General features: G+C 70.7%; 43 protein-coding genes, 1 pseudogene and 1 riboswitch. Of the genes and pseudogenes, 25 read left to right on the plus strand and 19 right to left on the minus strand.

Features of this window, described 5'->3' with window-relative positions; all coding sequences use genetic code 11:
- Together ACGFI8_RS44050 and ACGFI8_RS44055 are read left to right on the plus strand one after the other, a co-directional pair.
- The coding region (locus ACGFI8_RS44050) for a substrate-binding domain-containing protein (RefSeq protein WP_392814071.1) at positions 1–243 on the plus strand (243 nt) is incomplete at its 5' end.
- An 83-nt stretch (positions 244–326) separates the two neighbouring features.
- On the plus strand, positions 327–1,382 hold the full coding sequence (locus ACGFI8_RS44055; RefSeq protein WP_392814073.1) for a methyltransferase: 1,056 nt from the start codon (positions 327–329) through the stop codon (positions 1,380–1,382).
- Positions 1,383–1,404: 22 nt separating this feature from the next.
- Here ACGFI8_RS44055 and ACGFI8_RS44060 read toward each other — a convergent pair whose 3' ends face one another.
- Positions 1,405–2,625 carry a ricin-type beta-trefoil lectin domain protein gene (locus tag ACGFI8_RS44060; RefSeq protein WP_392814076.1) on the minus strand — a complete coding sequence of 407 codons (1,221 nt, stop codon included), beginning with the start codon at positions 2,623–2,625 and terminating at the stop codon, positions 1,405–1,407.
- Positions 2,626–2,945: 320 nt separating this feature from the next.
- Between ACGFI8_RS44060 and ACGFI8_RS44065 the strand changes: the two genes are divergently transcribed.
- Entirely contained in the window at positions 2,946–4,376 is a 1,431-nt protein-coding gene (locus tag ACGFI8_RS44065; protein WP_392814078.1) for a glycosyl hydrolase family 18 protein, read from the plus strand.
- 161 nt (positions 4,377–4,537) lie between these two features.
- The gene (locus ACGFI8_RS44070; RefSeq protein WP_392814081.1) at positions 4,538–5,287 is read left to right on the plus strand and encodes a magnesium transporter MgtE N-terminal domain-containing protein; all 750 of its coding nucleotides are present in this window, start codon (positions 4,538–4,540) and stop codon (positions 5,285–5,287) included.
- A gap of 52 nt (positions 5,288–5,339) precedes the next feature.
- Here ACGFI8_RS44070 and ACGFI8_RS44075 read toward each other — a convergent pair whose 3' ends face one another.
- Positions 5,340–6,566, minus strand: coding sequence for a PucR family transcriptional regulator (locus tag ACGFI8_RS44075; protein ID WP_392814083.1), 1,227 nt, complete (start codon positions 6,564–6,566; stop codon positions 5,340–5,342).
- 372 nt (positions 6,567–6,938) lie between these two features.
- On the opposite strand from ACGFI8_RS44075, the gene ACGFI8_RS44080 reads away from it, so the two are divergent.
- Positions 6,939–7,745: a rod shape-determining protein gene (locus ACGFI8_RS44080; protein WP_392814084.1), complete on the plus strand. Its 807-nt coding sequence runs from the start codon at positions 6,939–6,941 to the stop codon at positions 7,743–7,745.
- A 43-nt stretch (positions 7,746–7,788) separates the two neighbouring features.
- A complete protein-coding gene (locus ACGFI8_RS44085) occupies positions 7,789–8,103 on the plus strand; it encodes a TraR/DksA family transcriptional regulator (protein WP_392814086.1) in 315 nt (104 codons plus the stop codon).
- 24 nt (positions 8,104–8,127) lie between these two features.
- Here the strand turns inward: ACGFI8_RS44085 and proS are convergent, their stop codons facing one another.
- Both proS and ACGFI8_RS44095 read right to left on the minus strand, forming a co-directional pair.
- Positions 8,128–9,537 carry a proline--tRNA ligase gene (gene proS / locus ACGFI8_RS44090; protein ID WP_392814088.1) on the minus strand — a complete coding sequence of 470 codons (1,410 nt, stop codon included), beginning with the start codon at positions 9,535–9,537 and terminating at the stop codon, positions 8,128–8,130.
- Between the two features lie 41 nt (positions 9,538–9,578).
- Positions 9,579–10,031 (minus strand): Lrp/AsnC family transcriptional regulator, encoded by a 453-nt coding sequence (locus ACGFI8_RS44095; protein WP_392814089.1) that lies wholly within the window; start codon positions 10,029–10,031, stop codon positions 9,579–9,581.
- A 79-nt stretch (positions 10,032–10,110) separates the two neighbouring features.
- On the opposite strand from ACGFI8_RS44095, the gene ACGFI8_RS44100 reads away from it, so the two are divergent.
- Positions 10,111–11,571: a pyridoxal phosphate-dependent decarboxylase family protein gene (locus ACGFI8_RS44100; protein ID WP_392814091.1), complete on the plus strand. Its 1,461-nt coding sequence runs from the start codon at positions 10,111–10,113 to the stop codon at positions 11,569–11,571.
- 234 nt (positions 11,572–11,805) lie between these two features.
- Here the strand turns inward: ACGFI8_RS44100 and ACGFI8_RS44105 are convergent, their stop codons facing one another.
- Positions 11,806–13,116: a nitrate/sulfonate/bicarbonate ABC transporter ATP-binding protein gene (locus ACGFI8_RS44105; RefSeq protein ID WP_392814093.1), complete on the minus strand. Its 1,311-nt coding sequence runs from the start codon at positions 13,114–13,116 to the stop codon at positions 11,806–11,808.
- A 65-nt stretch (positions 13,117–13,181) separates the two neighbouring features.
- Complete coding sequence (locus tag ACGFI8_RS44110) at positions 13,182–14,915, minus strand: ABC transporter permease (protein ID WP_392814095.1); 1,734 nt, start codon at positions 14,913–14,915, stop codon at positions 13,182–13,184.
- A gap of 358 nt (positions 14,916–15,273) precedes the next feature.
- Here ACGFI8_RS44110 and ACGFI8_RS44115 point away from each other — a divergent pair, with 358 nt between their 5' ends.
- The gene (locus tag ACGFI8_RS44115) at positions 15,274–15,684 is read left to right on the plus strand and encodes an ArsR/SmtB family transcription factor (protein ID WP_392814097.1); all 411 of its coding nucleotides are present in this window, start codon (positions 15,274–15,276) and stop codon (positions 15,682–15,684) included.
- Between the two features lie 41 nt (positions 15,685–15,725).
- On the opposite strand, the gene ACGFI8_RS44120 is transcribed toward ACGFI8_RS44115, so the two are convergent.
- Positions 15,726–17,132 (minus strand): short-chain fatty acyl-CoA regulator family protein, encoded by a 1,407-nt coding sequence (locus ACGFI8_RS44120; RefSeq protein WP_392814099.1) that lies wholly within the window; start codon positions 17,130–17,132, stop codon positions 15,726–15,728.
- Between the two features lie 176 nt (positions 17,133–17,308).
- Here ACGFI8_RS44120 and aceA point away from each other — a divergent pair, with 176 nt between their 5' ends.
- Positions 17,309–18,577, plus strand: coding sequence for an isocitrate lyase (aceA, locus tag ACGFI8_RS44125; RefSeq protein WP_392814102.1), 1,269 nt, complete (start codon positions 17,309–17,311; stop codon positions 18,575–18,577).
- On the opposite strand, the gene ACGFI8_RS44130 is transcribed toward aceA, so the two are convergent.
- On the minus strand, positions 18,490–19,800 hold the full coding sequence (locus tag ACGFI8_RS44130; protein ID WP_392814106.1) for an RNA-guided endonuclease InsQ/TnpB family protein: 1,311 nt from the start codon (positions 19,798–19,800) through the stop codon (positions 18,490–18,492). The two genes, aceA and ACGFI8_RS44130, sit on opposite strands and share 88 nt — an antisense overlap.
- Positions 19,801–19,954: 154 nt before the next feature.
- On the opposite strand from ACGFI8_RS44130, the gene aceB reads away from it, so the two are divergent.
- From aceB to ACGFI8_RS44155, 5 genes and pseudogenes are all read left to right on the plus strand, one after another.
- A complete protein-coding gene (gene aceB, locus ACGFI8_RS44135) occupies positions 19,955–21,562 on the plus strand; it encodes a malate synthase A (RefSeq protein WP_392814108.1) in 1,608 nt (535 codons plus the stop codon).
- A gap of 163 nt (positions 21,563–21,725) precedes the next feature.
- Positions 21,726–21,931, plus strand: a riboswitch (cobalamin riboswitch).
- Positions 21,932–22,070: 139 nt separating this feature from the next.
- Positions 22,071–24,395 (plus strand): annotated as a pseudogene (locus tag ACGFI8_RS44140) (ribonucleoside-diphosphate reductase subunit alpha); the annotation flags it as partial.
- 17 nt (positions 24,396–24,412) lie between these two features.
- Positions 24,413–25,390: a ribonucleotide-diphosphate reductase subunit beta gene (locus ACGFI8_RS44145; protein ID WP_392814163.1), complete on the plus strand. Its 978-nt coding sequence runs from the start codon at positions 24,413–24,415 to the stop codon at positions 25,388–25,390.
- 120 nt (positions 25,391–25,510) lie between these two features.
- Positions 25,511–26,302 (plus strand): serine/threonine-protein kinase, encoded by a 792-nt coding sequence (locus ACGFI8_RS44150; protein ID WP_392814111.1) that lies wholly within the window; start codon positions 25,511–25,513, stop codon positions 26,300–26,302.
- A complete protein-coding gene (locus tag ACGFI8_RS44155) occupies positions 26,302–26,613 on the plus strand; it encodes an AAA family ATPase (protein ID WP_392814114.1) in 312 nt (103 codons plus the stop codon). The genes ACGFI8_RS44150 and ACGFI8_RS44155 overlap by 1 nt, the downstream gene beginning before the upstream one ends.
- Here the strand turns inward: ACGFI8_RS44155 and ACGFI8_RS44160 are convergent.
- Positions 26,557–27,501 carry a LysR family transcriptional regulator gene (locus ACGFI8_RS44160; protein ID WP_392814117.1) on the minus strand — a complete coding sequence of 315 codons (945 nt, stop codon included), beginning with the start codon at positions 27,499–27,501 and terminating at the stop codon, positions 26,557–26,559. The two genes, ACGFI8_RS44155 and ACGFI8_RS44160, sit on opposite strands and share 57 nt — an antisense overlap.
- A 128-nt stretch (positions 27,502–27,629) precedes the next feature.
- Here ACGFI8_RS44160 and ACGFI8_RS44165 point away from each other — a divergent pair, with 128 nt between their 5' ends.
- The 3 genes from ACGFI8_RS44165 (at position 27,630) to ACGFI8_RS44175 (ending at position 29,560) form a co-directional block, all read left to right on the plus strand.
- A complete protein-coding gene (locus ACGFI8_RS44165) occupies positions 27,630–28,646 on the plus strand; it encodes a YeiH family protein (RefSeq protein ID WP_392814119.1) in 1,017 nt (338 codons plus the stop codon).
- Positions 28,647–28,869: 223 nt separating this feature from the next.
- Positions 28,870–29,238 (plus strand): molybdopterin-binding protein, encoded by a 369-nt coding sequence (locus tag ACGFI8_RS44170; protein ID WP_392814120.1) that lies wholly within the window; start codon positions 28,870–28,872, stop codon positions 29,236–29,238.
- Positions 29,239–29,302: 64 nt separating this feature from the next.
- Positions 29,303–29,560 (plus strand): hypothetical protein, encoded by a 258-nt coding sequence (locus tag ACGFI8_RS44175; RefSeq protein ID WP_392814123.1) that lies wholly within the window; start codon positions 29,303–29,305, stop codon positions 29,558–29,560.
- 121 nt (positions 29,561–29,681) lie between these two features.
- Here ACGFI8_RS44175 and ACGFI8_RS44180 read toward each other — a convergent pair whose 3' ends face one another.
- From ACGFI8_RS44180 to ACGFI8_RS44190, 3 genes are all read right to left on the minus strand, one after another.
- Positions 29,682–30,491, minus strand: coding sequence for a hypothetical protein (locus tag ACGFI8_RS44180; RefSeq protein ID WP_392814126.1), 810 nt, complete (start codon positions 30,489–30,491; stop codon positions 29,682–29,684).
- A 134-nt stretch (positions 30,492–30,625) separates the two neighbouring features.
- Positions 30,626–32,437: a DUF4118 domain-containing protein gene (locus ACGFI8_RS44185; protein WP_392814128.1), complete on the minus strand. Its 1,812-nt coding sequence runs from the start codon at positions 32,435–32,437 to the stop codon at positions 30,626–30,628.
- A 195-nt stretch (positions 32,438–32,632) separates the two neighbouring features.
- Positions 32,633–34,084 (minus strand): FAD-binding oxidoreductase, encoded by a 1,452-nt coding sequence (locus tag ACGFI8_RS44190; protein ID WP_392814130.1) that lies wholly within the window; start codon positions 34,082–34,084, stop codon positions 32,633–32,635.
- 100 nt (positions 34,085–34,184) lie between these two features.
- Here ACGFI8_RS44190 and ACGFI8_RS44195 point away from each other — a divergent pair, with 100 nt between their 5' ends.
- Positions 34,185–37,661 carry a BTAD domain-containing putative transcriptional regulator gene (locus ACGFI8_RS44195; RefSeq protein ID WP_392814132.1) on the plus strand — a complete coding sequence of 1,159 codons (3,477 nt, stop codon included), beginning with the start codon at positions 34,185–34,187 and terminating at the stop codon, positions 37,659–37,661.
- A gap of 19 nt (positions 37,662–37,680) precedes the next feature.
- Here ACGFI8_RS44195 and ACGFI8_RS44200 read toward each other — a convergent pair whose 3' ends face one another.
- Positions 37,681–38,136 (minus strand): hypothetical protein, encoded by a 456-nt coding sequence (locus ACGFI8_RS44200; protein WP_392814135.1) that lies wholly within the window; start codon positions 38,134–38,136, stop codon positions 37,681–37,683.
- A 106-nt stretch (positions 38,137–38,242) separates the two neighbouring features.
- Between ACGFI8_RS44200 and ACGFI8_RS44205 the strand changes: the two genes are divergently transcribed.
- The 3 genes from ACGFI8_RS44205 to ACGFI8_RS44215 all read left to right on the plus strand — a co-directional run bounded on the left by ACGFI8_RS44205 (position 38,243) and on the right by ACGFI8_RS44215 (position 40,580).
- Positions 38,243–38,776: a hypothetical protein gene (locus ACGFI8_RS44205; RefSeq protein WP_392814136.1), complete on the plus strand. Its 534-nt coding sequence runs from the start codon at positions 38,243–38,245 to the stop codon at positions 38,774–38,776.
- An 82-nt stretch (positions 38,777–38,858) separates the two neighbouring features.
- Entirely contained in the window at positions 38,859–39,449 is a 591-nt protein-coding gene (locus tag ACGFI8_RS44210) for a hypothetical protein (protein WP_392814139.1), read from the plus strand.
- Positions 39,450–39,506: 57 nt separating this feature from the next.
- On the plus strand, positions 39,507–40,580 hold the full coding sequence (locus tag ACGFI8_RS44215; RefSeq protein WP_392814142.1) for a hypothetical protein: 1,074 nt from the start codon (positions 39,507–39,509) through the stop codon (positions 40,578–40,580).
- Here the strand turns inward: ACGFI8_RS44215 and ACGFI8_RS44220 are convergent.
- Both ACGFI8_RS44220 and ACGFI8_RS44225 read right to left on the minus strand, forming a co-directional pair.
- Entirely contained in the window at positions 40,550–41,353 is an 804-nt protein-coding gene (locus tag ACGFI8_RS44220; protein WP_392814143.1) for an SGNH/GDSL hydrolase family protein, read from the minus strand. The genes ACGFI8_RS44215 and ACGFI8_RS44220 overlap by 31 nt on opposite strands.
- 207 nt (positions 41,354–41,560) lie before the next feature.
- Positions 41,561–47,170, minus strand: a complete 5,610-nt coding sequence (locus tag ACGFI8_RS44225; protein WP_392814146.1) for a GH92 family glycosyl hydrolase — start codon at positions 47,168–47,170, stop codon at positions 41,561–41,563.
- A gap of 299 nt (positions 47,171–47,469) precedes the next feature.
- Between ACGFI8_RS44225 and ACGFI8_RS44230 the strand changes: the two genes are divergently transcribed.
- Positions 47,470–48,447: a LacI family DNA-binding transcriptional regulator gene (locus tag ACGFI8_RS44230; protein WP_392814165.1), complete on the plus strand. Its 978-nt coding sequence runs from the start codon at positions 47,470–47,472 to the stop codon at positions 48,445–48,447.
- An 87-nt stretch (positions 48,448–48,534) separates the two neighbouring features.
- Complete coding sequence (locus ACGFI8_RS44235; RefSeq protein WP_392814149.1) at positions 48,535–49,296, plus strand: hypothetical protein; 762 nt, start codon at positions 48,535–48,537, stop codon at positions 49,294–49,296.
- 25 nt (positions 49,297–49,321) lie between these two features.
- On the opposite strand, the gene ACGFI8_RS44240 is transcribed toward ACGFI8_RS44235, so the two are convergent.
- The 3 genes from ACGFI8_RS44240 to ACGFI8_RS44250 form a co-directional block, all read right to left on the minus strand.
- Entirely contained in the window at positions 49,322–50,398 is a 1,077-nt protein-coding gene (locus ACGFI8_RS44240; RefSeq protein ID WP_392814151.1) for an ABC transporter permease, read from the minus strand.
- Positions 50,399–50,483: 85 nt separating this feature from the next.
- Complete coding sequence (locus ACGFI8_RS44245) at positions 50,484–51,398, minus strand: ATP-binding cassette domain-containing protein (RefSeq protein WP_392814154.1); 915 nt, start codon at positions 51,396–51,398, stop codon at positions 50,484–50,486.
- Complete coding sequence (locus ACGFI8_RS44250; RefSeq protein WP_392814155.1) at positions 51,395–51,856, minus strand: GntR family transcriptional regulator; 462 nt, start codon at positions 51,854–51,856, stop codon at positions 51,395–51,397. Before ACGFI8_RS44250 ends, ACGFI8_RS44245 begins: the two co-directional genes overlap by 4 nt.
- 121 nt (positions 51,857–51,977) lie before the next feature.
- Here ACGFI8_RS44250 and ACGFI8_RS44255 point away from each other — a divergent pair, with 121 nt between their 5' ends.
- A complete protein-coding gene (locus ACGFI8_RS44255; RefSeq protein ID WP_392814157.1) occupies positions 51,978–53,237 on the plus strand; it encodes a Clp protease N-terminal domain-containing protein in 1,260 nt (419 codons plus the stop codon).
- Between the two features lie 4 nt (positions 53,238–53,241).
- On the opposite strand, the gene ACGFI8_RS44260 is transcribed toward ACGFI8_RS44255, so the two are convergent.
- Positions 53,242–53,868, minus strand: coding sequence for a class I SAM-dependent methyltransferase (locus tag ACGFI8_RS44260; protein WP_392814159.1), 627 nt, complete (start codon positions 53,866–53,868; stop codon positions 53,242–53,244).
- 79 nt (positions 53,869–53,947) lie between these two features.
- Here ACGFI8_RS44260 and ACGFI8_RS44265 point away from each other — a divergent pair, with 79 nt between their 5' ends.
- A complete protein-coding gene (locus ACGFI8_RS44265) occupies positions 53,948–54,544 on the plus strand; it encodes a helix-turn-helix domain-containing protein (protein WP_392814162.1) in 597 nt (198 codons plus the stop codon).
- Positions 54,545–54,633: the final 89 nt, after the last annotated feature.

Here is a 54,633-nt window from a genome sequence, read left to right on the forward strand (position 1 = left end):
CCCGACGACGTCGCCCTCGTCGGCTACGACAACTGGGAAGTCTTCGCCACCGAATGCCGCCCACCACTCACCACCGTCGACCTCAACCTCGAACAGCTCGGCGCCACCGCCGTCCAACACCTGTTCGCGGTGCTGGACGGCGAGGACCGCTCCGGCGTCATCCGCCAGCCCGGCCGCCTGGTCGTACGCGAGTCCACCGGCGTGGCCGCGTCCCGCCGGGACAACGCCGGCGCGCTGTCATAGCCGGGAAGCGGACGGGCGATAACGTTCGGGGAGCGACATGATGCGACGGGGCCAGCCAGGCAACGGTTGAGCAAGGAGGCGCCATGGCCGAGGACGCGACCGGGTGGGGCGGGGGGCTGTGGGCGGCTGCCGACCTGGTGACCCCGATGGCCATCCGGGTGGCGGCGACGCTGCGGCTGGCCGACCACATCGCCGCCGGCACGCGGACGACCGAGGCGCTGGCCGCGGCGGTGGGCGCTGACCGGGACGCACTCGGGCGGCTGATGGGCCACCTGGTGACCGCCGGCGTGCTGTCTCGTGCGGGGACCGACGCGTACGGCCTGACGGCCCTGGGTGAGCACCTCTGCGACGATGATCCGGAAGGGGTGCGACCCTGGCTCGATCTGGAGGGTGCCGTCGGGCGCGCCGATCTGTGCTTCGTCGAGCTGTTGCACACCGTTCGCACCGGCGAGCCCGCGTTCCCGCGTCGGTTCGGCCGCTCGTTCTGGGACGACCTGTCGGCCGACGCCGGGCGGGGCGCTTCGTTCGACGCGCTGATGGGAGCCCGGCTCGTGGCGGACGCGCCCGCGGTGGCTGCCGCCTACCCCTGGGGCATCCTTGGTCACGTCGTCGACGTGGGCGGCGGCAACGCGAGCCTGTTGATCGCCATCCTTCGCGCCCATGGGGACCTGCGCGGGACGGTGGTCGACCTGGCCGGACCGGCGGCCCGCGCCGAGCAATCCATCGTCTCCGCCGGCCTGAGCGACCGGGCCGACACCCAGACCGGCAGCTTCTTCGATGCCCTTCCCGCCGGAGCGGGCGGCTACGTGCTCTCGGGCATCCTCCACGACTGGGACGACGAGGATGCCGTACGCATCCTGCAACGGTGCGCCGACGCGGCCTCGGAGACGGGACGGGTGCTCGTCGTGGACCACATCGGCGATGCGCCGAGCGGCACGTCGGACACCGAAGGGGACCTGCGCATGCTCTGCTACGTCCGCGGCCGGGAGCGCACCCTCGACCGGCTGGGCGAGCTGGCCGGGTCAGCCGGTCTGCAGGTCAGCTCGGTCACCCCGGCCGGCTCGCGCTCGATCGTCGAGCTGCGCCCCGCGGGTCTGGTTGTACCGATCATCCCCCGCCCGCATGCGGGCGGGGGATGACGGAGTCACACCCGTGACGCGATCAGACCTTGGTCCATTTCTGGTTCGCGCCGCCGCCGCAGTCCCACAGCTGTAGCTGCGACCCGTTCCCGGTGCCATGGTTGACCACGTCGACGCACTTGTTGGCGCCGGTGTTCACCAGGTCGCCGGCGCCCGAGAGGGTGAACTTCTGGGCGTTGGTCCCGTTGCACGTGTACAGCTGGATCGCCGTGCCGTTCGCGGTTCCGGCCGCGGCCACGTCCATGCACTTGCCGAGCGCGCGGACGGTGCCGTCCGACCCGAACGTCCACTGCTGCGCCCCGGTGCCGTTGCAGTCGTAGACCTGCAGCCGAACCCCGTCCGCCGGGTTGGCGCCGGGAACATCGATGCAGCGGCCGCTTTCGGTGCCGCGGATCGCGTTGGTACCGCCGGGCGGCGGGCTGGACGTCGTGCTGACGTGGACGTAGTCGACGAGCATGCGGTTGACCGACGGCGTGCTGCCGTCGGGGCTGCCGGGGAAGTTCCCGCCGACCGCGAGGTTCAGGATGATGAAGAACGGGTGGTCGTACACCCAGGGGTTGCCGCGGGTGCTGGCCGGGGTGGCGCGGAAGTATTCCGAGCCGTCGATGGTCCAGATGATGAGGTTCGGCGACCAGTCGACCGCGAAGACGTGGTAGGCGTTGCCCAGCGGCTGGCCGATGTTGCGGGTGCCGCCCACCGCGTTGCCGCCGGAGTAGCCCGGGCCGTGGATGGTGCCGTAGACGGTGTTCGCGTCGCGCCCGACGTTCTCCATGATGTCGATCTCGCCGTCGCTGGGCCAGTTGCTGCCGCCGAGCATCCAGAAGGCCGGCCAGAGGCCGTTGCCCTTGGGGACCTGGATCCTGGCCTCGATGTGGCCGTACAGCTGGGTGAACTTGCCGGCGGTCTGGATCCGGCCGGACGTCCACTGGCACGTGCCGTACCAGCAGCTGCGCCCGCCGCTCTCCCGCCGCGCCTCGATCACCAGGTGACCCTGGCCGTCTTGGTAGACGTTGCTGGTGCCGCTGTTGTAGTACTCGAGCTCCTGGTTGCCGAAGCCGCCGCCACCCGTGTCGAAGTTCCACTTCGACGTGTCGACGCCTTGTCCCGACGCGCCGTTGAAGTCCTCGTTCCACACGACCGCGGCCTGCGCGACGCCTTGTGCCGACACGACGACCGCTCCGGTCGCGAACACCGTTGCCATCAGCGCGGCGGAGGCCAACGACTTGAGTCTTCGCACCTGCATACCTCCCATGTGCGGGTCCCTTCTGGGGCGAGGCGCCTGCCCGGACCCTGGGGCGGCAGGGTCCGGGGCGCCAAGGGATCTGTGAGGTTCCTTAACAGATCCATAGGAGGCTATGCTCGACCCTGGCACGCCGTCAATACGGGACTTAAATTAAGCCAGAACCGCAGGTCCCGGCGCATTGACAACTAATAGTTAACTTTCCTATCGTCTCAGCACCTGTCATCGCACCGGCGCACAGGACGACCCCCGGACATGGCTGAGTCGACCACGGGCCCACCAACCCTGCCCGCGCGCCGGTCGACCATCCGAAGGAGCACCCAATGTCCCCCCAGTCGGAGTCCGGGCCCGCCCGTTCCGGACGTCACCGGGCGCGCCGGTCGGCCTTCACGGCCGCGGCCGTCGCGGCGGTCACTGCCGCCGCCGGCGCGGCCGTCGCCCTCGCGGTCCAGCCCGCCGCCAATGCGGCCGTGCTGCCCAACGGCTTCAAGAGCATCGGCTACATGCCGTCGTGGGCCGGCAGCGCCAACTCCATCCAGTACAGCAAGCTGACCCACATCAACTACGCGTTCATCCTGCCCAACAGCGACGGCAGCCTGCAGGGGCTGGACAACCCGTCGAAGCTGCAGTCGATCGTGTCGCAGGGCCACGCCCAGGGCGTCAAGGTGTCGATCTCGATCGGCGGCTGGAACAACGGCAACGACTCGGCGTTCGAGACCCTGGCCGGCAACGCCACCGCGCGGACGGCGTTCGTCAACAACGTCGTCAACTTCGTCAACCAGTACAGCCTCGACGGCGTCGACATCGACTGGGAGTACCCAGACCCGGGCGCCTCCGCCAACAACTACGCGGCGATGATGTCCCAGCTGAGCACCGCGATGCACAGCCGGGGCAAGCTGCTCACCGCGGCCGTGGTCTCCGAGGGCAACACCGCCAACGGCGTCCAGCCGGCCGTCTTCGGCTACGTCGACTGGCTCAACATCATGACGTACGACGGCGGCAGCCCGCACTCGAACTACGACTGGTCCGTCAACGCGGTCAACTTCTGGAAGGGCCGCGGCCTGCCGGCGAGCAAGGCCGTCATCGGCGTGCCCTTCTACTCCCGGCCCGGCTACTACACGTTCGCCGACCTGGTCGCCCGCGACCCGGCCAACGCCAACCGCGACTGCACCACGGTCAACGGCTCCAACGAGTGCTACAACGGCCTGCCGACGGTACGCCGCAAGACCCAGTGGGCCATGGCGAACGGGGGCGGCATCATGTTCTGGGAGATGTCCCAGGACGCCACCGGCGCCAACTCGCTGGTGAACGCGATCTACACCACGGCGACGGGCGGCACTCCCCCGCCGACCACGCAGCCGCCGTCCGGGCGCACGGGTCGCATCACGGGCCTGGCCGGCAAGTGCATCGACGTGGCCGCGGCGTCGACGGCGAACGGCACGGCGATCCAGCTGTACACCTGCAACGGCTCCAACGCGCAGAACTGGACGGTGGCGTCGGACGGCACGCTGCGCGCCCTGGGCAAGTGCATGGACGTCACGTCGGCCGGGACCGCGAACGGCACGAAGATCCAGCTCTGGGACTGCAACGGCACCGGCGCGCAGGTCTGGCAGTACAACAGCGGCAACAGCACGCTGGTCAACCCGGTGTCGAACAAGTGCCTGGACGTCACCGACAACAGCTCGGCCGACGGCGCACGTCTGCAGATCTGGGACTGCTTCGCCGGCGCCAACCAGCGCTGGACCCTCCCGTAACAACGTTCCCGGTGGGGTGTGATTGAGGCGGCGGCCGTCCTACCCGGACGGCCGCCGCTGAACGGCGGAGCAGGAACGCTGCCCGACGGCGGCTGGACGGCTTGCCAAGCCGAGCCGGGCGGGCCATGTGCCGCCGCCGGCGGCGGTGCTATGAACGCCTGATGTTGCCCGGTGGGATGATGCCCGTCACGCAGCTCATCGCGATGATCCGCAGCTCACCGCCCAAGTCGGCGGCCGGCCTCCTCATGGCCATGCCCGCCGAGCGGCTGCCGGTCGTCACCGCCGCGATGCGCCCCGCCGACCTGGTCCGGCTGGTCCCGGCGCTCAAGCCCGAGGCCCGCCGCGGCTTCATCCAGTCCCTCGGCCCGAAGCACCTGTTCGAGGTGATCCGCGGCATGCCGCTGGACGAGGCCGCCGTACTGCTCCCGGTGGTGCCGACCGAGCGGCTCGGCCCGGTCGTCGCCGGGCTCTCCGACGGCGCGCTCGCCGCGCTCCTCGACGGCCTGCCGCCGGACCAGCGGCAGCGAGTCGAGTCGGTCGCCGACCCGCGCCGGGAGCAGCGGGTGCTCGGCCTCGCGTACGGCGACGCGGTGGCCCGGGCGCTGGCCCGCGGCAACGTCCAGGTCGTGTGGCAGGACGACGGCCTGCTCGTGACCAAGGCCCGCTGGCGGATCGCGGTCGCCGCGCGGCACGGCGACGACGGCCGGGTGGCGGTACGCGACGCCGAGGACACCGCCTACAAGCTGCGGGCCGACGGCGCCCTCGCGGTGACCGACGTGCCCGCCACCGACGACGTCCTGCGGTACTGCAAGGAGGCCCGCGCCGACGGCCGGCCGCTCGAGACGGTGACCTGGGTCGACGACCGCCACGACGGGCACCTGATCCGGACGCTGGTCAGCCTGTTCCAGTGACCTGACCTCAGGCTGGGCTGCGGTACGCGTCCTTCAGCCGACCGGCGACCGCCTAGGTGATCGTCGGGAGCGGGTTGGCGGGCCAGTTCAGGGCCGCGGCACCGCGGACCGCGGCCTGCAGGGTGAAGCGGTGGTCCGGGTCGGCCGGGTCGTATCCGGTCAGCGTCCTGATCCGGGCCAGCCGGTAGGTGACCGTCCGTACCGATACTCGCAGCTGTTTCGCGGCCTCGGTCGCGACCTCGCCGGTGGCGAAGTACGCGCGCAGGGTGTCCAGGAGCGGCTCGGCGCCGCCGCGGGCGGCGGTCAGCGGGCCGAGCACGGCGCCGACGAGGTCGACGATGGCCGGCTGGTCGCGCAGCAACACCCGGTGGACCAACAGGTCGTGGGCGTTGACGACCGGGACATCCAGGCGCAGCCGCTTCACCATGGCCAGTGCTTCGCGGGCCTCCTCGTAGGAGCGGGCGATGCCGTAGAGGCCGGGATGGGCGCGCCCGACGGTCACCTGCCAGGGCCTGCCGTACCGTGGCCGGCTCAGTTGGGTGTGCACGAGATGTCCGAGGTCGTGGCGCGGGTCGCCGGCCGCCGGGCCGGCCGGGACGGGCTCGGCGGGGGCGATCACCACCAGCAGGCCGTCTTTCGTGGCGACCAGCACGTCGCGGTCGCCGAGCCGATCGAAGATGACCGCCTCCAGCGCGTTGATCGTCGCCTGCGTGTCGGGCAGCCGCCGGCTCGGGGCGGCGAGGGCGACCCGGTGGCCACGGGCCGGGTCGACGCCGAACGGCTCGGCCCGCTGCACCAGCGCACCGGGATCGGAGTCGCCGCGCAGCAGGTCGTCGACCAGTTCCCGGCGCAGCGCCTCCTCTCGGCGAACGAGATCCCGGCGGGCATGGGCGTAGCCTTCGGCGAGCGTGGCCACCGCCTCGTCGACGGCCTGCAGCACCGCCGCGGCGGAGGCCCGGACCACCTCGCTGTCGTCGGAGCGCACCACGGCGGGCAGGTCCTGCCACAAGCGCCGCGCCGCGGACAGGTACAGCTGCACCGCCCGGCCGGCCGAGACACCCTGCCTCGCGGCGCGACGACCCAGCTCGCCGACCGCGTCCAGGTCGGCCCGGCGAGGCCGGCGGCCGGTGACCGCCGCCTCGGCCAGCAGCTGCAGGTAGTCACCCAGCAGTTCGGCGGGCGCGCCGGCGTCACGGCCGGCGGCCTGCGCCACCGCCTGCAGCCAGCCCTCCGGGCCGACCGCCGCGGCCCGTCGGCGCCGCACCTCACCGCCCGTCACGCTGCACACCTCCAGTTGCTGACCCACCGAGCATTGCCGGTGACCGGCAACCACCATACGACCAGGTTGCCGGTCACCGCCGATGCGGACCGCCGTTCGCCGGACGACCCTGGAGATTCACCCGGCGACGAGACGTGAGAAGGCGGTGACGATGACGACTGGCACGATGCCACTGCGGCACGACACCGTCGCCAAGACGTCGCCGCCGGGTGCCGGCCCCGTGGTGCGCCGTCGGCGCAGCCGGCGGGCGTCCCGGGCATACGTGCGCTGACGCAGCCATTTCCGTCGCAGCCCCTCGGGCGATGCGCCTGGCCTGCGGCACGGCCCCTGTTCCGCCGAACACCCCGCTGTACCCAGCCGAAAGGAGACACCGTGTTCACCGACGTGATCGCCCCGGCCACAACGCCGGCCACAACGCCGAGGCCCGCCGCACACGCCGCGGTGCAGCCGACGGCGGTCGGCGTGGACATCGGCGGCGCCTACACAAGGATCTGGACCTCGGGCCGGCCCCTGATGCACGCGCGCAGCCGCGACCGTGCCGCGGGAGCCCAAGCGGCGGTACGACGCGGGCGGATCGCCGACCCGGCCGCCGCGCGGTCGATGCTGGCCGGGCTCTTCGGAGGGTACGACCGGCCGGTGCCGCCCGGCGCCACCGTGGTCGCCTGCCGCCCCGTCCACACGAACGGGAGCGACGAGCACGCCCTGCGCCAGACGCTCGCCGACGTGCTCGCCCCGGGCCGGCTGCTGTTCATCGACTCGATCCGGGCCGCCGCCATCGGTGCGGGCGCGGCGCCCGGCCCGCTGCTGGTCGTCGACCTGGGCGCCCAGGTCACCGAGGCGGCGGTGCTCGCCGGGGGCGGCGTGGTCGACGCGGCGCGGCACGAGGTGGGGCTCGACGACGTGACCGGACCGGACACCGAGGAGACGGTGGTGGCGGCGGTCGTCGACCTTCTCGGGCGGCTGCGCCGCGAGCGGCAGCACCGGCAGGCCGTCGCGGCCGCGGCACACGGCGGGTTGCTGCTCGTCGGCGGCGGCGCGAACCGGCCACGGCTGGTCGCCAGCATCGCCGCCGCCGTGGACGTGCCGGTCCGCCGGCCCGCGGCACCGCACCTGGTGGCCGTGCGAGGAGCCGGCCTCGCCGCGCTGGCCGCCTTGCGGCGTGCCGTCCTGCGCGGCTGAACGCCCGTTGTCCGCATGCTCAACCAATCCGATGGAGTACCCGATGAGCGTCAACGTCGACCCTGAAATCGATGACCTGCGGCAGCTGCTGGAGGCCCAGCTGCAGCTGCACACCGACGAACTCGCCGCCTTGACGGCCGCCGGCGCCGATCCCGCGGACGCCGGCGAGGATCCGCAGACCGTCACCGAGCGCATCTCCGCCGCCAGCCAAGCCGTCGCCGAGACCACGGCCGCGCTCGCCCGGATCGCCCAGGGCACCTACGGCCGCTGCGAGCGCTGCTCCGATGTCATCCCCGCGGCCCGGCTGGCGATCCGCCCCCGCGCCCGGCGCTGCGTTCCCTGCCAGGCGCGCACCTAGTAGTCGACGACGGGCGGGTGGCGGCTAATACGAGCGCGCCACCACCGCCACGAGGCCCGGCTCGTCCTCGGAGTCGGGGACGGTGCCGTCCGGCCGGACCAGGCAGCGAACGGTCACGCCCGCCGCGTTCGCCCTCGTCTCGCCGTCGGCGCCCATGGCGGACCAGGGCACCCGCGCCCACCCGCCCCCGTTCGCCGCGGCAATCGCGTCGGCGGTCGTCTTCACCTCGACCGTGCCGGCCTCCCGGCGGGCGAGCGCCTCGTCGTACAGCGCCCGCTGGTCCAGCGCGAGCGTCTCCACCACGGTCCCGGCGATCGCGTTGAGACCGATCGACGTCTTGCTGCCGTCGAACCGCCGCACGAGCACCGCGTTGCCCTCGGCAAGATCGCGCGGGCCGACCTCGATCCGCACCGGGAAACCCTTGAGCTCGGCGTCGACCGCCCGCCGCCCGAACGGAGTGTCCACCCGGTCGTCGAGCGCCGCCCGGACGCCCGCGGCCTTGAGCTCGTCGCGGACCCGCGCGGCCGCCTCCGGTACACCTTCGCCGGCCTTGACCACCGCGACGAGCGCCTGCGTCGCCGCGGCCCGCGGCGGAACGCGCAGGCCGGCGTCGTCGCCGTGACACATGATCAGGCCGCCGAGCATGCGTGTCGTACTGCCCCAGGAGGTGGTCCAGGCGTGCTCCTGCCCGCCGGCCGGGCCCGAGAAGACGATGTCGAAGGCCCTCGCGAAGTTCTGGCCCAGCTCGTGGCTGGTGCCCATCTGCAGCGCCTTGCCGTCGCCCATCATGCCCTCCAGCGTGTACGTGCTGGTCGCGCCGGCGAACCGCTCCCGCGCGGTCTTGCGCCCCACCACGACGGGCATGGCCAGGACGTCGCGCATGAAGTCCTCGTAGACCTCGTGCAGGATCAGGCGCGCGTAGCGGCGGGCGTCGTCCTCCGTGGCGTGGGCGGTGTGCCCCTCCTGCCACAGGAACTCGGTCGTGCGCAGCAGCAGTCGCGGCCGCAGCTCCCAGCGCACGACGTTGGCCCACTGGTTGAGCAGCAGCGGCAGGTCGCGGTAGCTGCTGATCCACTTCGCCATGTACTCGCCGATGACCGTCTCGCTGGTCGGCCGCACGACCAGGGGCTCGGGGAGTTGTTTGCCGCCGCCGTGCGTCACCACCGCGAGCTCCGGCGCGAAGCCCTCGACGTGCTGCGCCTCGCGCCGCAGATAGCTCTCGGGGATGAACAGCGGGAAGTAGGCGTTCTCCGCGCCGGCCGCCTTGATCCGGTCGTCCATCTCGGACTGCATGCGCTCCCAGATCGCATACCCTGTCGGTCGGATCACCATGGTGCCGCGCACCGGCCCGTTGTCGGCCACCTGGGCCTTGGCGAGCACGTCCTGATACCAGCGGGGAAAGTCCTCCGAACGCGGAGTGAGCACACGAGCCATGCCCGCCAAGCGTAGTAACGTTCCGTCGCCGCCGCGTGCGATTATTCGCCGAGGCCGGCGGCCTGTTTGACGACCTTCATGGTGAACTGCGAGTTGGTGCGGGCGACGCCGGGCAGATCGGTGAGCCGCTGCGCGTACAGCCGCTCATAGGCCTCGATGTCCGCGACCGCTATCCACAGCAGATAGTCGGGATGGCCAAACATCCTGCGGCACGACGTCACCTCGTCGATGCGCCGCACCTCGGCCTCGAACGCCTCGATAGTGGCCCGGTCCTGGATCGCCATCTCCACGTGCAGCAGCACCTGGAATCCGCGGCCGACGGCGGCCGGATCCACCGCCGCGTGGTAGCCGGTGATGACCCCGCCGGCCTCCAACTGCCGGACCCGGCGCAGGCACGGCGACGGCGACAGCCCCACCCGGTCGGCCAGCTCGATGTTCGTGAGCCGCCCGTCCCGCACCAGGTGCGCAAGAATTGCGCGATCCGTCTTATCCATGGCACATCATGCTAGTCGAGGGGCATTACGGCGCATTCTTTGGCATCGAATGCCCGGTCATCGTGGCTACGCTGAGCACATGCCAGCCACCGAGCAGCCAACCACCCCCACGACGCCGGCCGCGCCGCTGCTCGGCCTCGGCGACGAGGACCGTCGCACCGCGAGCCGGCTCCTCGCCGGCTTCCTCGACCGGTACGAACGGTCCGTCGCGACGGCACCGATCGTGCCGCGGGTCGACCGCGACGCGCTGTCCGAGCTGCTCACGACGCCCTTCCCGGACGAGGGCATCGGCGTCGAGGGGCTCTTCCGGGAGATCGACGAGAAGATCCTGCCCAACTCCACAACGGTCGCCCACCCGAGGTTCCTCGCGTACGTGCAGGGTCCGCCGAACGGCATCGCGCCGTACGCCGAAGCGATCGCCGCCGCCATCAACCAGAACTGCAACTTCTGGCAGCTCTCCCCCGCCGCGAGCGTCGTCGAGCGCGCCGTGGTCTCGTGGCTGGCCGGGCTCTTCGGCTACCCCGCCACCGGCGGTGGCATCCTGACCAGCGGCGGCTCGATCGCCAGCCTCAACGCCCTGACGACCGCGCTGCACGAGCGCAGGCCGGACTTCCGCGAGCGCGGGCTGCAGGCATCCGGCCCGCCGCTGGTCCTCTACACCTCCGCCGAGGCACACCGGTGCATCGACAAGGCCGCCGCCATCCTCGGCCTCGGGCTCGACAACGTCCGGCGCATCCCGACCGACGGCGAGCACCGCATGCGCACCGACGCGCTGGCCGAGGCGATCCGCGCCGACCGCGCGGCGGGCCGGGAGCCGTTCTGTGTCGTCGCCACCGCCGGCACGGTCATGTCCGGGGCCATCGACCCGATCGGCCCCGTCGCCGACCTGTGCGAGCGCGAGGGACTGTGGCTGCACGTCGACGGCGCGTACGGCGGCCTGTTCGTGCTTGCCGACCGCCGCCGCGCGGCCCTCGACGCCTGCTGGCGCGCCGACTCGATCGCGCTGGACCCGCACAAGCTGCTGTTCGCCCCGCTGGAGGCCGGCTGCCTGCTGGTGCGGGACCGCACCAGGCTCGCCCGGGCGTACGCGTTCAAGTCGGCCTACCTCACCGTCGAGGAGGACCCGCTGATGGTCGACTACATGGACTACGGCCCGCAGCTGTCGCGCGGCTTCAAGGCGCTGAAGGTGTGGAGCGCCCTGCAGGCCTTCGGCGTCGGCACGTACCGCGCCGTCGTCGACCACGTCCTGCGGCTCGCCGACCACCTCGGGCAGCGCGTCGAGGCGGACCCCAACCTCGAGCTGATGGCGCCCGTCACGCTGACCGCGGTCTGCTTCCGGATGAAGGGGGCGACCGAGGCCGAGCACACCGCCGCCCTCGCCACGCTTGCCGACGAGGGCACCGCGCTGCTCGGCCCGGCCCTGCTCGACGGCCGCCACGGGCTGCGGGCCTGCATCACGAACTACCGCACCGGGCACGCCGACATCGACCTAGTCGCCGACCGCGTCGGCGAGCTGGCGCGGCAGCTGCGACGCGGCTGAGCGGGCCGACCTCAATGCGGGTCGGCTCGCCTCTCGTGTGCGCCCCGGTAGGGCTTGTGGTGGCGTCTCTGGGCATGCCTCATGCGCTTGGCGTTCTCCCGGGCCAGGCGCGAGGCGACGAACAGTGACGCCACGACGCAAGCGAGCAAGAGCGCGGCGAGAACGAGGATGCCGGTGAGTGCCACCTCAGTCACCTCCCCGCCATTTTAACTCCCGCGCGCGGCGGAGTCCTGACTACAGGACTGGCCGCCGGGCGGGGTCGAGTTCGTATTCCTCGTCGATGGCGTTGTAGGAGTACAGCTCCGCGTAGCGGCCCCAGTCGGTGGCGACGTCGAGCTGTTGTGCGACCTGTTCGCTGGTGTAGTGGTGAGCGAGCAGGTCGCGGAAAAACCCGACCCGCAGGGTTCCGTCGTCGGTTCGTTGCAGGCTCGTGAGCATGGTGCGCACGAGGGGAATCTCGCTGGCGGTGGCGGCGAAGATCTCTTTGCTGGTCTGCACGTCGGCGCCGGCGAACTCGGTCCCGACGTCGGTGAGCGCGACGCCGTAGGCGTCGACGGTGGCGAAGCCGAGCAGGTCCAGGGCGTCGACGAGTGGGAACAGGTCGTCGACGTCCAGGCCGAGTTCGTCGGCCAGATCGGCCAGGTCGACCGGCTTGTCATGCTTGGCCAGGATCTCGGCCAGGCCGGACAGCCCGTCGACGCTGGCCGGTGGCAGGGGTGTGTTGGCGGGGGTGCGCCGCGTCGCGGGCGCGGTCGGCGTGAGCTCGCGCTCGCGTCCGGTCATGGTGGCGTAGATGGTGGAGACGAGATCGTCGAACTCCTTGCCGTCGCGGGCGCGCGGGCGGGCCAGGTCCACGCGGTATTCGGCCTTGATGACGCCGGGCCGGGAGCCGAGGACGATCACCCGGTCGGCCAGCATGACGGCCTCTTCGATGTTGTGGGTCACCACGACGACGGCCTTGGTGGGGAACTGGCCGGATGACCACAGTTCGAGCAGTTCGCCGCGCAGGTTCTCGGCGGTCAGCACGTCGAGGGCGGAGAACGGCTCGTCCATGAGCAGGACGTCCGGTTCGACGACCAGGGCCCGGGCGAAGCCGACGCGCTGGCGCATGCCGCCGGACAGTTCCTTGGGGTAGGCGGATTCGAAGCCGTCCAGGCCGATGAGGTCGATGGCCTTCAAGGCGGCCTGGGCCCGTTGGGCCTCGGGCATGCCGCGTGCCTCCAGGCCGAGTTCGACGTTCTGCTGCACGGTGAGCCAGGGCAGCAGCGCGAAGGTCTGAAACACCATGGCCGTGCCGGGGTTGGAGCCCGTCAGGATCGCGCCCTTGTAGCTGACCGTGCCCGCGCTGGGCGGAATGAGGCCGGCCAGGCAGCGCAGCAGCGTGGACTTGCCCGAGCCGGACCGGCCGAGCAGTCCCACGATCTCGCCTTCGCGGATCTGCAGATCGATGCCGGCGAGCACCGGCAGTTCCCCGTCGGCCCCGGCGTAGGACTTGGTCAGCCGGTCGGTGGCCAGCAGCACCTCGTTCGTCTTCTGCATCGTCATGTGAGTTACGTCCTTCAAGTTCTGCGGCTTCAAGTCTGGGATGGGCTGGGATGGGTCGGCGCGGTCTAGGCCATCGAGTAGCGGGCTTCGGCCAGCCGGTACAGCGGGCGCCAGAACAGCCGGTTCAGCCCGACCACGTACAGCGACATCACGGCGATGCCGGCGATGAGCTGGGGGTAGTTGCCGGCTTCGGTGGCCTTCGCGATGTAGGCGCCGAGGCCGTGCGCGGTCAGCGTGGTGCCGCCGAAGCCGACGATCTCCGCCACGATGCTGGCGTTCCAGGCACCGCCGGAAGCGGTGATGCCGCCGGTGACGTAGTACGGGAAGATCGCCGGGATGATAAACCGCCGCCACCGGTGCCAGCCGTGTACGCCCAGGTTGTCCATGGCCTCACGCAGGTCGGTGGGGATGGCCATGGCCCCCGCGATCGAGTTGAACAGGATGTACCACTGCGCACCCAGGCCCATCAGCAGGATGCCGCCGACGTCGATGGACAGGCCGGTCCGGACGAACAGCCACGTGGCGAGGGGGAACAGGAAGTTGGCCGGGAACGAGGCGAGGATCTGCACGACGGGCTGAGCGATGCGGGCCAGCCGGGGGCTCGACCCGATGCGGACGCCGATCGGCACCCAGACGACCGTGGCGACCGCCACGAGCACGATCACCCGGGCGAAGGTGAGCATGCCGAGCAGGAAGGGCTCCAGGAAGACGCCGAGTCCGGCGGTGGTGTGCAGGTAGTGCAGCAGGCTGTACAGCCCCCAGCCGATCAACGCGATCGTCGCGGCGGCGAAGCCGATGTCGCCGGCGCGGCGGCGGGTGCCGTTGACCTGCAGCGGCCGGTCGTCGGTGCCGAAGACGCGCCCGGCCCGCGCGAACCAGCCGGTGATCGTACGCCTGGCCGGGGCGAGGACCTGGGGCCAGTGCGAGCGGCGCAGGAAGTTCAGTACCAGGGAACGCTGGACCTCGGTGGCCTCGGACTGCTCCTGCTTGAACTTCTCCGCCCAGGCGGTCATCGGCCGCCAGAAGAAGAAGTTGACGCCGATCACCATGATGGCCATGGCGAGGATGGCCAGGAACACGTAGGCCAGGTTGCCCCGCACGATCGCGGCGCCCGCGTAGGCGCCCACGCCCGGCAGGGTGTACTCGGAGTTGGCCACGGTGACCGCCTCGGAGGCGACCAGGAAGAACCAGCCGCCGCCGAACGACATCATGCCGTTCCAGATCAGGCCGATGGCGCCGTTGGGGACCTCGATCTTCCAGAAGCGCATCCACCGGGTCAGGCGCAGGCTGCGCGACAGCTCGTCGAGCTCCCGCGGGAGCGTGATCAGCGAGTGGTAGAAGCTGAACGTCATGTTCCACGCCTGCGAGGTGAAGATCGCGAAGATGGAGGCGAGCTCCAGGCCGATGAACGAGTGCGGGAACAGGGCGATGAACGCGCCGATCGCGACGGTGAGGAAGGCCAGCACCGGCACCGACTGCAGAATGTCCAGCGCGGGGATGAGGATCTTCTCCAGCCGCCGGGACCGGGCCGCCGCATACGCGTAGACGAAGGTGAAGACGGTCGAGGCGCCGAGCGCGACGAACATGCGCAGCAGGCTTCGCCCGGCGTAGTACGGCAGCCGGGCCGGGTTGGTGTCGAGCGCGACGTGCTCGGGGGTGAACGACACCGTGGTGCCCTCGGCGATCCGGAACACCACGTAGAACATCACCAGCACCGCGGCGGCGACGACCCAGTCGACCCAGCCGAACTGGGTACGCAGCCACGGCTGCGTCGACGCCACGCGCGGTGAGCGCTTCATGGACAGCATGAACAGCCCCTATGGGGAGGATCCAAACACCGGGAACCGCCCGGAGGCGGCGAAATCGGGCGGCAGGGCCCGGCCAGCACGCAACGTGACGAGATGACTCTGCGACGTCGGGTGCGGTCACGTCAGGTCGAGGGCATCCCCGGCAGTGCGCCGCAGGTCAGCGGGCGCTTCGCGGCCGGGGACGACGACTGGAGGGAGGGTCACAACTACGCATGCCCCGTCACCTCCTCCAGCCGAATCCAGCAAGGGCCGTCATGGAGTGTGACACCTACTTGCGTCCATACGCAAATATGCGATGGCTGACCGGTGCGGATGACTTGCCGGCCCGACGGCGCTAAGGTTTTGTTGCGTGGTGGGGCAAGAACGGTTCGAGCCGATGATGGATGTGCTGCGGGCGCTGGCCGAGCCGACGCGGCTGCGGTTGGTGTGGGCGCTCTCCACGCGTGAGTATTCGGTGGGTGAGCTGGCCGAGTTGGTCGGCGCGAACGTGGCCGCGGTGTCACAGCACCTGGCGAGGCTGCGCGAGGCGGGCATGGTCGACTCCCGCCGTGACGGCACCCGGATCTTCTACCGCGCCGCGACGCCACACCTGGCGGACCTGCTGGACCAGCTTGTCGTGGTGGGCGGGCACGTCTCGGGCGAGCTGGACCTGCCGCGACCGGCGACCCCGGCGGCGCCCGCAGCGGTGGCGGCTGCGCGGCGGACCGCGCCGTCGCGGTCCCGGCCGGCGGGTAGCCGCCCGCGTACCGCCGAGACCTGACAGGCTCGGGTCCGCCGCCGCGGCACGGCCCGGTGGGCCCTTCAACGAGTCAGTGGGCCCTTCAACGGGTACGGGATGAACGTGCTGCGGTTCTCGTCCAGATCGAGTTGCCGGCTGATCGGTGCGGCGGCCCGCTGCGGGCAGTTGGACCGTTCGCAGGTCTTGCAGCCGGGCCCGATCGGCATGGCGGCCTCGGCGTCGTGCAGGTCCATGCCGGTCGAGTAGACGAGGCGACCGGCGTGCTTGATCTCGCAGCCGAGCGCGATCGCGTAGACCTTGCCGGGCTGGCCGTAGCCGCCGTGGTGCCGGGTGACGGTGCGGGCGATCCACAGATACCGCTGCCCGTCGGGCATCGCCGCGACCTGGGTCACCGCGCGGCCTGGGGAGCTGAACGCCTCGTACACGTTCCACAGCGGACAGGTGCCGCCGGTGCGCGAGAACGGGAAGCCGGTCGCCGACTGGCGCTTGGACATGTTGCCGGCCCGGTCGACGCGGACGAAGGAGAACGGCACGCCTCGCGCCCGCGGGCGTTGCAGCGTGCTGAGCCGGTGGCAGACCGTCTCCCAGCCCATCGCGAAGTGCTCGGTGAGCAGATCGATGTCGTACCGGCGGGTTTCCGCGGCGGTCAGGAACTGCTCGTACGGCAGGATCAGCGCGGCTGCGAAATAATTCGCAAGGCCGACCCTGGTGAGGATCTGCGTCTGCACGTCGTCGAAGTGCTCCTCCTCGACGAGCTCGTCGATCACGTCCGCATATTCCAGCAGCGCCAGCTGTGCGGCCATCCGCATCGCTTCCTGTCCGGCGCGCAGGGACGTGGACAGGTGCAGGGTCCGGCTGTGCGGCTGGTAGCGGTGCAGGTCGCCGCCAAGCGATTCGGCGTCCTCGGGCGAGACCCGCACGCCGTGCTGCTGGGCCAGCCGGTCCTCGAGTCCGGCGCGGACCTCGCCTCGGCGCAGCCGCATGCGCGCCGCGAGCGCTTCGGCCGCCTCGTCGAGGTGCGGCACGTAGTTCTGCCGCCGGTAGAAGAAATCGGTCACCTGGTCGTGCGGGCTGCGGCCGAACTGGCCACGGTCGCCGACGAGCTCGGTAAGCTGGTCGGCGACCTGGCGGTACCGGCGGTGCAGCTCGATCACCGAATCGGCGAGTTCCGGCAGCCGGGAAGCGAGCTCGGTGAGATCCGCGATGCTGCCCGCGCCGCCGAGCGCCTCCCGCAGGCCGGCGACCAGTTGCAGGGTGTCGTGGGGAGCGAAGAAGGTCGGCTCGACGCCGAAGAGCTCGGTGATACGGATGAGCACCGGGGCGGTCAGCGGCCGGATGTCATGCTCGATCTGGTTGAGATAGCTGGGCGAGATGCTCAGGTGGCGGGCGAGGTCCGTCTGGCTCAGTCCGCGCTCCTCCCGCAACCGCCGCAGCCGCGCGCCGGCGAAAATCTTGGCGATCGCTCCCACCTCCAGCAGCTACATCCCCTACGTCCAGCTATAACACCGATGTCAATCCAAGTCTTCACAAGTTAGCGATTTGGCCGCACAACTTTGCAGGACTTGGCTGTTTCCGTCCCTCGACCGGCCGATCACGCCCGTGTGACCGTGGGGGTGTAACCCATCAGCGATCGAGGGGGCACACGATGGACGCAGTGGAGCAGTTGCGGCAGGAGTGGCAAGCCGACCCGCGATGGCATGGGGTACAGCGCAGCTACGGTCCGCAGGACGTGGTGCGACTACGCGGCGCCATCCAGGAGGAGCACACCCTGGCCCGCCGCGGCGCGGAGCGGCTGTGGCAGTTGCTGCACGACGAGGACTACGTCCACGCGCTCGGCGCGCTCACCGGCAACCAGGCCGTGCAGATGGTCCGCGCCGGGCTCAAGGCCATCTACCTCTCCGGCTGGCAGGTCGCCGCGGATGCCAACCTCGCGGGCCACACCTACCCCGACCAGAGCCTGTATCCGGCCAACTCGGTGCCCGCGGTCGTCCGCCGGATCAACAACGCCCTGCTGCGCGCCGGGCAGATCAGCACGGCCGAGGGCGCCGACCCGCAGACCGACTGGCTGGCCCCGATCGTCGCGGACGCCGAGGCCGGGTTCGGTGGCGTGCTCAACGCGTATGAACTGATGACCGCGATGATCGTGGCGGGCGCGGCCGGGGTGCACTGGGAGGACCAGCTCGCCGCCGAGAAGAAGTGCGGTCACCTCGGCGGCAAGGTGCTCATCCCCACCGGGCAGCACATCCGGACCCTGCAGGCGGCCCGGCTCGCCGCCGACGTCGCCGGCGTGCCGTCGCTGATCGTCGCGCGCACCGACGCGCAGGCCGCGACGCTGCTGACCACCGACGTCGACGAGCGAGATCGGCCCTTCGTCACGGGTGAGCGCACCGCCGAGGGGTTCTACCGGTTCCGCAACGGCGTCGAGGCGTGCATCGCCCGCGGCCTGGCCTACGCGCCGTCCGCCGACCTGCTCTGGATGGAGACCAGCACGCCGGACCTCGAGGTCGCCCGCCGGTTCGCCGACGCGATCAAGCGGCGCTTCCCGGACCAGATGCTCGCCTACAACTGCTCGCCGTCGTTCAACTGGCGCAAACACCTCGACGACGCGACGATCGGGAAGTTCCAGCGGGAGCTCGGGCACATGGGGTACAACTTCCAGTTCATCACCCTGGCGGGCTTCCACGCCCTCAACTACTCGATGTTCGACCTGGCCCGCGGCTACGCCGCCGACGGCATGCCCGCCTACGTCGCGCTGCAGGAGCGGGAGTTCGCCGCCGAGGCCGACGGCTACACCGCGGTCAAGCACCAGCGCGAGGTCGGCACGGGCTACTTCGACCTGATCAGCACCGTGCTCAACCCCGCGGCCGAGACGACCGCCCTGCGGGGGTCCACCGAGACGGAGCAGTTCGCTTGACATCCTCCCCTCCCTAAAGGGGAGGGGATTCCCTGGGTCGCCCCAGGGGTTTCCTGCTTCACCGCCGACCGCCCCGTCCGGGAGGACTCCCGTTGAGGTCTTACACCAGCTCCACAGGCCGTCACCGCCAGCCCGGCGGCCAGAAGGTTGCGTGCCGCGTTCACGTCCCGGTCGTGGACGGTGCCGCACCGGCACGTCCACTTCCGAACGGTGAGCGGCATCTGTTCGGCCAGCGCGCCGCAGGCCGAGCACAGTTTGGAGGACGGGTACCAGCGGTCGACCACGATCACCTCGCGGCCATACCAGTCGGCTTTGTACTCCAGCATGGTCCGGAACTGCCGCCACGCCGCGTCCGAGATGGCACGGGCCAGCGTGCGATTCTTGACCATGTTTCGGACGGTCAGGTCCTCGATCACGATCGTTTGATTGTCACGAACGAGCCGAGTGCTCAGCTTGTGCAGATGGTCGCGCCGCCGGTCGGCGATCCGGGCATGGACGCGGGCGACCTTGACCCGAGCCTTCGCCCGGTTGCTGGAGCCCTTCTCCTTGCGGGCCAGGTTCCGCTGGGCGCGGGCCAGCCGCGCCCGGTCGGCGCGCTCGTGCCGCAGGTTGGGGATCTTCTCCCCGGTGGAGAGGGTGAGGAGGCTGTCCAGCCCGGCGTCGACCCCGACAGCGGTGTCCACCGCCGGGGCGTCGGGGATCATGTCGTCGCAGAGCAGGGACACGTACCAGCGCCCGGCCGCGTCCTGCGACACGGTCACCGTCGACGGCGACGCCCCCTCCGGCAGCGGCCGGGACCACACGATGTCCAGCGGCCCGGCCATCTTCGCCAAGATGAGCCTGCCGCCACGGAACCGGAACGCGCTGGTGGTGTACTCCGCCGACCGCCGGGACTTCTTCTTCGACTTGAAGCTCGGGTAGCCGGCCCGGCCGGCGAAAAAGTTCGCAAACCCGGACTGCAGATGCCGCAACGCCTGCTGCAACGGCACCGACGAGACGTCGTTGAGGAACGCGAGTTCCTCGGTCTGCTTCCACGCGGTCAGCATCGCCGAGGTCGCGTTGTAGTTGACCCGCTCCCGCCGCAACGTCCACGCCTCGGTGCGGGCCGCGAGGGCCAGGTTGTAGACCTTCCGGACGCACCCGAACGTCCGGGCCAGCTCGGCGGCCTGCGCGCCGGTCGGGTAGCAGCGGTACTTGAACGCCCGCTTCACCGTCCTGGACACGCCTCACATCTTGGCCGATCTATTTTGTGGACCTGCGGTGACACGCGGGCAGACGCCGATCCGCCATGGCGGCGCATCAGCTTTCCTGTCCTGCTCCGCAGGGGTTCCGTTTCCTCCCCCGCCTGAAGGCGGGGGTCTCCACGGAAGGAATCCGATGAGGTACAAGATCATCGGCCCGCCGGCCGAACGATACGACGAGATCCTCACCGCCGAGGCGCTGGACTTCCTGGTCGCCCTCGACGAGCGCTTCGCGGCTCGGCGGGCGGCGCTGCTGGACACCCGGCGGGCCCGCCGCGCCCGGTTTACCACCGGCCAGCTGCCCGACTTCCTGCCGGAGACCGCCCGGATCCGCCAGGATCCCACCTGGCGGGTGGCACCACCCGCGCCGGGGCTGACCGACCGGCGGGTCGAGATCACCGGCCCGCCCGACCGCAAGATGACCGTCAACGCCCTCAACTCCGGCGCGCGGGTCTGGCTGGCCGACTTCGAGGACGCCACCGCACCGACCTGGCACAACATCATCGGGGGGCAGCTCAACCTGATCGACGCGCTGGATCGGCGGATCGACTTCACCGACGAGCGCGGCAAGCGGTACGTCCTCGGCGACGACCCGGCCACGATCGTCGTCCGGCCGCGCGGCTGGCATCTGGTGGAGAAGTGGATCGCGGTGGACGGACGGCCGATCTCGGCCAGCCTGGTCGACTTCGGCCTGTACCTCTTCCACTGCGCGCGGCGGCAGCTCGACGCCGGTTCAGGGCCGTACTTCTACCTGCCGAAACTGGAGGACCACCGAGAGGCCCGGCTGTGGAACGACGTCTTCGTCTTCGCCCAGCAGTATCTGGGCCTGCCGCAGGGCACCATCCGGGCCACGACGCTGATCGAGACGATCACCGCCGCGTTCGAGATGGAGGAGATCCTGTACGAGCTGCGTGAGCACTCGGCCGGGCTGAACGCGGGCCGCTGGGACTACATCTTCAGCATCATCAAGAACTTCGGGCAGTGGACGGACTTCGTCCTGCCCGACCGTTCCGACGTCACCATGACCGTGCCGTTCATGCGCGCCTACACCGAACTGCTGGTGCGCACCTGCCACCGGCGCGGCGCACACGCGATCGGTGGCATGGCCGCGTTCATCCCGAGCCGGTCGCCGGACGTCAACGAGGCGGCCGTCTCCCGGGTGCGGGCGGACAAGCAGCGTGAGGCCGGCGACGGGTTCGACGGGTCCTGGGTCGCCCACCCGGGCCTGGTCGAGGTGTGCCGGGACGAGTTCGATGCGGTCCTGGGCGACCGTCCGAACCAGCTCGACCGGCTTCGCGACGACGTCGTGGTCACCGCCACCGACCTGCTCGCCGTCGACAAGACCCCGGGACAGGTCACCGCCGACGGACTGCGGTCCAACGTCGCCGTGGCCTTGCGGTACGTCGACGCCTGGCTCGGCGGCACCGGCGCGGTGGCGCTGTGGAACCTCATGGAGGACGCGGCGACCGCCGAGATCGCCCGCTGCCAGGTGTGGCAGTGGCTGCACCACCGCACGCCGCTCGCCGAGGGTGGCTGCGTCACCGACGATCTGGTCCGGTCGCTGCTGGCCGAGGCCCTGGCCGACCTGGTCGCGGGGCGCGAGGGGCCGGACCGCGACCGCGCCGTGGCGGCGGCCGGTGTCCTCGAGCGCACCGCGCTGCAGGAGTCCCTTCCGCCGTTCTTCACCACGGACGCGTACGCCCGGCACCTCGCACCGTCCAGCCGGTCCGGAGCGGACGGCTGACGAACGACCCAAGTTCACGCATCGACGCCGGTGACGCTGTGACGTTCACCGGCGTCGCGCTGTCACGCAGCCGGCCAGTTTGGTTCCACCCGCCGGAGTGACGCAGCACACGCGACACGCCGGCACATCATCTGGTGTTGTGCATTCGCAGGCGTACCCATATATGGTGTTGACCGCAGCTGGTCCGGCCGCCTGTCAGGGTGGCCGGGGCAAGAGGGAACCCGGTGCGAATCCGGGACTGCCCCGCAGCGGTGAGTGGGAACGACCGCCGTCACACAAGCACTGGGCGCGAGCCTGGGAAGCGACGGCCAGTAGGCACGAGCACGACGCCCGCGAGTCCGAAGACCTGCCAGCGCGCCGCGCACCGACCGGTGCGCGGCGGTCGAAGGCCGCGCGGGACGGCCGACGCCATCAGCCGGGCCCGCGCCGCATGCCGCCGCGGGGCTCCGGCGGCGTCTCCCCGCGCGTCCGGCGACCTCGCCGATGGGTGTGAGGAGAGGGGATCGCGATGCGGGTCCGGAAACGCAACGGCGACGCCGAGGCGGTCGACGTCAACAAGATCGTGCGGGCCGTCGAGCGGTGGGTCGCCGACCTCGCCGACGTGGACCCGCTGCGGGTCGCCACGAAGACGATCAGCGGGCTGTACGACGGCGCGACCACCGCCGAGCTGGACCGGCTGTCGATCCAGACGGCGGCGGAGCTGACCGGCGAGGAGCCGCAGTACTCGAAGCTCGCGGCGCGGCTGCTGGCCGCGTTCGTGGACAAGGAGGTCCGCGGGCAGGGGGTGGCGAGCTTCAGCCAGTCCATCGCGTACGCGCACGGGCTGGGGCTCGTCGGCGACGACACGGCCGAGTTCGTGACCCGCAACGCCCGCAAGCTCGACGACGCCGTGGACCCGGCCGGGGACCTGCGCTTCGAGTACTTCGGGCTGCGCACCGTCGCCGACCGGTACCTGCTGCGCCACCCCGAGACCCGCCTCGTCGTGGAGACGCCGCAGTACTGGCTGCTGCGCGTGGCCTGCGGACTGTCGGCGAACCCGGGCGAGGCGATCGCCTTCTACCGGCTGATGTCCAGCCTCGCCTACCTGCCGAGCTCGCCGACGCTGTTCAACTCGGGCACCCGGCACACCCAGATGTCCTCGTGCTTCCTGGTCGACTCGCCGCGTGACGAGCTCGACTCGATCTACGAGCGCTACCACCAGGTCGCGCGCCTGTCGAAATTCTCCGGCGGCATCGGCATCTCGTGGTCGCGGGTGCGCGGGCGGGGTGCGCTGATCCGGGGCACCAACGGCAGGTCGAACGGGATCGTGCCATTCCTCAAGACCCTCGACGCCGGGGTCGCGGCGGTCAACCAGGGCGGCCGGCGCAAGGGCGCGGCCTGCGTGTACCTGGAGCCGTGGCACCCGGACGTCGAGGAGTTCCTGGAGCTGCGGGACAACACCGGCGAGGAGGCCCGCCGCACCCACAACCTCAACCTCGCCAACTGGATCCCGGACGAGTTCATGCGCCGCGTCGAGGCCGACGAGGACTGGTCCCTGGTCGACCCCTCCGACGCACCCGAACTACCGGACCTCTACGGCGAGGACTTCGACGCGGCGTACCGGGTCGCCGAGAAGAAGGCGGTCCGCACCGTCAAGGCGCGCGATCTGTACGGCAGGATGATGCGCACCCTCGCGCAGACCGGCAACGGCTGGATGACCTTCAAGGACCCGTCCAACCGCCTGTCCAACCAGACCGGGGCGCCCGGCAACACCATCCACCTGTCAAACCTGTGCACCGAGATCGTCGAGGTCAACAGCGACGACGAGACGGCGGTGTGCAACCTGGGCTCGATCAACCTCGGCGCGCACGTCACCACCGGCGGCGTCGACTGGGAGAAGCTGCGCGACACGGTGCGCACCGCAGTGGTCTTCCTCGACCGGGTCATCGACATCAACTACTACCCGTCGGCGCAGGCGGCCGCGTCCAACCCGCGCTGGCGGCCGGTCGGGCTCGGCCTGATGGGGCTGCAGGACGCGTTCTTCGCGCTGCGGCTGCCGTTCGACTCCGCCGCGGCGCGCGAGCTGTCCACCCGCGTGCAGGAGGAGATCTTCCTGACCGCGCTGGAGACCTCGGCGGACCTGGCCGCTCGCCTGGGCGCCCACCCCGCCTACGCCGAGACCCGCGCCGCCGGCGGTGTGCTGCACCCCGACCTGTGGGGCGCCGAGCCGGCTCAGGCCGAGCGCTGGGCGGCGCTGCGGGCCCGGATCGCCGAGCACGGGCTGCGCAACTCGCTGCTCGTCGCGATCGCGCCGACGGCGACCATCGCCTCGATCGCGGGCTGCTACGAGTGCATCGAGCCGCAGGTGTCCAACCTGTTCAAGCGCGAGACGATGTCGGGCGAGTTCCTGCAGATCAACACGTACCTCGTGCGCGAGCTCAAGGCCCGCGGGCTCTGGACCGCGCCGATCCGCGAGCAGATCAAGCGGGCCGAGGGCTCCGTGCAGGGCATCGCCGAGCTGCCCGCCGACGTGCGGGAGCTGTTCCGCACGGCGTGGGAGCTGCCGCAGCGGGCCCTGATCGACCTCGCCGCCGCCCGGGCGCCCTACATCGACCAGTCCCAGTCGCTGAACCTGTTCGTGAGCGCGCCGACGATCGGCAAGCTCTCCTCGATGTACCTGCACGCCTGGAAGTCCGGCCTGAAGACGACCTACTACCTGCGCTCCCGCCCTGCGACCCGGATCCAGCAGGCGACGGTCTCCATCACCGCGCCGGCCGTCTCGCTCGTCGCCGCCCCGGCGGAGGCCGTCGCGTGCTCGCTGGAGAACCCCGAGTCGTGCGAGGCCTGCCAGTGAGCCTCCTCGACCCCGGCATGGACCTCACCCTGCGGCCGATGCGCTACCCGCACTTCTTCGACCGGTTCAAGGACGCCATCAAGAACACCTGGACCGTCGAGGAGGTGGACCTGCACAGCGACCTGCCCGACCTCGACCGGCTCACCCCGGCCGAGCGGCACCTCGTCTCGCGGCTGGTCGCGTTCTTCGCCACCGGCGACACGATCGTCGCCAACAACCTGGTGCTCAACCTCTACCAGCACGTCAACTCGCCCGAGGGCCGGCTGTACCTGTCCCGGCAGCTGTTCGAGGAGGCTGTGCACGTCCAGTTCTACCTCAACCTGCTCGACACTTACGTGCCCGACGAGTCCGAGCGGTTCGCGGCGTTCGCGGCCGTGGAGAACATCCCGTCGATCCGGCGCAAGGCCGAGTTCTGCTTCCGCTGGATCGACTCGATCCACGAGCTGCGCCGGCTGCGCACGCGCGAGGATCGGCGGGCGTTGCTGCTCAACCTGATCTGCTTCGCCGCCTGCATCGAGGGGCTGTTCTTCTACGGCGCCTTCGCCTACGTGTACTACCTGCGCTCACGCGGACTGCTGCACGGCCTCGCTTCGGGCACCAACTGGGTGTTCCGCGACGAGTCCATGCACATGGCGTTCGCGTTCGACGTCGTCGACACCGTCCGTGCCGAGGAGCCGGACCTGTTCGACGACGAGATGGCCCAGCAGGTGCGCGACATGCTCGCCGAGGCCGTGGAGTGCGAGGTGCAGTTCGCCGCCGACCTGCTCGAACAGGGCATCTCCGGACTGTCCCTTGTGGACATGCGCGAGTACCTGCAGCACGTCGCCGACCGGCGGCTCGCCATGCTGGGGATCGCGCTGCTGTACGGCAGCGCGAACCCCTTCGCCTTCATGGAGCTACAGGACGTGCAGGAGCTGTCGAACTTCTTCGAGCGGCGCGTCTCGGCCTACCAGGTCGGCGTCACCGGCACGGTCAGCTTCGACGACGACTTCTGACGAATCGCGGTCGCGGAGGCGTCATGCAGGTGGCGAATAGTCGCTTCCGCGCACAATGGTGGGTAAAGGACGGAGGTTGGGGGTGTCGAATGGTCGGGCCGGGACCCGCCCGTTCGGGACGTGCTGCTGCACGAGAGCGAAAACACACGCGTCACCAGGCTGTCTGTCGGTGGGCGCCGGCTGCAGCACGAGCTGGCGATCCTGGGGCGGCTACGTGGCGTCGCCGGCGTCGCGCAGCTGGTGGAGGCGCCACGCTGCCGGGGGTCGATCGTGGTGGAGGACGTCGGCGGCACCAGCCGGGCCGGACGGGCGAAGCCGCTGGCCGCCGGAGACCTGATCGGGCTCGCGGAGCAGTTGGCCCGGGCCGTGGCGGGGATGCACCGCCGCGGTGTGACGCATCGCGACATCACGCCGGCGAACATCCTGATCTCCCGCGACGGCGCCCCCTGCCTGGTGGACTTCGCGCTGGCGACGTCGTTCGCCGAGATCCGTCCCGAGTTCACGCATCACACCGAGATCGTCGGGACGTTGGCGTACCTGGCGCCGGAGCAGACCGGGCGCACCGGCCGGTCTGCGGATCAGCGGGCCGACCTGTACGCGCTGGGTGCGACGCTGTACGAGCTGGCGACCGGCGAGCCGCCGTTCGGATCCGGCGACCCGTTGCGCCTCACCCACGACCATCTGGCTCGTGTGCCCGTGCCGCCGGCGCAGGCGAACCGCGCCCTGCCCGCCGGGCTGTCCGAGATCATCATGCACCTGCTGGAGAAGGGAGCCGGACAACCGGTACCAGACGGCCGACGGCGTGATCTACGACCTGCAGCGGTTGCGGTCCGCCGGCGCACACCCGGGCGCGGCCGCGCTGCGGGTCGGCTCGCGACGTTCCGCTGCGCCTGCGGCCACCGTCGCGGCTGATGGGGCGGGACGACGAGGTGTCGGCGCTGGCGGCGGCGTTCACCGATGCGCTGGACGGCCGGTGCCGCGCGGTGCTGGTCGGCGGGGCGCCCGGGGTGGGCAAGTCGGCGCTGGTCGACGGGCTGCGGCCGGTGGTGACGGACCGGGACGGCTGGTTCGTGGCGGGCAAGTTCGACCAGTACCGGCGGGACCTGGAGTTCGACGCGGTCCATCAGGATCGCGGCGGGCGACCTGGCCTACGCCGGATACACCTACTACCCGACCGTGGCGGGCCTGATGGAATTCACACCGTCCCTACGTCGCCGAGGTGACACGTCGATCACCTGCAACAACGCCGTGGCCGCGCCGGTCAGCCGCCGGCCGCGCGGCCAGACGGCCCGCAGGGTGCGCACCAGCGAGAGGTCCACCACGGGTACGGCCACCAATTGCCCCGCGGCCAACTCGGCCTCAACCGCGTACCGGCTGAGCACCGCCGGTGCGCTGCCGGCCATGGCCGCGCCCTTCACCGCGGCGTTGGAGCCGAGCGCCAGCTGGGCGGGCACCGGGTCGAGCCGGCGCAGGGCGAGCTCGAGCGTGTCCCGCGTGCCGGAGCCGACCTCCCGCACGACCAGCCGGGTGGCGGCCAGCTCGCTCGCCTGCAACGGCCGGCGGCGGCGCGCCCACGGATGCCGCGGAGCCACCACCACGATGAGCTCGTCGTAGCCCACGGGCCGGTGCCCGAGCCCGGCCGGGACCGACGGACCCTCCACGAACCCGATGTCGATGGTCTCGCCGGCCAGCAGCAGCCGGGCCACTTCCGCGGAGTTGACGACGGTCAGGCCGACCCGCACGTCCGGCTCGCGCAACCCCAGCTTGTACAGCCAGCCCGGCAGCAGCGCCTCGGCGACCGTCATGCTCGCGGCGACGCGCAACTGGGCCGCCCGCGCCTCCCGGAGCGCGGTCAGGCTGGCCTGGAACTCGTCGGCGGCCTCCAGCAGCCGCACCGACCAGTCCACCACCACCCGGCCGTCGTTCGTCAACCCCGAGCCGCGGGGCGTCCGCACCAGCAGCGGCAGGCCCGCCCGGCGTTCCAGCGAGGCGAGTCGCTTCGTCGCCGACGGCTGGGTCATCCCCATCGCCCGGGCAGCCTGGCCGAGACTGCCCAGCTCCGCCACCCGCACGAGCAGCCGCAGTGACTCCAGATCGGGAAGTCCACTCATAGCCACAGGCTATGAGGTGGCGCGCGACCGACGGCTACTCGCCCCGCGTCGGCGGGTAAAGCCTGAAAGCACCACCCGGCGGCAGACGGCCGCCGACGTCCGGCGGACGTGGAAGGAGGGGCTGCCAGGTGTCCATCGAGGAACGGACGAGCCGGGTCACCGACGGGACGCGACGCATCCGCGCCGCGGCCCCCGGCCTGCTCGCCGCGGCCGCCGCGGCCGCCGTCGGGTACGCCGTCAACCGCAGCGTCGGCAGCGCGGCCAGCCCGGTGGTGGTGGCGGTCGTGCTCGGCATTCTCGTCCGCGGCCTCGGCGGCTACCACAGCCGGCTGCGGGACGGGCTCGCGTTCGCGTCACGGACGCTGCTGCGAGCCGGGGTGGTCCTGCTCGGCCTGCAGCTGGCCCTCTCGGACATCCGGCAGCTCGGCGTCGGCGCCGTCGCCGTCATCCTGCTCAGCGTCGTGACCGCCTTCGTGGTCACCCGCTGGTGCGGGCGTCTGCTGGGCCTGAGCCCGGCACGCGCACTGCTGGTCGCCACCGGCGTCTCAATCTGCGGCGCCTCGGCCGTAGCCGCGATGAAGCAGGTCACCGACGGAGACGAGGAGGACGTGGTCACCGCCGTCACGGTGGTGACCGTGCTCGGCACGCTCTGCCTGGCCGCGCTGCCGGCGCTCGGGGTGCTGCTCGGGCTGGACGAGACGACGCTGGGCCTGTGGGCCGGCATGAGCGTGCACGAGGTCGGCCAGGTGGTGGCGATCGGCGGCATGGCCGGCACGGCGGCGCTGACCGTCGCGGTCGTGGCGAAGTTGTGCCGGGTCGTCCTGCTCGCGCCGCTCGTCGCCGTCGTCGCCGCGACCCGCCGCAACGCCGCCGCCGACGGCACGCGCCCGCCGATCCTGCCCTGGTTCGTCGTCGGCTTCATGGCCATGGCCGCGGTACGCAGCGCCGGCCTGGTGCCGGGCGTGGTCCTCCACAGCGCAGCGACCGCGTCGGGCCTCATGCTTGCCGCGGCGATGTTCGCCCTCGGCACCGCGGTCGACCTGAGGAACATCGCCCGGGGCGGTTGGCGCGCGCTCAGCGCCGGGGCGCTCGGCACGATGGTGCTGGCGAGCCTGTCACTCACCGGGCTCGTCCTGATCGGCTGACAGGGAAGCTGTAGATGAGCAGGCTCACCGCGAACACGTGGCAATCAAATCCGGCGATGCCCTGGTGCCGGGCTCGGACGCTGGCGCACAGCCTCCCGGAGCCACTTGCCGTGCAGCAAGTGCCACTGGACCGTGCTCTCGGCCGGACCCTCGGCCTGAACAGCTCCTGTCGGCCGGACACGCCCTGACCCCGGCCGCCATCGGGCTAGCGGCCAGCGCCGGCGTGGACACCGTCACCGTTCGGGCACATCCGAGAGTACGACTCCTGATCACCGGCGATGAGATCGTCACGCACGGAACGCCGCCGCACGGGAAGGTCCGGGACGCCATCGGCCCGGCGCTCACCGGTCTGCTGGCGACGTGGGGTGTGGCCGACGTCCGCCTCCGGCACGTGCCGGACCAGCCGGTCGAGGCTCTCGTCGATGCCATCGGCGAGACCCTCGCCGACACCGACGTCACGATCGTGTGCGGCTCCACCTCGGTCGGTCCGGCCGACGGCCTCCGGCGGGCGCTGCGGACGATCGACGCGGCCGTCCACGTCGACGGCGTCGCCTGCCGGCCCGGGGCACCCGCAAATCCTCGCCCGAGCTGAAGCTTGCTGGCTCGTCGGGATACCCGGCAATCCATTCGCCGCCCTCGTCGCCGCCTGCACGCTCGTGCAGCCGCTGCTCGCCGGGCTCGCCGGACGGCCATTGCCCGACCTCCCCGGCGCGCCGCTGCTGGGCAACGTCCGACCCGCGCCCGGCCACACCCGCATCGTCCCGGTGCGCTGGCAGCGATACGGCGTGCGCGCTGTCGACGGGGCGCACTCCGGCTACCTCGGACCGGCGGCACTGGCGGACGCCCTCGCTGCCGTGCCACCGGAGTGGGAGGAGTGCGACGTGGCCGACCTCTTGACAACCGCACCGGTCTAGCGCCTGCGGCGGTGCCGGCGGCGCTCGCATCGGGATGCGGCGGTGCCGGCGGCGCTCGCATCGGGATGCGGCGGTGCCGGCGGCGCTCGCATCGGGATGCGGCGCCGCCGGGCCGGTGGAATCAGCCGTTGAAGATGTCGTACAGGTTGGCCGGGGCCTCGACCACGGCCTTGCCGGTGGGCTTGTCCGGCATCTTGGCGGTCCCGTACTCGGTGATGGTCAGCTTGAGCTGGTGTGCCTTCTTGTCGCCCGCGGCCGGCACGTCGATGAGCAGGTCGGTGAGGTGCCCGTCGGCGTCGAGGGTCGCGGTGAACGGCACGCTGGCCGCCTTGTCCGCGAGCGCCTTGACGACGTCGGTGTCGGTCATCGGCGAGTTCTCGCCCTTGGCGAGGTCGAGGGTGCCGCTGTACTTGTGGTCGCCGGCCGACTGCACCGACTGGGCGCTCTGCAGCAGCGCCTTGATGTCGAGCATGTCGGTCTCGTTGTCCTTCAAGCCCAGGCTCTCGGCGTCCTTGATCTTGGAGCGATCGACGTGCATCCAGGTCTTGCCGTTCAGCAGCTGCATCCCGGGCAGCTTGGCCAGCTCACCCATGTCCATCTTCACGAAGGCGTCCGGATCGATCAGGAGCACCTCCATCGTGAACTTCGCGTCGGGATCGGTGGAGATCATCTTGAGGTAGGCCTGTTTCTTGGGCCCATCGATCGTGGCCTGCCCGGAGCCGTTGAGTGCGGTGAACTCCACCGCGTACACACCCTTGTCGTACTCCGCCAGCGAGCCCAGCAGCACGTCCTTCGGCTCCGGCGCCTTGGAGCTGGTCGCCACGGCGGCGGGCGTGCCACTGTCACTGCTGTTGTTGCCGCAGGCACCGGCCCCGAACATGACGGAAGCCGCGACGATCAGCGTCGCGGCCCGTCCCCATGCAAGCTTCATCGAGTTCTTCCTGATTGGGTTGTGGTCCGCCAGATCGTACTGTGCGACGCCCGTGCCGGTCCGTCCCATTTCGGTCACGTCACACCGTCACAAGCCGGCGTAGCTGAAAGCAACGCCGCCGTTACCGGTGCTTACTAGGGGTGTGCCTCGCCAGGAGGCCGAACGCCGAGCGGGCACGGCTCGGGGGGCGCGATCGGGATGGTGGCCTCCAGCAATGTGCCGCCGTTGGTGGGGCTGGTGACGCTCAGGTGTCCACCGAGCGCCTCGACCCGGTCCCGCAGGGCGGTGAGGCCGGACCCGCGACGGGGGTCGGCGCCTCCGACACCGTCGTCGCGGATGGACAGGCACAGGGCGTCGTCCTGCGTCGCCGCCTGCACCTGCACGACGGAGGCGTGGGCATGCTTGGCCGCGTTCGTCAGCGCTTCGGAAACGACGTGGTAGGCGGCGACCTCGACGACCGGCGCCATGCGCTCGTCGGCGTGGGTGTCGAGTTCAACCGGTACCGATGATTTGCGGGCAAGCGACCTGATCGCGGGCTGCAGCCCGCCCGCGGCGAGCAGCGTCGGATGGATGCCCCGCGAGAGCTCGCGCATGTTGTCCACGACGTGGTTCAGGCCGTACACGGCGTTCGACAGTTCCGTCCTGGCCTGCTCCAGTTCGGGCGGCAGACTGGCCTGCACAAGACCCAGCCGCAGCCCGATCCCGATGGCTTGCTGCAACGCGCTGTCGTGCAGGTCGCGCTCGATCCGCTCGCGCGCCTGGTCCGCGGCGACGACGAGCCGGGCGCGGGATGCGACGAGCTCGGCCCGGTTGTCGGCGTTGGCGATCGCGGTGGCGGCAAGGTCCACGAAGTTCGCGACACGCCGCTCCGTATCGGGTGGCAGCGGATCGGCCCGGCCCGACGCGACGGCAGCCACGCCCCACAGCTGGCCTTCGACGGCGATCGGGACCCCGACCGCGGAGCGGATACCCAGCTGACGTGCCACCGCGGCGGCTGGACCGATGGCACCCTCGAAGCTGTCCATCCGGGCGGCCCGGCCGGTGTCCCACACCAGCGCCAGGACGTTCTCGCCCTCCCACGACCAGTGCATCTGCTCCGGCCGCAGACCGGTGAGGCTGCTCGACACGACGCTGACCATGCCGTCGGCTCCGTAGCGAAGCAGCCACGTCGTGTACGAACCCTGCAGAGTGTCCTTCGCCAGCAGCCGGTACAGCTCCGTGGTGATCGCGTCGAAGACCCCGTTTGGATTTCCGCCTTGCGCCACGAGCGTCGCCACCCGCCGCAGCGCGGCCTGTTCGGTGGCGAGCCGGCGGAGTTGCCTCCGGCTCGCTTCCAGCGAGTCCACCATGGCCGCGCGTTCGTGCCCGGCCTGCAGCAGCGACGCGAGCGACGGCGCGACGCGCTCCCGCAGACGCTGCACCGTGGGCTCGGGCACCCCGCGCGGCACGCGTAGGGTGCCCAGCGAGGTAGCGCCGACACGCAGCGGAAACGCCCACTGCCGGTCATCGTCGGCGACGGCGGCGCGATCGATCACGGCATCCGGCAGTTCGAGCGTGTCCGCGATGCGGTGCGCGACCGCGGGCAGCACCCCCGGGAGATCGTCCGAGTGCAGCAGCAACCGGGCCATCTCAGCGGTGAGGTCGGACTCCTCCGCCTGCACGATCCGCAGCCGAAACACGTTCGCGATGACGCTCGTGGCCATCGCGACGACGAAAAAGGCCACCACCTCGGCCAGCTCTTGGACATTCGAGACGGCGACCCTGCCGAAGGGCGGGACGTGGAAGACGGCGAAGGCGAAGGCACTCGCCGCCGCCGTGGCCATGCCCAGCCACATCCCCCACACCATCGCGACCACCAGCACGCCGATGATGTAGATCATGCCCGGGGACAGCGGTGCCACGACCGATCGCAGCGGGTAGAGCAGAACCGTCTCTACCACGATCATCAGGACGGCGACCGAAATCCCGACCCTGCGGGACGGGGGTGTCGGCCGCACCAATCGTGACCGCGAACCGACGTGCACCAAGCAAGCGTAGTTCGATTTCGTGGCTCCGGCTCCGCTGTTGCCGCTCGAGTGCCGCGGATCCTCGAACCCCTTGCCGGGGATGGCCGGCGGCGGGTGGACATCTGCTCGTCGAACTCAGGTCTCGGTGGCGGAGTGCGGTAAACGCGCGGCCGACGCTGTGGCGGGGCGGATGTTCTGGTTGAGGTGGAAAACGTTGTCGGGGTCGAAGCGGGCTTTGAGGGCAGCGAGCCGCTGGTACTTCTGCACGCCGTACGCGTCGCGGACGCGATCCTCGCCTTCGATGTCGAGGTTGTTGACGTACACGCCTCGGCCGAAGCGGGCCATCCGGTCGGCGAAGGTCCGGACGTCACTGCGGCGGGTTTCGTCCTCGTCCGGATCGGCCCAGCCCGTGGAGGCCATGAACTCGAACAGGGCACCGCGGTGACCTACCGCGGAGTCGTGTTCGCCGGTCCGGCCGATGGCGCCGCCCCGGGCCAGCAGGGACCCGGCAACGGATGCGCCTCCGCCAAGTGTCGCGGTGCCACGGGCCAGGAAGGTGTCGATCGCGGCATCCGGTAGCTCCCACAGATAGTGGGACTTCCAGTACCGGCGCATCCCGTGGCTCCAGGCGGCGTCGTTGCTGGTCTGCACCTCCAGGTACGGCACCGGGCCGACCGTCTCGTCGAGCGGCTGTGCCACGCCTCGCAGCCGGCGGCCCGTCGCCACGCCGTGCTCGACGTCGCCGATGTGGACGAAAGCGAGCGACACCACGGGCTTGCCGTGGTATTCCTGGGGAAGCGACGAGCCGGGTTCGACGTCCCAGACGGACGCGGCCCAGGTGGTCTCGTCGGTCGCCTCCGCGGCGAGTTCCCGGAACAATTCCAGCACCTTCCGCCCGTCGTCGAGGTCGTAGAGGCCGGCGCCGGTGGTCACCATCGGCCCGACCCGGTGGAGGTCGAACTCGAACGAGGTGACGATGCCGAAGTTCCCGCCGCCGCCGCGCAACGCCCAGAGCAGGTCGGCGTCGTCCTCCATGCCGGCGACCGCGTGGCTGCCGTCGGCGAGGACGACCCGGGCGGAGCGGAGGTTGTCGCAGGCAAGGCCGTGCTTGCGGGCCATCCAGCCGAACCCGCCGCCCAGGGTCAGGCCGGCGACCCCGGTGTGCGACACGAAGCCGCTGGTGACCGCCAGCCCGTGCCGCTGGGTCTCTCGATCGACCCCGGAGAGCAGGCTGCCGGCCTGCACCGTGACCCGCCGGGCATCCGCGTCGACCTGGACGGTCGCCATCCGCGACAGGTCGATCGTGACGGCCCCGTCGGCGACGCCATGGCCGGCGATGCTGTGGCCGCCACCGCGCACGGCCACCTCCAGGCCGTGCCGGCGCGCGGCGCGGAGCGCGGCGATGACGTCGCCGGTGTCGGCGCAGCGAGCGATGAGCCCCGGATACCGGTCGATGCTGCCGTTCCACACCCGGCGCGCGGTCTCGTATCGTTGGTCGCGCGGCAACAGGAGGTCTCCGCGGAAGGTGTCGCGAAGCTCTCGAGCCGCCTCACCCGCCGCCCGGGCGCTGTCCGTCCGAGGATCCACCGGCCTGCTCCTTTCCCTAGCCTCCAAACAGTCTTGGCCGGGCGGCTAAATACGGACTAGACGCCGCGCCGCAGACAGCGACCAGGGGAGGGTTCCGAGCGTGGAGTTCCGGATCCTCGGGCACGTCACGGTGATCGACGACGCGGGCGACGTACCGCTCGGGCCGCCGCGGCACCATGCACTCCTCGCCGCACTGCTCCTCCATCCCGGTGCGCCGCTGTCGGTCGAGCGGCTGATCGGCCTGCTGTGGGGAGAGGCCGCGCCCGCCTCCGCGGCGACGATCGTGCACGGTTCGGTCGCGGGGCTTCGGCGGGCCCTGGAGCAGCGTCCCGGGGCGAACCGGCCGCGGGCGCTGGTGACCCACGTCGGCGGCTACACGCTGCGGGTGATGCCCGAGCAGGTGGACGCGATGCGCTTCGAACGGCTCGTGGCGGAGGGCCGCCGCCACGTCCGGGACGATCCCCGGCGCGCCTCGCCGCTGCTGGCGCAGGCCCTGTCGCTGTGGCGCGGGCCCGCCCTGGCCGGGGTCGACGCACCCTTCGTCCCCGACGCCGCTCACCGGCTCGAGGAGCTTCGGCTCGACGCTCTGGTGGCGAGGGCGGACGCCGATCTCGCCCTCGGCGCGCACGCCGACCTCGTCGGCGAGCTCGAGACCCTGGTGCAGCAGCACCCGTTGCGGGAACGGCTGTGGGCCCAGCTCATGGTCGCGCTCTACCGATGCGGCCGGCAGGCCGAGGCACTGACCGCATACCGGACGGCCCGCCGCCTCCTCGGCGAACAGCTCGGCGTCCTGCCGGGACCGGAACTGGAGGACCTGCAGCGTGCGGTGCTGCAGCACCACCCTTCCCTGGATCCACCCGGCGCGGCCCGGGCCCGACCGACGCTGCCGCGTCCGCTCGGCGTCTTCGTCGGCCGGGAACGGGAGCGCGACCGGCTGGCCGCCCTCCTCGACGGCCAACGGCTGGTGACCTTGGTGGGTGCGGCCGGCATCGGCAAGAGCCGCCTCGCCATCGAGGTCGCACGCTCGATGACGCAGCGGTTCCCCGCCGGGATCTGGTTCGTCGATCTCGCGCTGCTCACGACGGCGGAGCTGGTGCCCCAGGCGGTGGCCGACGCACTCGGCGTCCGGGCCGAGCCGGGTGTACGCCTGCTGGACACCGTCACCGGGGCGCTGGCCCGCCGCAGGGCGCTGCTCATTCTGGACAACTGCGAGCATCTGTTGCACGCCTGCGGCCGGCTCGCCAACGCGGTGGTGACGGCGAGCACGCAGCCGCGCGTGTTGGCGACCAGCCGGGAACGCCTCGGCCTGCCCAGCGAGACGATCCTGCCCCTGTCTCCCCTGCCGGTGCCCGGCCCGGACACCACGTGGGAGCGTGCGGCCGCAAGCCCGGCGGTGTGGCTGTTCGGGGCGCGAGCGGCGACCGCCCGCCCGGACTTCCGGGTGACCGAAGCCAACGTGGGTCTGGTACGCGACATCTGTCACCGGCTCGACGGGATGCCGCTCGCCATCGAGCTGGCGGCGAGCCGGGTCGCGGCGCTTCCGCTCCACCACATCGTCGACCGGCTCGACCACCAGCACCGGCTTCTGGATGCCCGAAGCGAGGACTTCCCCGACCGGCATCGCGGCCTGGACACCGCCGTGCGGTGGAGCTACGACCTGCTCACCGAGCCCGAACAACTGCTGTTCGAGCGGCTGTCGGTGTTTGCGGGCGGGTTCACGCTGGACGCCGCCGAGGTGATCGCCGGCGATGCGCGGCTTCCCCGGCGCAGCGTCGCCGCGCTGCTGTCCGGCCTCGTGTCGCGGTCACTGGTTCAACTGGAGCAGATCGCGGCCGAGCGGAGCCGCTACCGGATGCTCGAACCGCTGCGCGAGTACGCGCGGGCCCGGCTCGCGCACCGGGGCGAGGCCGCGGCGACGGCCGAACGCCACGCGCGGCACCACCTCGCCTGGATCGAGCAGGCGGAGCGGTACTTGTACCAGGCCGGCTCGATGCCATGGCTCGAACGAATCCGTGCGGAGAACGAGAACCTGCGCGCCGCCCTGCGGTGGGCGTTCGGCCCGGACGGCGACGCGCGGCTCGGCGCTCGGATGGCGGCGCTGCTGTGGCACCCCTGGGACCTGGCGGGCGCTCGCACCGAGGGGCTGCACTGGATCGACGCCGGACTGCGCGGGGTTTCCGCGTCCGAGCCCGAGCTGCGCATGCCGCTGCTGGCGGCGGCAACCCTGCTCCGCCTCGGGCTGGGCGAGATCGACACCGCCCACGCACTGGCCGCCGAGCAGCTCCGGCTCGCCCACGGCCGCGCGGACCGGCGATGGGAGGGCGACGCGCTGACCCGGATGGGGATGATCGCCTGGACGCGCGGCGACCTGCCGGCGGCCACCGCCCATCTCGAGCAGGCCGTCGACGCGCTGCGCGCCGCGAAGGACCGGTGGCGCGAGGCCATCGCGCTGGCGCACCTTGCCCGGGTACAGCGAGATACGCCGCAACTGCCCGCGGCACAGTCGACCGCCGAGGCGGCGCTGGTCGTCGCGCGGCTCGTCGGCGAAGACACCGCGCTCGGCTTCGCCCTCGACATCCTCGGCTCGATCCTCCGGCAACGCGGCCGGCCCGACCGGGCGGGAGCGCCGGTCGAGGAGGCGCTGGCCCGCTACCGTGCGATCGGCTATCGGGAAGGCGAGGCATCGGCCCTGCAGGCGACCGGCGGACTGCTGCTGGACCGCGGTGACCGCGACGCCGCCGGACAAGCCTTCCGCAGCGCGCTCGAACTGTGCATGCGCCTGGGACACCGCGGTGGGATCGCCGCCAGCCTGGACGGCCTGGCCCAGATCTCACTCACCAACGGTGACGACGTGCGGGCGGCCGTCCTGTTCGGGGCGGCAGCCGCGCAACGCGACCTGCTCGGTGGGGCGGCGCCGACCGCGAAGCGGCAGGCCCAGGAAACGGTTCAGGGCCGGCTGCTGGCCAGCCTGGGCGCCGAGGAGCTCCAGCAGGCCACCCGGCGGGGAGCCGACGCCGACCTGGAGGACCTCGTCAAGGCGCAGGGCCCGGCCGCGGTCGGCGCCGCAACCCCGACCCAGCCGCCGTCGCGCCCGGCCGCGCCCACCATCGTGTACATCGCCAGCGCCGACGTCACGTCAATGGCCGAGCTGCTCGACGAGGCGGCGGTCGACACCCTGACGCGATGGCTTGACCGCACCCTGCGGTCGATCTGCGGCGAGCACGGAGCTGCCGAGATCAGCCGAGAGGGCGAGGTGTACCTCGCGAGCTTCGCGGACGCCGCCGATGCCCTCAACTGCGCGTGCGGCATCCAGCGCGACCTGGCCGATCACCGTCGAAACCACGGCTTCGCGCCCCGGGTCCGCATCGCCGTACACACCGCGGGCAGCCCCGAACGGGCCGGCGCCGCCACCCGCGTCGCGACGCGGATCGGCGCGGTGGCGGGCAACGGCGAAGTCCTGGCCACTCGAGCCGCGCTCGAGGCCGCCACCGACGCCTTCACCGCATCGGCCCTGCGACCGATCGAGCCGGCAAGGCTCACCGGCCCGGTCGAGGTGGCGGCCATCGACTGGTACTAACCCTGCGTGCGTGACCCAGTCAGTACGGCTGGCCGCACACCTTCCAGGCGCCGTCCTCCTGCACCAGCGGGAACGTGTGCTGGTCGGTGAAGCCGCTGTCGAGCGTGAGGCCCATGCTCACCGTTGCCGTGGTCCGGCCGTTGTAGTTGCCCACGTTGACGCCGCGCACCGTGTGGCTGCGGATCTTCGGCTGCTTGGCCACCCCGTCGGCAAACGCCTCGCTCGTGTACTTGCCGCGCGTACCGCTGCACAGCAGCTCGTACGCCGCGTCGACGTCGCCGCTCTCCAGGTCACCCACGAACGCCTCGGCGGCCTGCTTCGCCGGCCCGGTCGCCTCGGTGACCGACTTGAACAGGAAGTAGCCGCCGACCCCGAGCACGCCGCAGCACAGCACGACCACCACACCGACGACGATCAACACGGTGCGCAGCGTCCGCCGCCTGGGCGGCTGCGGCACTTGGTACCCGTAGGCCATGGACGCAGGGTAGATGATCCAGTCAACGCGCAGGCGGTCGCGCGGAGTCCGTGGGACGGCGAATCGGCGGTTGAGAATGCCGCACCATCGCGGTAGGGGTGGAACCGTGAGAAGACTCCTGCTCGCCGCACTCGCCGGGTTGGCCCTTGCGGCAATGCCCGGTTGCACCGGCAGAACGAACCGTCAACCCACCCTCATCCCGAGCAACGCGGCGACGACAACGGCAGGCACGCCCGGTCCGCAGGAGCGACAATCACCGGTACCGCTCTCTGAACAGAACCTGCCCGGAAGCAGTCGGCGCGAGTGCGTCACGGTACCGGACGACGCCCCGCTCGTGCGCTCCGGCGACTTCATCGCAGGAGACTTCGTCCATTACCGAAAGCAATGGGAGCCGAACCTCGGTCCCAACATAGGAAAAATCTTCTGGGTTCCCGCTCACCCGCAGCCAAACGCCGCGTTGACCATCACCGCAACGTCCGCCAGTGGCCAGGTCGAGACCTACAGTGCCGGTTCGCTGGCGTACAACGACGCAGGGGATCCGCTGTACCCGAGCGGCATACCACTCCCCACCAACGGAACATGGAAACTCCTCGCACAGGCCGGCGACAACTGGGGGTGCTTCGCGCTCACCCTGAGGTGACGCCGGTGGCGCCGTCCGTCGTCAACTACTGCTCACGAAACGGGGAAGTCACTTGTTTGTCAGGACACTTCGCTCGACCGCCGTGACGAGCATGCTTCTTGTGGCGCTGGCCGGATGCGGTCACGGCGACACGCGGTCCGCGTTGACGGGTCAGCAGCAGGTCATCGAATATCGTGCCGATTACCCGTCATACCCCGACTTGCCGGCATTGTTCCAAAAGGCTGACCTTGTCATCGAGGCCACCGTCGATCAGGGTGCGAAAACGCAATACCTGCGTTCTTCGACCCCGCCGGCGAACGACCCGCAGTTGAACCCGAACGCCGGCATGGGCAAGGGGGAAGATGCCACCACCACGCCGATCGTCGTGACGGTGTACCAAGCAAAAGCGCTCAAGGCGTACAAGGGTGATGTCAAGGTCGGCACTGCGGTTGCGGTCAAGCAGCTCGGCGGCACGCTGGACGGAAAGACGTTCCGTGAGGCAGGCGCCAAGCCGCTGCGCGAGGGCGGCCGGTACATCCTGTTTCTGAGCGTCTTCCCCGATGCCCCTGCGTCGCTGCTCAATCCCGACCAAGGGCAATACCCGGTTGACTCGGCCGGGACGGTGGCCACGATCAGCGACACGGCGCCCACGTTCACCATCGCTGATCTTGAGCGGGCCGCGGCGAATAGCTGAAGGCGGTCCCGGACCACGCTCATTGCATCGGGGGCGTGAAGGTCAGATGATCGGTCTGTGCGGATCAGCTGGCAAGCCGTTGCGGGTGGGCTGTCCGGTGTCATCGCGGCCGTGATCTGGGCCTTGAGCCTGGCGATCTATCAGCCGTTCATGCAGCCGAACGGATTTTGGACCGACCCGCAGACGGGTGAGAGTTTTCCGGACCTTGCCGGCAACAACACCTACTGGCCCCGCGACGTCCGGCAGATGGCGATCCTGTTGGCCCTTGCCGGGGTGATCCTGATCGTCGACGGTCGGGTGCGCGGCGTCATCACCGGCGCCGTCGGCACCGTCGTCTGGCTGATCGCCGACGTGTGGCTGGACCGGATCGACGTCTCTGGTCATGCCGCCGCCGCGTGGCTCGGCGTCGGCGGTGTTCTCGGCTTCTTCGCGACCGCCGTGGTCGGTGCACGTCTCTCGACCGGCCGACCCGCGGGCCCCGCCGCCGCGAAGCATCTGGCCGCCGGCACCGCAGCGGTCCTCGCGGTCACGTCCACGCTGATCACCACTCCGTGGGACGAGCCCGTCACGCGACCGGACTTTGTCCGGGTCGAGGACGCGCTGCTCGTGATCAAGTCGGGCCTGGTGGTGATGTTCGCGGTGATCGCGGTGAGCTTGGTCGCGCGACGACTCACCGCCACCCGCGCCGGGCTGGTCGGTGTATTCGTCGTCGTGGCCGCGTTGGCGGCGTGGCCCAGCAGCGGCTCCGCCTCCTACGGCTCGCTGCTCGTCGCACCGGTCGCCGTGTCGCTCGCCCTGGCGGCCGCGCGCGACGTTCCCCTGGCCCGGCTGGTCGCTGTCGCGGGCGCATGCTTCATGACCCTGCTGTTGTCCTTGCTGATCCTGTACTTCGGCGGCACGGCGGCAGGCAGGGCGTTGACCTTCCTCGCCCACAATCCACCGGTCAACGGTGCCGACACCGACTTGTCGATCGCCCTGGCCGGCCTGGCACTCGGGCTGTTGCTGGCGCTCGCCGGCTACGGAGCGACCCGGTCGGCCTACGGTCACGCCGGCGCCGGCACGTCCGGGCGGGGGCGCGCCCGCCCGGACGTGGCCGCCGATCAGCCGGCGGCGGAGAGGAAGACCGGGTAGAAGCCACCGGACTGGCCGGCGGCGGTCGGGTGGTAGGAGATGCCGAGGCTGGCGTAGTTGAGCGCGTGCAGCCACTTCTCGCCGTAGCTGCAGAGCTGGTGGCCCACGAAGATCGACCGGACGTCGGCGAACTTGAACCCGGCCGCGGTGGCGGCCGTCTTGGTGACGTCGTCGAGCAGGTTGATGCCCTCGTTGATCTTCGCGCGGGAGTTCGCGCTCAGCCCGATGCAGATCGTGCCGAGCTGGTAGAAGACCGGGTAGCCGACGACTACCACCCGGGCCGAAGGCGACCGGCCCTTGATGCCGTTGTAGACGCCGGCGAGCTTCGACGGCAGCTCGCCGCGCACCTTGTCCTCGGCGGCCTGCACGGCGGCGATGCAGTCGGTCTCGCCATACAGCACGCAGGTGGTCATGATGCTGGAGAACCCGACGTCGTTACCACCGACGGTGACGCTGACCAGGGTGGTGGTCGACGACAGGGCGGAGAGCTGGGTGTTGATCACGTCGGCGGTCGTGGCGCCTGAGCAGGCGACCGAGCGGTACGAGGCGGGCTTGACGTTGGCGTTGTACAGGGCCGAGTAGGCGTTGGTGCTGCGCTGGCACGAGCCGCTCTCGGCGGTGTAGCTGTCGGCACCGACACCGGAGGCGTACGAGTCGCCGAGGGCGATGTAGCGATCGGTGGCGGCGGCGTTGGCGGGGGCTGCGGCCGCGAACGTGGCGACGAGGGCGGCCGCCAGGCTCAGGGTGAGGGTAACGAGTCGGGTTCTCCGCACGTCGCACTCCTGTTGTAAAGGGGTGGTGTCCGGAGATTGATATCAAGCTATGAATGCGGCAGGAAGATCCACTTGCGCCAAATGAACATACGGACCTATCGGCACGAAACTCCTAAATGCGTCTGCCGGCGGCCGGCATCACGCATCGTGCGGCAAAGCCGCCGGTGAGCGGGGTCGCTCACCGGCGGCTTTGACTACTCCCTCGGCTCAGTTCGCGTCGGTGACCGTGAAGGGCAGCTCGACCCGGGTCGCCGAATCGGCGCCGGCCAGCGTGATGCTGGTCGAACCCGGCTCCGCAGCCCCCGGAACGCTGATGGTTGCGCCGGAGATGACGCCATCGCCGTTCGCGTGAACGGTCATGGCGTGCAGGCCGTCACCGAAGGTGATCGTGACCGCCTCGTTGCGGGCGAACCCGGAACCGTCGACGGTGATCGCCGTGCCGCGCTGGCCCTCGGTGTCCGACAGGGTCACCTGGGGCTGGTACGCAGGCTGGGCCTGCTGCCCGGTCACCTCGACGGTGGCCGTCGCCGGGGCCTGCGAAGATGCGCCCTCGGCGGTGACGGCGTACAGGCCGGGCTCCGCGTCACGCGGTGCCGCGATCGACGCGTGCACCGCGCCCGCCGCGGAGGCCTTGACCGTCACGTTGCCCGCCGTGCTGAGCGTGACGCTCACCTGCTCGCCGGCGGCGAACCCGGTGCCGTTGACGGTGATCGTGTCACCGGCACCGGCGGACGGCGATGCCGAGATCGTCGGCTGCGCCCCGGGTCCTCCCACCGTCACGGTGAACGTCACGGTGCTGCTCGACAGCGTGTCCCACACGGTGACGTGCACCGTGTAGGTGCCGCTCTGCGTGTACGTGTGCTGTCCGCTGATCGCACCGGACGCGTTGACCGCGGCGTCCTGCGGAACCGTGCCGTCACCCCACTGGACACTGGCGTGGTAGCCGGTCGAGTCGGTGACGCCGCCGGTCACCGAACCGAGCGCCGCGTTGAGCGCCTGCCCGACGGTGGCCGTCTGGTCCTTCGGGGCCGTGGTCACCAGCGCCGCGGCCGGCGTGCCGTCGTTGGCGATGGCGAACACGTGGATCCGGCCGGCCGAGCCCGGGTCGCCGGTCTGCGTCGGCAGGGTCACCGACACGAGCGTCTTGCCCGCCGGGATCTGGTACGGCGCGGTGGCGAACAGGAACGGCTGGGCGCCATCCCGGCTCGTGCCGAGCAGTCGGTACCCGGTCCTGGCAACGATGATGTTGCCGTAGGACGGCGTGCCGTTGGGGTTGCCGCCCAGCGTCCAGTCGCTCATCTGGATCGGGATGCTGGCGGTGGTGCCGTCGCTGAACCTCGCCGTGCCGGTGGTGCTCTGGTTGCCCTGCGTACCGGCGCCGATGAACGAGATGCTCTTGGCGTCGGCCGGCAGGTTGAGCACGATCGTCTTGCCGTTACCGACCGCGTTGTCCGGCTGACCGGCCGGGGTCGCGGACAGCGTGAAGTTCAGCGCCGTTCCGGGAACCCCGTGCGGCTGACCCTGGGTCACGCCCCCCGCCGCGAGTGCGGCCCGGGAGTACGCCCAGTTCTTGGCGTCGCAGTTGGCGGCGAGGACGCCCTCGTCGCCGATGCAGACGGTGTCGAACGCGGCGGTCAGGCTGGACTTCGGCGTGTAGGCCACGTCGACGGCGACCGTCGCCGAGCCCTGGCTGGTCCCGTCGGTCACCGTGACGGAGGCCTGGTAGTAGCCGGGCTTGGTGTAGGTGTGCGAGCCGCCGACGTTGTACACGGCCCGCGAGCTCGGGGTCGTGGTGCCGGTGGTGGCCGGCGTGCCGTCACCCCAGTCGATCGTGGCCTTGTAACCGGTGGCGGTGCCCCCGGTGACGGAGGCCAGCGGCACCGACACCGCGGCGTCGGACATCGCGTGGACGGTGCCCACGCTGGTGACCGTGATGACGCCGCCACCGAGCTGGACGTCGCCGCCGGCGAGCAGCTCGATCTCGGCGAGGTTCATCTGCGTGGCACCGGTGGTCTTCGTGACGACCAGGCGGAACTGCGCGAACTGCCCCGGGTTGTCGATCCGGAACGGCCGGGTCTGGTTGCGCCACGGGAACACCTGGCCACTGCGGGAGTCGACGGTGGTCCAGGTGATCCCGTCGGCGGAGCCCTGCAGCTGCCAGTCCGTCGGGTCGCCAGCCTTCGCACCCGAGGTGAGGGTGTAGTACGTCGGCGCCTGCTTGCCGCCGCGGTACGCCCAGGTGATCTCCGGCGTGCCGGAGGCGAACGTCATCTGCGTGGTCGACGAGTCGTCGAACAGCTTCGACGCGTCCTGGCCGCCGGTCGCGGTCGCGGTGCCGAGACCGGGGCCGGTGGTGTCCTGCAGCGGCTTGGGCACCGCGTTGCCGTTGGTCAGCGACGGCGGTGCCTCGTTGTTGCTGGTGCCCCACGACGACGGGTTCGGTCCCATCTGGAAGTCGATGGTGCCGCCGTTCACGAGGACGGACGAGTCGATGGAGGTGACCTTCTGCTTCTTGCCGTTGACGTTCACGCTCTGCACGTAGACGTTCTTCGTGCTGTTGTTCGCCGCGTTGACGACGATGTCGCCGCTCTTGCGGTGGACGGTCATCTGGCTGAACTGCGGCGAACCGATGGCCCAGTTCGACGAGCCGGCCTGCAGCGGGTACAGGCCCAGCGAGCTGAGGACGTACCACGACGACATCTCGCCGTTGTCCTCGTCACCCAGGTAGCCCTGGCCGATCTCGCTGCCGACGTAGAGGCGCTGCAGGATCTCCCGCACGATCGCCTGCGTCTTCTGCGGCGCGCCGACGAAGTCGTACATGTACGGGATGTGGTGCGACGGCTGGTTGCTCATGCCGAGCTGGCCCATGCGCACCGCACGCGCCTCCAGCATCTCGTGGATCGTGCCGCCGTAGCCGCCGGGGTGGTCGGCGTTCTCCGGCGTGGCGAAGAAGTCGTCGAGCTTCTGCTTCAGCGCCTGCTGCCCGCCGTACAGGTTGGCCAGGCCCTGGCCGTCCTGCTGCGCGGTGAACGCGAAGTTCCAGCCGTTGGTCTCGGTGTAGACGCCACCCCAGTCCAGCGGGTTGTCGGCGCGGAAGTTGCCGGAGGCGTCACGCCCCTGGAAGAACTTCGTGTTCGGGTCGAAGAGGTTGACGTAGTTGCGGGCCCGCTGCAGGAAGTACTGCGACTCCTCCTTGAGGCGGTTACGCTCCTCCTTCGGCGTGGCCGGGTCCTTGGCCATGGCCGCGGCCATGTTGCCGATGCCGTAGTCGTTGATGAACCCTTCCAGCGCCCACGACACCGACTCGCCCGTGGAGGTCGGCGTGTAGCCGAGGAACAGCGACGTCTCGATGCCCTTGCGGCCGACCCCGCTGCGCCCGGACGCGACCGTCGCGTCCTTGACCGCCGCGTTGTACGCGCCGAGCGCGTCGGGCAGCGTGACGCCGTTGAGGTACGCCTCGGCCAGCGCGACGTCCGAGCTCGTACCGGTCATCAGATCGGCGTAACCGGGCGACGACCAGCGGGCGATCCACCCGCCGTCGCGGTACTGCTGGACGAACCCGTCGGCGATCTTCGCCGCGACGTCCGGGTACAGCAGCGAGTACGCCGGCCAGACGGTCCGGTAGGTGTCCCAGAACCCGTTGTTGACGTAGATCTGCCCGTCGACGATCTTCGCGCCGGTGGTGGTAGCGGTCGACGTGCCGGTCGCCGCCGAGACCGGGCTCGCGTACTGCCAGCGCGGCGCGGCGGCGGTGCCGGTGTTCTCCGACTGCGAGTTCGGGTACAGGTTCAGGCGGTACAGGTTCGAGTACAGCGAAACCAGCTGCGTCTCGGTCGCGCCGCGGACGTCGATCCGGCCGAGCCGGTCGTTCCACGCCGCCTTCGCGGCGGCACGGACCTCGTCGAAGCTACGGCCGGTGACCTCCAGGTCGAGGTTCTTGCGGGCCTGGTCGACGGAGATGAACGACGTCGCGAGCTTCAGCGTCACCTGCTGGTTCGCCGAGGTGTCGAACGTGGCGGACGTGGCCGAGGTCGTCTTCGGCGCCCGGTCGAACGTGCCGGACACGAACATCCGGCTGCGACCGACGGACAGGCCACTGCCGTTGTCGACCCAGCCGGTGAAGGTGCCGTCCGTGCCGATGGTGAACGTGCCGTTGTAGAAGACGAGGCTTCCGGTGGTCCCCGTGGGGAAGGTGAACTGCATGATGCCGCCGTGGTCCGTGGGCGACATCTGCGCGATCAGGCCGTTGGTCATCTTGACCCGGTAGAAGTCGGGCTGCGCGGTCTCGTCGTTGTGGCTGAACGCGAGGGCCCGGCTGCTCGGCGTCCCGGTGAGGGAACCGCCGGCCGGCACCGGCATGACCGACATCTGGTTACGGTCGCCCATCCACGGGCTGGGCTCGTGCGAGATCGCGAGTCCCTGCAGGGTGGGCAGATTGGCCGCGTTGTTGGTCCGCTGGTACTCGTACTCCCACGAGTTGGAGGTGGCGTTGGTGACCGGCGTGAAGAAGTTGAAGCCGTTCGGCACCGCCGAGAGCGGCAGGTTGTTGCCGCGCGAGAACGAGCCCGACGCGTTGGTCCCCCGCCGGGTGTCGACGTAGTTGGTCAGGCTGGAGCCGTCGATCGACGCCGGCGTGCCCGCCACGGTGACGTCGTCGATCCAGCCCTGGAACCGGGTCGCGGCGGTGGCCTGAGGATCGTCGTAGGCCAGCAGGATGCGGTCGATCGTCTTGCCGTTCGCGACCGCCCCGATGTCGGACTGCACCGCGTTCCACTGGTCGGCGTAGAGCACCTTCGAGGCGCCCTGCCCGGCGGCGGTGAGTGCGTACCCATGCTGGTCGATCGCCGAGAGCCCGCTGAGGTAGCTGCCGTCGGTGAAGTGCAGGTCGACGGCGGCGTACGTGGACGGGTACTGGGCGTCCTGCCCGGTGTACTCGGGGAAGATCTTGTAGGACAGCCGGCTCTTCGGTCCGACCGGGATGTTCACGTCAAACAGCTTGTTGGTCGCGTACGAGCGGCCGTCGGCCTCGGCGCCGCCCGAGTATCGCAGCGACGCCAGGCCGGTGAATCCGGCGCTCGTCTTCATGTTGTAGCCGCTGGCCGGGCCGGTGCCCACGACGCTGACCATCGGGGTGGACGGCGGCCTGCTGTTCGAGCCGTCGCTGATGTCCCAGTCGGCGAGCTGGACGATCGAGTCACCGGAGTTCGCGGTGATGTTCAGCCGGTAGTACCCGTAGGAAGTCGTGTTGGTGAAGCTGTAGGTGTTGGTGGCGAACCGTCCGCTGAAGCTCTGTCCCGTCCGTCTGTCCAGGTCGGTCCACGTGGTGCCGTCGTTGGACCCCTGTACGGTGAAGTCCTTGGGGTCGCGGGCCGGCACGTCGTTCGCGGAGGTCAGCGAATACTTCACGACCGCCGCGGGCTTCTCCATCTGGTAGGCGACCCAGCCGGTCGGGTTGAACGCCAGCCATTTGGTCGACGAATTGCCGTCCTTGAGCTTCACCGCGGTTTCGTTCGGCGGGTTCTCCGCACTCGCGGTCACCGCGCTGACCTGGCCGAGCAGGCTGCCGGGCAGTCCGCTGAGGCTCGATCCGCTCAGATTCGCCTGAACCGGTTTGCCGTTCGCGTCGAGCTCGACGGTAGTCGTCGCAGGTTTCGGGTCGTTCGACTCGAACGAGGAGCTGAAGTCGCCGGGCGGCCCCGCGGCGCTCGCCGCGGTTGCGGCGACGAGCAGGCCGACCGGCAGTAGCAATGCGGCGGCCGTCGCAAACCGACGGCGCAATAAGGGGTGAGCGGCGGGTGCGCCGCTGGGCACCTTCATGCGGATCTCCTGGGGGATGGTGGACGTACGCCCCAAGGCACGCCCGGTGGAGATCGCTAGCGTTTCGCCATCTGACAACGTTGTCAAGATACACTCGTGTAATTTCCCTGAAATGAAGCGCGGGCTTCCGCTGCTCATCGCCTCGACACGGCGACAAAACCGCTGCTCGCCGGCGAGTGCCGTCGGCGGGCAACCAGGGCGGCGGCGGGCGAGATCGGAAATCGTTGTCACGATGCCGGCCGGCGCACCGTATCGTCTGTCGTGTGACCAGCGACCTCGGCCGTACGAGGCGGCCCACGATGTCGGACGTGGCCGCCCGTGCCGGAGTGAGCCTGAAGACCGTCTCGCGGGTCGTGAACGACGCGCCCCACGTCCAGCCGGAGCTGGCCGAGCGGGTGCTCGCCGCCGTGGCCGAGCTCGGCTTCCGCCGCAACCACCTGGCCAGGTCGCTGCGCTCCGGGCAGGCGACCGCCACGATCGGGCTGCTCATCGAGGAGATCGCCAACCCGTTCTACGCGACGATCGCGGGAGCGGCCGCCGAGGTCGCCCGGCAACGCGACACGATGCTCATCATCGCCAGTTCCGAGGAGGACCCGGCGCGCGAGCAGCAACTGCTGCGGGACATGTGCGCCCGCCGGGTCGACGGGCTGCTCGTGGTGCCGGCCGGGCACGACCACTCGTTCCTGCGCGCCGAGGTCGAGCTCGGCACTCCCGTGGTCTTTCTCGACCGGCCGGCCGGCAACCTGCTCGCCGACACGGTGCTGCTCGACAACCGCGGGGGTGCGCGGGCCGGGGTGCGCCGGCTCGTCGAGGCGGGCCATCGCCGGGTCGCCGTCCTGCTCGACTCGATCGGCGTCTACACGATGCGCGAGCGGCTCGACGGCGCACAGGAGGCACTGGTCGAGGCGGGCGCGCCGTACGACAACCGGCTGGTCTGCGACGGCGTCCGCGACCCGGCGGCGGCCAGCCGCGTCGTCGGGGAACTGCTCGAGCAACCGGATCCGCCGACGGCCTTCTTCAGCCTGAACAACCGGATCACCCTCGGCGTGATCGAAGAACTGCACCGGCGCGGCAGCGACGCCGCGCTGCTCGCGTTCGACGACTTCGAGCTGGCCCGCCTGGTGCCGTACCCGCTGACGGTGATCGCCTACGACACCCGCGAGCTGGCCCGGGCCGCCACCGAGCTGCTGTTCCGCCGGATCGACGGAGACCGGTCCTGGCCGCGCGCGGTGGTGCTGCCCACCGAGCTCGTGGCCCGCGGTATTTCGGCACGCTGAACCCGGCCGCGATCCGCGTCGTGACAACGATGTCACACGCTTCAGGTGCCTTTCACCCACCGACCCGCGTCGGGTAGAAAGATTGCTGTGTTCGAGCGGACGACGACCGACACCCGGGCGGTGCTCGCGCGTATCCCGAGCCTCGCCCTCGCCGCGAAGCGGCGCCAGATGACCCTGCCGGACCTGGCGGCGGCCTTGTCCACGCCAACGGGCAACACCGCCGAGGTCTGGCACGCCCCCGCCGCCGAACCGCCACCCACCGAGCCGCCACCCACCGCCGAATCGCCGCCCGCCGAACCGCCGTCCACCGCTGAGCCGCCGTCCGCCGAACCGCCGTCCACCGCCGAACTTACGGAGAGTGGCGAGCGTGGCGGCCCGCCGTCCACCGCTGAGCCGCCGTCCGCCGCTGAGCCGCCCACCGCTGGCTCCGGGACCAGCGGCACCGTGCCGCCGGCGAGCGTGAGCGGTGCTCCACCGGACCTGCGCTTCGACCGCGACACACGGGTGATGCTGGAGCAGGCGCGGCTCGTCGCGCTGCGCGAGCGGGCCGAGCACATCGGCACCGAGCACCTGCTCGCCGCCCTGGTGCGCACCGGGCCGCCTGACGTCGTGACCTGGCTCGCCGACCGCGGGGCCACCGCCGAAGCAGTCGATGCCTTGCTGGCCCGGCTGCGCGGCGGCCCAGGCGTCGAGCGACTCCCGGCCGAGTTGTCGAGGGCGGATCGGTGGAACTGGCGGCGGGCGGCCGCGCGGGTGCACGGCGACCGCCGGATACCGCGCCTGCTCACCACGGGCGCACTCCTCCTCGCCGCCGTGGTCGTGTTCGTGTTCTGCGTCTGGGGGCCGTGACTTCGGCTCACCGGTCGAATGCGCTTCAGCCCGCGCTGAGGCTGGTCCGGCGGACGATGAGCCAGACGGCGGCGAGGGCCACCGCGGCGAGGCCCAGATAGGCGCTGTCGAGGATGAGGTGGAAGGCAGGGATCCGGCTGCTCGGCTGGTAGATCATGTAGGTCAGGAGATGGTTGCGGGCCAGGCAGTCGGGGGTCGAGTTTGGATCTTCCATGAGGTTCGGGCACATGCGGTGCAGGTCGGCGTAGGTGACTTCGTGCCCGGGAGAGTCGAACACGTTCGATACCGAGTCGGGGCTGATTTGGATTTGGCCGGCGACGATCAGGGCGTTGGGGTCGGCGACGCGAGGGCCCGGTTGGCCGAGGCGCTGGTAGACGGACAGCGGTTTCATCAGGGTGGGATAGCGCCACTGGACGCCCAGCATCAGGCCGATGAAGCCCGCGATGACGGCGAATATGGCTGGGAGCGTGCGCCTGATGACAGCGCCGAGCGCGACGCCGACCGCAAACCAGCAGACGCCACTCGCGAGCGGGAGCATTCCGGTGACCAGGAAACTCGATTCGTCGAACAGGCCGCCGCCGACAATGTTGGAGTACACGTGCGCCAGATGTTGGGTGGCGGCGGAGAGCACGGCGGTCAGGGTCGCCACGAACAGGCCGAGCAGGGCCAGCTTGGTCCACAGCCAGCGCACCGGGGAGACGTCCTGGCTCCAGGCCAGCAGCAGGGTCCGCTGCTCGTGCTCGCGGGCCAGCACCGGAACACCGATGAACACGCCGATCAGCAGCGGCAAGTACCGCACCACCAGCCCCAGGCGTTCGGCCTGCCGGATCGGGCCGAAGTCGGCCCAGAGCGTCGCGCGCTGTGGGGAGAACGGCGGGCACGCCGTGTCGTGGCACTGGTGGTACAGGCTCGTCATGTCGATGGAGAGGTAGACCATCCAGCCCACGAGCACGGCCGTCAGGACGAGCGAGCCGAGCAGGGCCCAGCGGTGCTGGCGCCAGGTCAGCCAGACCATGCCGGAGACACCGCCGGCGCGCCCGGTGGCGGATTCCCGGCCGTCCGGGCGGTTCACGGCCGGCGGTCGGTGCGTCAGCGCGCTCACGCCGTCACCTCCGCTTCGCTCCGGCAGCGGCACGAGCTGAACCTGCATTCCTGATGAGCGGCCACTCCGCTTCGCTCCGTACCGCTCATGCCGTAACCTCCAGATCCTTTCGCGCCCGGTACGACGCCTTGAGATGGGTGACGATCAGCTCGTCGAGGGAAATGGGCTGGGCGGTCCATCCGGGTGCGACGATGGCGGGCGCGACGGCCGCGTCGGGCAGCTGGACGACGAAGGTCGACTGCCGGTCGGCATGCTGCACCTGCAGGATCGTGCCGGGGGTCGGCGGCCGGTCCGCTCGGGGTCCGGTGAATCGGAGGTGGCGGGCGAGCAGCTGCTCGACGTCGCCGGTCAGCACGGGACGGCCCGCGTCGAGCAGCAGCAGGTGGTCGCCGACGCCGCTGAGTTCGGCCACGATGTGGGTCGAGAGCATCACCGTCATGTCGCTGTCGGCCGTCTCGGCCAGCAGCTCGCCGGTCACCTCGGTGCGGGCCACCGGGTCGAGGTTGGCCAGCGGTTCGTCCAGCAGCAGCACGGTGGGGCGGGACCCCAGGGCGACCGCGAGTGCGACCTGTGCCTTCTGGCCTCCGGACAGCTTGCCGCAGCGGCGGTCCAACGGCACGTCGAAGCGCTCCAGCCAGGACAGCGCCCGCCGCTGGTCCCACACGCGGTTGGTGCACCGTCCGAAGCGCAGCATGTCCGCCGCGGTGAAGTCCCGGTACAGCGGCTTGTCCTGCGCCAGGATCGCCACGCGGCTGTTGACGTCCGCACCGCCGGTCCCGCCCTTCACCACCGGACGGCCGTTGACCAGCAGCGTTCCGGAGGTGGCCGGCAGCATGCCGCTGATGATGCTCATCAGCGTCGACTTGCCCGCGCCGTTGGCGCCGACGAGCGCGACGATGCGGTTGGCGGGCAGCTGGAAACCGCACTCCCGCAGCGCCCACACGTTGCCGTAGCGCTTGCTCACATCTCGGGCTTCAACGACGATCGACTGGTCGTTCATGCGGCGTCACCCTTCTTCCCGAACGCGGTGCGCGCCACCGGTTCCGTCCGCGGCGGGCCGTTGCCGGCCTGCGCCCGGCGCAGTGAGTCCTCCGCGATCACCGAGGTGAACAGCGCCTGGACGTCCTCGTCCTCCAGACCCGCCTCGCGGGCCTGACCGAGCCACCGGGACAGGCCGCTGCGCAGCCGGGCCATGACATGGGGATCCGCGTCGCCCAGCGTGCCGCTGACGAACGTGCCCGACCCCTGCCGTGCCTCCACCAGGCCGGCCAGCTCCAGCTCCCGGTAGGCCTTCAATACCGTGCTCGGGTTGACCGTGCACGAGGTCACCACGCTGCGCACGGTGGGGAGCTGGTCCCCGGGATGCAGCAGTCCCATCCGCAGTCCCTCGCGCACCTGCCTGATCAGCTGTGCGTACGCGGGAACGCTGCTGGACCGGTCGACATGGAAGTTGATCACGCTCCGTCCCTCCGATCAGATTGTCACGGTCAAGTAGAACACTAGTTAATCAGCACGACAAGGACGGGTGCCACGCGCGTGGTCGGATGTGGCACGATCCCCCATCGAGGTGGTGCGGATCATGCAGGTGACGGATCAAGCGCTTCGGGCGACCGTGCTGGCTTCGGAAGCGGCCCACACGCTCGGTGCCGAGCAGGTCGGCAGCTATCACCTGCTGCTCGGCCTGGCCGATGCCGAGGGTGGTGCGCGGCACGCGCTGGGCTTGAGCTCCGAACGGCTTCGCGAGGTCGGCGCGACGCTCTTCCCGCCGAAGCCGGAGCACCAGGGTGACGCACGGGTCCCCTTCGCGGCGGAGCTCAAGGAAGCGCTCGAACGCGGCATCCGGCAAGCGCGCGCGTCCGGCCACGACCATGCGACGACCGTCGACCTCCTCTTCGCGCTCCTCGGCCAGGAAGCGGGCCAGGAAGCAGGCCCGGAAGCAAGCCCGGCGGCGGAGTTGCTGCGCGCCGCGGGGACCGACCCGGCGGAGGTGCGCGCGGCCCTGGCCGAGCAGGACCACGGCGCTTGCTGCCAGGAGACGGGCGTCAGCCCCGCCCGGCCGATCCTGGCGGATATGGGCTCTCGCGCGGACCTCATGCCCGGCCGCTTGCGGACCATCGCCGGCGTGGTGGGCAATCTCATCCCCTGCGCCCTGTTGTACGCCGCGGTGCTGGCCGTCAGCTGGGACACATCCGGTCCCGAACTCGTCCTGACCGTGGGCACGGTGGCGACGCTCATTCCACTGATGCTCAGTCCGCTCGGATCCCGGCGGCAGATCCGGCGGCTCACCGCGCTGGCGCCGACAACCGTTCTCGCGCCGGAGGACATCCAGCCGATGCTGAACCGCCTCGGCCTACGTCAGCTCGAGATACGCATCCGGCCCGGAATCGCCCAGGACCGCTGTTACCGGCTGGGCCGGCGAGCATGGATCGTGCTCTCCGGGCACACCGAGCATCAGCCGGAGCCGTTGCGTTTCGTGCTGTGGCACGAGATCGCTCACCTCGCCCGCCGCGACGGCATGCGCCGGGGCCTGGTCGGCGTCCTAAGCTATGGCCTGATTCTCGCCGCCTTGGTCAGCTTCGATCCCCGCGCGATGGCCATCGCGTTCGTCGGTGTGCCGGTGGTCGCCGTCGCCGGCCTGTGGTGGTCCGAGGCGGCGTGCGATCGTCTCGCCGCCCGGCACGCCGGCACGGGCGCCCTGCACGCCTGGGCGGCCGACCGGCGTGCGATCGTCGCCAACCTACGACCGTCTCGCCGGGCACGAGCGAAGGGTTGGTTCGCCCACCCCCCGCTCGCACTACGAACGGCGCTCCACCCGCAGGCGGGCCAGGACGGGCGGTAACCGGTCATGGACGCCGTTGCGCTCGCAGTACGGTGTCGCTTCGGTGGTGTGTCCCGGGTGGCGCGGGAGTCGTTCGTGGGCGGGTCTCGTTGATCAGGATGGCCCAGTGCTCGTCGAGGAGATCGGCGACGTCCTTGGGCTCGTAGAAGTCGGCGGGGTCGAGGTCGTGTTCGTGCCGCGGCGGGAGGTCGGCGAGGTCAGCGAGGTCATGGCCGACGATGAGGAGGGTTCCGCCGGGTGCGACCGCGGCGAGCAGGCCGCGTAACGCGGTGTGCTCCGGCCGGCGTCGCAGCGGGAAGTACTGGGCCGAAACCAGGTCGAACGATCCGGCCGGCGGTGGCGTGGTGGCCAGGTCGGCGTGTTCCCACACCACGCGACCGGCGCTGTCCTCGGCGGCGGCGCGTTGCAGGGCGACGTGGGAGATGTCGACCGCGGTGACCCGCCAGCCGTGACGGGCCAGCCAGAGCGCGTCGGCGCCTTCGCCGCATCCCAGGTCGAGCGCGCGCCCCGGGCGCAGTTGGGCGACCTCGGCGACCAGCACGCCGTTGGGGTTGCCGCTGAACAACTGCTCCCGGCTTCGGTACCTGTCGTCCCAGAACTGTGCGCTGCCGTGCGTGTGCTGTTCGGTCATAGGAAGCACCTCCGGCGCCAACATTCCTCGAACCACGACGGCTTGACAAAGGACTTTGCGAAAACCGCAAAATGTGGGCATGCGTGACGAGGCCGACGACGAGATCAACACCGTGCTGAGCGCCGTAGGGCCGCGCCTGCGCCAGTTGCGACGCCGCAGCGGAACGACGCTGACCGCGCTGTCGGAGACCACGGGCATTCCGATCAGCACCCTGTCCCGCCTGGAGTCCGGGCAACGCAAGCCGGGCCTGGAACTGCTGCTGCCCCTGGCGCGGGCCTACCAGGTGCCGCTCGACGAACTGGTCGGCGCCCCGGCCAGCGGCGACCCGCGGGTCTATCCCCGGCCGATCACCCGCAACGGCATGACCGTCATCCCGCTGACGCGCAAGCCCGGCGGCCTGCAGGCGTTCAAGCACATCCTTCCCACGAGCCCGGCCGGCACCGAACCCGACCTCCGTTCACACGAGGGATATCACTGGTTGTACGTCCTCAACGGTCGCCTGCGCCTCATCCTCGGCGACCAGGACCTCGTGCTGACGGCCGGTGAGGTCGCGGAGTTCGACACCCACCTGCCGCACTGGTTCGGCAACGCCGACCCGCAGCCGGTCGAGTACCTCAGCATCCTCGGCCCGCAGGGCGAGCGCTTCCACGTCCGAGCGCGTTACCGACCGTCTTGACATCCTCCCCTCCCTAAAGGGAGGGGAGTCCCTGGGTCGCCCCAGGGATTTCCTGCTTCACCGCTGACTGCCCCGTCCGGGAGGACTCC

The organism is Dactylosporangium sp. NPDC048998 (genome assembly GCF_043197855.1).
Classification (GTDB): Bacteria; Actinomycetota; Actinomycetes; order Mycobacteriales; family Micromonosporaceae; genus Dactylosporangium.

Bases quoted from the DNA above. Each gene is read 5' to 3' on its own strand.
- ACGFI8_RS44055 (WP_392814073.1), top strand. From the start codon at position 327: ATGGCCGAGGACGCGACCGGGTGGGGCGGGGGGCTGTGGGCGGCTGCC.
- ACGFI8_RS44060 (WP_392814076.1), bottom strand. From the start codon at position 2,625: ATGCAGGTGCGAAGACTCAAGTCGTTGGCCTCCGCCGCGCTGATGGCA.
- ACGFI8_RS44065 (WP_392814078.1), top strand. From the start codon at position 2,946: ATGTCCCCCCAGTCGGAGTCCGGGCCCGCCCGTTCCGGACGTCACCGG.
- ACGFI8_RS44070 (WP_392814081.1), top strand. From the start codon at position 4,538: ATGTTGCCCGGTGGGATGATGCCCGTCACGCAGCTCATCGCGATGATC.
- ACGFI8_RS44085 (WP_392814086.1), top strand. From the start codon at position 7,789: ATGAGCGTCAACGTCGACCCTGAAATCGATGACCTGCGGCAGCTGCTG.
- proS (WP_392814088.1), bottom strand. From the start codon at position 9,537: ATGGCTCGTGTGCTCACTCCGCGTTCGGAGGACTTTCCCCGCTGGTAT.
- ACGFI8_RS44095 (WP_392814089.1), bottom strand. From the start codon at position 10,031: ATGGATAAGACGGATCGCGCAATTCTTGCGCACCTGGTGCGGGACGGG.
- ACGFI8_RS44100 (WP_392814091.1), top strand. From the start codon at position 10,111: ATGCCAGCCACCGAGCAGCCAACCACCCCCACGACGCCGGCCGCGCCG.
- ACGFI8_RS44105 (WP_392814093.1), bottom strand. From the start codon at position 13,116: ATGACGATGCAGAAGACGAACGAGGTGCTGCTGGCCACCGACCGGCTG.
- ACGFI8_RS44110 (WP_392814095.1), bottom strand. From the start codon at position 14,915: ATGAAGCGCTCACCGCGCGTGGCGTCGACGCAGCCGTGGCTGCGTACC.
- aceA (WP_392814102.1), top strand. From the start codon at position 17,309: ATGGACGCAGTGGAGCAGTTGCGGCAGGAGTGGCAAGCCGACCCGCGA.
- aceB (WP_392814108.1), top strand. From the start codon at position 19,955: ATGAGGTACAAGATCATCGGCCCGCCGGCCGAACGATACGACGAGATC.
- ACGFI8_RS44145 (WP_392814163.1), top strand. From the start codon at position 24,413: ATGGACCTCACCCTGCGGCCGATGCGCTACCCGCACTTCTTCGACCGG.
- ACGFI8_RS44155 (WP_392814114.1), top strand. From the start codon at position 26,302: ATGGGGCGGGACGACGAGGTGTCGGCGCTGGCGGCGGCGTTCACCGAT.
- ACGFI8_RS44160 (WP_392814117.1), bottom strand. From the start codon at position 27,501: ATGAGTGGACTTCCCGATCTGGAGTCACTGCGGCTGCTCGTGCGGGTG.
- ACGFI8_RS44180 (WP_392814126.1), bottom strand. From the start codon at position 30,491: ATGAAGCTTGCATGGGGACGGGCCGCGACGCTGATCGTCGCGGCTTCC.
- ACGFI8_RS44185 (WP_392814128.1), bottom strand. From the start codon at position 32,437: ATGATCGTGGTAGAGACGGTTCTGCTCTACCCGCTGCGATCGGTCGTG.
- ACGFI8_RS44200 (WP_392814135.1), bottom strand. From the start codon at position 38,136: ATGGCCTACGGGTACCAAGTGCCGCAGCCGCCCAGGCGGCGGACGCTG.
- ACGFI8_RS44225 (WP_392814146.1), bottom strand. From the start codon at position 47,170: ATGAAGGTGCCCAGCGGCGCACCCGCCGCTCACCCCTTATTGCGCCGT.
- ACGFI8_RS44230 (WP_392814165.1), top strand. From the start codon at position 47,470: ATGTCGGACGTGGCCGCCCGTGCCGGAGTGAGCCTGAAGACCGTCTCG.
- ACGFI8_RS44245 (WP_392814154.1), bottom strand. From the start codon at position 51,398: ATGAACGACCAGTCGATCGTCGTTGAAGCCCGAGATGTGAGCAAGCGC.
- ACGFI8_RS44255 (WP_392814157.1), top strand. From the start codon at position 51,978: ATGCAGGTGACGGATCAAGCGCTTCGGGCGACCGTGCTGGCTTCGGAA.
- ACGFI8_RS44260 (WP_392814159.1), bottom strand. From the start codon at position 53,868: ATGACCGAACAGCACACGCACGGCAGCGCACAGTTCTGGGACGACAGG.
- ACGFI8_RS44265 (WP_392814162.1), top strand. From the start codon at position 53,948: ATGCGTGACGAGGCCGACGACGAGATCAACACCGTGCTGAGCGCCGTA.